Annotated in this window: 52 protein-coding genes and 2 pseudogenes; 19 read left to right on the top strand and 35 right to left on the bottom strand. The window is 70.5% G+C overall.

The genetic code is table 11. The features are described 5' to 3' along the window. Window positions 1-340, bottom strand: a pseudogene (locus EAD98_RS18800) (hypothetical protein); the annotation flags it as partial. Between the two features lie 239 nt (window positions 341-579). Between EAD98_RS18800 and EAD98_RS18795 the strand changes: the two are divergent. Both EAD98_RS18795 and EAD98_RS18790 read left to right on the top strand, forming a co-directional pair. Next, complete coding sequence (locus EAD98_RS18795) at window positions 580-1,095, top strand: sigma-70 family RNA polymerase sigma factor (RefSeq protein ID WP_109817284.1); 516 nt, start codon at window positions 580-582, stop codon at window positions 1,093-1,095. Further along, window positions 1,092-1,790, top strand: a complete 699-nt coding sequence (locus tag EAD98_RS18790; protein ID WP_121655361.1) for an anti-sigma factor — start codon at window positions 1,092-1,094, stop codon at window positions 1,788-1,790. Before EAD98_RS18795 ends, EAD98_RS18790 begins: the two co-directional genes overlap by 4 nt. A gap of 6 nt (window positions 1,791-1,796) precedes the next feature. Here EAD98_RS18790 and rarD read toward each other — a convergent pair whose 3' ends face one another. The 4 genes from rarD to eccE form a co-directional block, all read right to left on the bottom strand. Next, a complete protein-coding gene (gene rarD / locus EAD98_RS18785) occupies window positions 1,797-2,723 on the bottom strand; it encodes an EamA family transporter RarD (RefSeq protein ID WP_121655360.1) in 927 nt (308 codons plus the stop codon). 17 nt (window positions 2,724-2,740) lie between these two features. After that, entirely contained in the window at window positions 2,741-3,217 is a 477-nt protein-coding gene (locus tag EAD98_RS18780) for a GNAT family N-acetyltransferase (protein ID WP_121655359.1), read from the bottom strand. A 130-nt stretch (window positions 3,218-3,347) separates the two neighbouring features. Further along, window positions 3,348-3,734, bottom strand: coding sequence for a phage holin family protein (locus EAD98_RS18775; RefSeq protein WP_121655358.1), 387 nt, complete (start codon window positions 3,732-3,734; stop codon window positions 3,348-3,350). Window positions 3,735-3,795: 61 nt separating this feature from the next. Next, window positions 3,796-5,505: a type VII secretion protein EccE gene (gene eccE / locus EAD98_RS18770; protein ID WP_233583882.1), complete on the bottom strand. Its 1,710-nt coding sequence runs from the start codon at window positions 5,503-5,505 to the stop codon at window positions 3,796-3,798. A 532-nt stretch (window positions 5,506-6,037) separates the two neighbouring features. Here eccE and EAD98_RS18765 point away from each other — a divergent pair. Both EAD98_RS18765 and EAD98_RS18760 read left to right on the top strand, forming a co-directional pair. After that, the gene (locus EAD98_RS18765) at window positions 6,038-6,358 is read left to right on the top strand and encodes a WXG100 family type VII secretion target (RefSeq protein ID WP_121655357.1); all 321 of its coding nucleotides are present in this window, start codon (window positions 6,038-6,040) and stop codon (window positions 6,356-6,358) included. Window positions 6,359-6,379: 21 nt separating this feature from the next. Next, complete coding sequence (locus EAD98_RS18760) at window positions 6,380-6,673, top strand: WXG100 family type VII secretion target (RefSeq protein ID WP_121655356.1); 294 nt, start codon at window positions 6,380-6,382, stop codon at window positions 6,671-6,673. 114 nt (window positions 6,674-6,787) lie between these two features. Here the strand turns inward: EAD98_RS18760 and mycP are convergent, their stop codons facing one another. Then, window positions 6,788-8,005, bottom strand: a complete 1,218-nt coding sequence (gene mycP / locus EAD98_RS18755) for a type VII secretion-associated serine protease mycosin (protein ID WP_121655355.1) — start codon at window positions 8,003-8,005, stop codon at window positions 6,788-6,790. 152 nt (window positions 8,006-8,157) lie between these two features. Here mycP and EAD98_RS18750 point away from each other — a divergent pair, with 152 nt between their 5' ends. Next, window positions 8,158-11,100, top strand: coding sequence for an SseB family protein (locus EAD98_RS18750; RefSeq protein WP_121655366.1), 2,943 nt, complete (start codon window positions 8,158-8,160; stop codon window positions 11,098-11,100). Next, window positions 11,097-11,462, top strand: a complete 366-nt coding sequence (locus EAD98_RS18745; protein ID WP_121655354.1) for a hypothetical protein — start codon at window positions 11,097-11,099, stop codon at window positions 11,460-11,462. Before EAD98_RS18750 ends, EAD98_RS18745 begins: the two co-directional genes overlap by 4 nt. Before the next feature lie 4 nt (window positions 11,463-11,466). Here the strand turns inward: EAD98_RS18745 and EAD98_RS18740 are convergent, their stop codons facing one another. From EAD98_RS18740 to acs, 7 genes are all read right to left on the bottom strand, one after another. Continuing rightward, entirely contained in the window at window positions 11,467-12,399 is a 933-nt protein-coding gene (locus EAD98_RS18740) for an alpha/beta fold hydrolase (RefSeq protein ID WP_121655353.1), read from the bottom strand. Window positions 12,400-12,538: 139 nt separating this feature from the next. Continuing rightward, the gene (locus tag EAD98_RS18735) at window positions 12,539-13,879 is read right to left on the bottom strand and encodes a vanadium-dependent haloperoxidase (RefSeq protein WP_199723462.1); all 1,341 of its coding nucleotides are present in this window, start codon (window positions 13,877-13,879) and stop codon (window positions 12,539-12,541) included. Between the two features lie 115 nt (window positions 13,880-13,994). After that, window positions 13,995-14,729, bottom strand: coding sequence for a helix-turn-helix domain-containing protein (locus EAD98_RS18730; RefSeq protein WP_147457439.1), 735 nt, complete (start codon window positions 14,727-14,729; stop codon window positions 13,995-13,997). A gap of 309 nt (window positions 14,730-15,038) precedes the next feature. Then, on the bottom strand, window positions 15,039-15,563 hold the full coding sequence (locus EAD98_RS31610; protein ID WP_233583881.1) for a hypothetical protein: 525 nt from the start codon (window positions 15,561-15,563) through the stop codon (window positions 15,039-15,041). 98 nt (window positions 15,564-15,661) lie between these two features. Next, complete coding sequence (locus tag EAD98_RS18720) at window positions 15,662-18,088, bottom strand: immune inhibitor A domain-containing protein (protein ID WP_121655351.1); 2,427 nt, start codon at window positions 18,086-18,088, stop codon at window positions 15,662-15,664. A 355-nt stretch (window positions 18,089-18,443) separates the two neighbouring features. Next, the gene (locus tag EAD98_RS18715; RefSeq protein WP_121655350.1) at window positions 18,444-21,239 is read right to left on the bottom strand and encodes an immune inhibitor A domain-containing protein; all 2,796 of its coding nucleotides are present in this window, start codon (window positions 21,237-21,239) and stop codon (window positions 18,444-18,446) included. A 268-nt stretch (window positions 21,240-21,507) separates the two neighbouring features. Further along, window positions 21,508-23,472 (bottom strand): acetate--CoA ligase, encoded by a 1,965-nt coding sequence (gene acs, locus EAD98_RS18710; protein WP_121655349.1) that lies wholly within the window; start codon window positions 23,470-23,472, stop codon window positions 21,508-21,510. 383 nt (window positions 23,473-23,855) lie between these two features. Here acs and EAD98_RS18705 point away from each other — a divergent pair, with 383 nt between their 5' ends. Beyond that, entirely contained in the window at window positions 23,856-24,602 is a 747-nt protein-coding gene (locus tag EAD98_RS18705; RefSeq protein ID WP_121655348.1) for an oxidoreductase, read from the top strand. Between the two features lie 7 nt (window positions 24,603-24,609). Here the strand turns inward: EAD98_RS18705 and EAD98_RS18700 are convergent, their stop codons facing one another. The 16 genes and pseudogenes from EAD98_RS18700 to EAD98_RS18625 all read right to left on the bottom strand — a co-directional run bounded on the left by EAD98_RS18700 (window position 24,610) and on the right by EAD98_RS18625 (window position 36,969). Continuing rightward, the gene (locus EAD98_RS18700) at window positions 24,610-25,242 is read right to left on the bottom strand and encodes a TetR/AcrR family transcriptional regulator (RefSeq protein ID WP_121655347.1); all 633 of its coding nucleotides are present in this window, start codon (window positions 25,240-25,242) and stop codon (window positions 24,610-24,612) included. Further along, window positions 25,137-26,502, bottom strand: a pseudogene (locus EAD98_RS18695) (methyltransferase). The gene EAD98_RS18700 and the pseudogene EAD98_RS18695 overlap by 106 nt, the downstream one beginning before the upstream one ends. Further along, window positions 26,499-27,395, bottom strand: a complete 897-nt coding sequence (locus EAD98_RS18690) for a hypothetical protein (RefSeq protein ID WP_121655346.1) — start codon at window positions 27,393-27,395, stop codon at window positions 26,499-26,501. Before EAD98_RS18690 ends, EAD98_RS18695 begins: the two are co-directional and overlap by 4 nt. Before the next feature lie 183 nt (window positions 27,396-27,578). Beyond that, window positions 27,579-28,382 (bottom strand): HAD family phosphatase, encoded by an 804-nt coding sequence (locus tag EAD98_RS18685; protein WP_121655345.1) that lies wholly within the window; start codon window positions 28,380-28,382, stop codon window positions 27,579-27,581. Window positions 28,383-28,733: 351 nt separating this feature from the next. Next, window positions 28,734-30,005 carry a site-specific integrase gene (locus tag EAD98_RS18680; protein WP_233583880.1) on the bottom strand — a complete coding sequence of 424 codons (1,272 nt, stop codon included), beginning with the start codon at window positions 30,003-30,005 and terminating at the stop codon, window positions 28,734-28,736. Continuing rightward, the gene (locus EAD98_RS18675) at window positions 30,005-30,277 is read right to left on the bottom strand and encodes a helix-turn-helix domain-containing protein (protein WP_121655344.1); all 273 of its coding nucleotides are present in this window, start codon (window positions 30,275-30,277) and stop codon (window positions 30,005-30,007) included. Before EAD98_RS18675 ends, EAD98_RS18680 begins: the two co-directional genes overlap by 1 nt. A gap of 28 nt (window positions 30,278-30,305) precedes the next feature. Further along, window positions 30,306-32,105 carry a replication initiator gene (locus EAD98_RS18670; protein WP_121655343.1) on the bottom strand — a complete coding sequence of 600 codons (1,800 nt, stop codon included), beginning with the start codon at window positions 32,103-32,105 and terminating at the stop codon, window positions 30,306-30,308. After that, complete coding sequence (locus EAD98_RS18665) at window positions 32,105-32,374, bottom strand: hypothetical protein (RefSeq protein ID WP_121655342.1); 270 nt, start codon at window positions 32,372-32,374, stop codon at window positions 32,105-32,107. Before EAD98_RS18665 ends, EAD98_RS18670 begins: the two co-directional genes overlap by 1 nt. Continuing rightward, window positions 32,371-33,075 carry a hypothetical protein gene (locus tag EAD98_RS18660; protein ID WP_121655341.1) on the bottom strand — a complete coding sequence of 235 codons (705 nt, stop codon included), beginning with the start codon at window positions 33,073-33,075 and terminating at the stop codon, window positions 32,371-32,373. The genes EAD98_RS18665 and EAD98_RS18660 overlap by 4 nt, the downstream gene beginning before the upstream one ends. After that, window positions 33,075-33,479: an RRQRL motif-containing zinc-binding protein gene (locus EAD98_RS18655; RefSeq protein ID WP_121655340.1), complete on the bottom strand. Its 405-nt coding sequence runs from the start codon at window positions 33,477-33,479 to the stop codon at window positions 33,075-33,077. The genes EAD98_RS18660 and EAD98_RS18655 overlap by 1 nt, the downstream gene beginning before the upstream one ends. Then, entirely contained in the window at window positions 33,476-33,778 is a 303-nt protein-coding gene (locus EAD98_RS18650; protein WP_121655339.1) for a hypothetical protein, read from the bottom strand. Before EAD98_RS18650 ends, EAD98_RS18655 begins: the two co-directional genes overlap by 4 nt. Continuing rightward, window positions 33,775-34,215, bottom strand: coding sequence for a DUF6197 family protein (locus tag EAD98_RS18645; protein WP_121655338.1), 441 nt, complete (start codon window positions 34,213-34,215; stop codon window positions 33,775-33,777). Before EAD98_RS18645 ends, EAD98_RS18650 begins: the two co-directional genes overlap by 4 nt. An 86-nt stretch (window positions 34,216-34,301) precedes the next feature. Continuing rightward, window positions 34,302-34,511 (bottom strand): hypothetical protein, encoded by a 210-nt coding sequence (locus EAD98_RS18640; RefSeq protein ID WP_121655337.1) that lies wholly within the window; start codon window positions 34,509-34,511, stop codon window positions 34,302-34,304. Further along, window positions 34,508-35,380: an FtsK/SpoIIIE domain-containing protein gene (locus EAD98_RS18635; RefSeq protein WP_121655336.1), complete on the bottom strand. Its 873-nt coding sequence runs from the start codon at window positions 35,378-35,380 to the stop codon at window positions 34,508-34,510. Before EAD98_RS18635 ends, EAD98_RS18640 begins: the two co-directional genes overlap by 4 nt. Before the next feature lie 81 nt (window positions 35,381-35,461). Continuing rightward, window positions 35,462-36,352: a hypothetical protein gene (locus EAD98_RS18630; protein ID WP_121655335.1), complete on the bottom strand. Its 891-nt coding sequence runs from the start codon at window positions 36,350-36,352 to the stop codon at window positions 35,462-35,464. Between the two features lie 299 nt (window positions 36,353-36,651). Further along, complete coding sequence (locus EAD98_RS18625; RefSeq protein ID WP_091077203.1) at window positions 36,652-36,969, bottom strand: hypothetical protein; 318 nt, start codon at window positions 36,967-36,969, stop codon at window positions 36,652-36,654. Between the two features lie 219 nt (window positions 36,970-37,188). Here EAD98_RS18625 and EAD98_RS18620 point away from each other — a divergent pair, with 219 nt between their 5' ends. The 3 genes from EAD98_RS18620 (at window position 37,189) to EAD98_RS18610 (ending at window position 40,050) form a co-directional block, all read left to right on the top strand. Then, entirely contained in the window at window positions 37,189-38,520 is a 1,332-nt protein-coding gene (locus EAD98_RS18620; protein WP_147457438.1) for a hypothetical protein, read from the top strand. Between the two features lie 10 nt (window positions 38,521-38,530). Then, window positions 38,531-39,082: an NUDIX hydrolase gene (locus EAD98_RS18615; RefSeq protein WP_233583879.1), complete on the top strand. Its 552-nt coding sequence runs from the start codon at window positions 38,531-38,533 to the stop codon at window positions 39,080-39,082. 578 nt (window positions 39,083-39,660) lie between these two features. Next, window positions 39,661-40,050 carry a hypothetical protein gene (locus EAD98_RS18610; protein ID WP_121655333.1) on the top strand — a complete coding sequence of 130 codons (390 nt, stop codon included), beginning with the start codon at window positions 39,661-39,663 and terminating at the stop codon, window positions 40,048-40,050. 199 nt (window positions 40,051-40,249) lie between these two features. On the opposite strand, the gene EAD98_RS30730 is transcribed toward EAD98_RS18610, so the two are convergent. The 3 genes from EAD98_RS30730 to EAD98_RS30985 are packed head-to-tail and all read right to left on the bottom strand — an operon-like array spanning window position 40,250 to window position 42,974. Further along, window positions 40,250-40,981 carry an MAE_28990/MAE_18760 family HEPN-like nuclease gene (locus tag EAD98_RS30730; RefSeq protein WP_147457437.1) on the bottom strand — a complete coding sequence of 244 codons (732 nt, stop codon included), beginning with the start codon at window positions 40,979-40,981 and terminating at the stop codon, window positions 40,250-40,252. Continuing rightward, the gene (locus EAD98_RS18605) at window positions 40,978-42,138 is read right to left on the bottom strand and encodes a DUF262 domain-containing protein (RefSeq protein ID WP_121655332.1); all 1,161 of its coding nucleotides are present in this window, start codon (window positions 42,136-42,138) and stop codon (window positions 40,978-40,980) included. The genes EAD98_RS30730 and EAD98_RS18605 overlap by 4 nt, the downstream gene beginning before the upstream one ends. Before the next feature lie 2 nt (window positions 42,139-42,140). Continuing rightward, complete coding sequence (locus tag EAD98_RS30985) at window positions 42,141-42,974, bottom strand: hypothetical protein (protein ID WP_158609824.1); 834 nt, start codon at window positions 42,972-42,974, stop codon at window positions 42,141-42,143. A 1,062-nt stretch (window positions 42,975-44,036) separates the two neighbouring features. On the opposite strand from EAD98_RS30985, the gene EAD98_RS30725 reads away from it, so the two are divergent. Then, window positions 44,037-44,408 (top strand): hypothetical protein, encoded by a 372-nt coding sequence (locus EAD98_RS30725; protein WP_147457436.1) that lies wholly within the window; start codon window positions 44,037-44,039, stop codon window positions 44,406-44,408. A 255-nt stretch (window positions 44,409-44,663) separates the two neighbouring features. Here EAD98_RS30725 and EAD98_RS18590 read toward each other — a convergent pair whose 3' ends face one another. From EAD98_RS18590 to EAD98_RS30720, 3 genes are all read right to left on the bottom strand, one after another. After that, entirely contained in the window at window positions 44,664-44,888 is a 225-nt protein-coding gene (locus EAD98_RS18590) for a hypothetical protein (protein WP_121655329.1), read from the bottom strand. Then, window positions 44,878-46,053, bottom strand: coding sequence for a low temperature requirement protein A (locus EAD98_RS18585; protein WP_158609823.1), 1,176 nt, complete (start codon window positions 46,051-46,053; stop codon window positions 44,878-44,880). The genes EAD98_RS18590 and EAD98_RS18585 overlap by 11 nt, the downstream gene beginning before the upstream one ends. Before the next feature lie 190 nt (window positions 46,054-46,243). Beyond that, complete coding sequence (locus tag EAD98_RS30720; protein WP_147457435.1) at window positions 46,244-46,594, bottom strand: hypothetical protein; 351 nt, start codon at window positions 46,592-46,594, stop codon at window positions 46,244-46,246. A 451-nt stretch (window positions 46,595-47,045) separates the two neighbouring features. Here EAD98_RS30720 and EAD98_RS30980 point away from each other — a divergent pair, with 451 nt between their 5' ends. The 8 genes from EAD98_RS30980 (at window position 47,046) to EAD98_RS31790 (ending at window position 53,381) form a co-directional block, all read left to right on the top strand. Further along, window positions 47,046-47,687, top strand: coding sequence for a 2'-5' RNA ligase family protein (locus EAD98_RS30980; RefSeq protein WP_158609822.1), 642 nt, complete (start codon window positions 47,046-47,048; stop codon window positions 47,685-47,687). A 437-nt stretch (window positions 47,688-48,124) separates the two neighbouring features. Further along, a complete protein-coding gene (gene ssd, locus EAD98_RS18575) occupies window positions 48,125-49,228 on the top strand; it encodes a septum site-determining protein Ssd (protein WP_121655326.1) in 1,104 nt (367 codons plus the stop codon). Next, window positions 49,225-50,436, top strand: a complete 1,212-nt coding sequence (locus EAD98_RS18570; protein WP_121655325.1) for a TadA family conjugal transfer-associated ATPase — start codon at window positions 49,225-49,227, stop codon at window positions 50,434-50,436. Before ssd ends, EAD98_RS18570 begins: the two co-directional genes overlap by 4 nt. Next, the gene (locus EAD98_RS31895) at window positions 50,433-51,644 is read left to right on the top strand and encodes a hypothetical protein (RefSeq protein WP_368666162.1); all 1,212 of its coding nucleotides are present in this window, start codon (window positions 50,433-50,435) and stop codon (window positions 51,642-51,644) included. The genes EAD98_RS18570 and EAD98_RS31895 overlap by 4 nt, the downstream gene beginning before the upstream one ends. Further along, on the top strand, window positions 51,644-52,324 hold the full coding sequence (locus tag EAD98_RS18560; RefSeq protein WP_121655324.1) for a type II secretion system F family protein: 681 nt from the start codon (window positions 51,644-51,646) through the stop codon (window positions 52,322-52,324). The genes EAD98_RS31895 and EAD98_RS18560 overlap by 1 nt, the downstream gene beginning before the upstream one ends. 21 nt (window positions 52,325-52,345) lie before the next feature. Beyond that, on the top strand, window positions 52,346-52,513 hold the full coding sequence (locus tag EAD98_RS18555) for a DUF4244 domain-containing protein (RefSeq protein WP_121655323.1): 168 nt from the start codon (window positions 52,346-52,348) through the stop codon (window positions 52,511-52,513). Further along, window positions 52,510-52,878: a TadE family type IV pilus minor pilin gene (locus EAD98_RS18550; protein WP_121655322.1), complete on the top strand. Its 369-nt coding sequence runs from the start codon at window positions 52,510-52,512 to the stop codon at window positions 52,876-52,878. The genes EAD98_RS18555 and EAD98_RS18550 overlap by 4 nt, the downstream gene beginning before the upstream one ends. Beyond that, window positions 52,875-53,381 (top strand): Rv3654c family TadE-like protein, encoded by a 507-nt coding sequence (locus EAD98_RS31790; RefSeq protein WP_255421231.1) that lies wholly within the window; start codon window positions 52,875-52,877, stop codon window positions 53,379-53,381. The genes EAD98_RS18550 and EAD98_RS31790 overlap by 4 nt, the downstream gene beginning before the upstream one ends. Window positions 53,382-53,683 lie beyond the last annotated feature (302 nt).

The raw sequence follows: 53,683 nt of genomic DNA, 5'->3' as shown, positions 1-53,683 counted from the left end.
ACGCGTACTGCGGCGATGTGGTGAACGCGGAGGTCGCGCGGCGCGGCGTGGTCCGGGCCGGCGCGGTCGGCGCCCTGGTCCGCGGCTTCGGTGGTGCGCCGGCCAGCGCGCCGGCCGCCGCACCACCGAAGCCGAGGACCAGGGCGCCGACCGCGCCGGCCCGGACCACGCCGCGCCGCGAGACCTCCGCGTTCACCACATCGCCGAAGTACGCGTTGTCGGAGGTGTTCGGGACCGGGTGGTCACAGGCGTTTCCGCAGCGGTAGAGACAGGTCATGGCGTCACGGCTGCCGTGACGACTGGCGCCCAACAGCGGGAGCAGCCGGGGACGGTCGCTCATGGAAGGAGCCTCCTGGTAAGTCGGTGGCACGCGGGATCTGTCGATGGCCGGGCGTACCTGCCGGACGCTAGGAGGACGCGGTGAGCGGTCGTCGACCGCAATGTGAACCAGGCGTGAACACCTCCACGGGCACCGGCCGGGTGCGACCGGTCTGACCTCGGGCTGAACCGTTCGGCGTGACCACACGTATTCACGAGCGGACACACCGCCGGACGCGCGCCGGAAGTGAGGAGACCGCCATCAGCGACCACGACGCCCAACTGCTGCGCGCGCTGCACGACGAGCACGCGGAGGCGCTGTACGCACACGCCCTCCGCCTGGTCAACGGGGACCGGCAGCGGGCGGAGGACCTGGTGCAGGAGACGCTGCTGCGGGCCTGGCGGCACCCGGAGTCGCTCGATCCGCGGCGCGGCTCCGTCCGCGCCTGGCTCTTCACCACCGCCCGCAACCTGGCCATCGACGCCTGGCGGCGGCGGTCCACCCGGGTCGGTGAAGTGTTCACCGACGAGATGCCTGAACCGCCGGAGGTGGTCGACGAGGCCGAGCGCGCCGTGGAGGCGTGGACCGTCGCCGAGGCGCTGAACCGACTCAGCCCGACCCACCGCGAGGTGCTGGTCGAGTGCTTCTACCAGGGGCGGTCGGTGGCCGAGGCGGCGTCCCGGCTGGGCGTGCCGCCGGGCACCGTGAAGTCCCGCACCCACTACGCGCTGCGGTCACTACGGTTGGTCCTGGCTGAGATGGGAGTGACGGGATGACCCGGTGCGAGTTCGCGCACGACGATGGCGCGTACGTGCTGGGCGCCCTGGCCCCCGCCGAGCGGGCGGCCTACGAGCGGCACCTCGCCGGCTGCGCCTCCTGCCGGGACGCGGTCGCCGAGATCGCCGTCCTGCCCGGGTTGCTCGGTCGCCTCGACCCGGCGGGTCTGGAGCAGTTCCTGCCGCCGCCCGCCCCGCCCCGGGTGCCCGCGCTGCTTGAGGAGGCCCGGGCCCGCCGGCGTCGGGAGCGGTGGGCCACCCGCCGGCGGTACGCGCTGACCGGGCTGGTCGCCGCCGGGTTGGCACTGGTGGTCGGCGCGGGCACCGCGACGGTGCTGCGCGGCACCCCGGGCTCGCCGGGGACCCCCGGGCCGCAGGTGTCGATGGTCGCCATGCGGCCGGTGGCCTCCGCCGGGCCGGTGCACGCCGAGATCGGGCTGACCGGCACCGACTGGGGCACCGAGGTGACCATGCGCTGCGGGTACGACCCGCGGACCGGCTACGGCAAGGCGTACACCTTCCGGTTGGTGGCGCGTGGCCCCGACGGCACCACCGAGCAGATCGGTTCCTGGCTGGCCGCGCCGGGCGACGCCCTCCAGTTCACCGGCGCCACCCGGTTCACCGACGCCGAGCTGGTCAGCGTCGAGCTGCAACGCGCCGACGGCACCCCGGTCCTCTCCTACGCCGTTCCCTGAGCCCGATCAAGGCGCGGTCACGGGGGTTCGGGGGGTGGCGGCCCGGGCGCGGGTGCGGGTGCGGCGGGACTGGCGGACGGCGTCGGCGGTGAAGACGACGAGGGCGAGCCAGACCAGCGCGAAGCCGGCGAGGCGGGCCGGCGGCATCGGCTCGTGGAAGATCAGCACACCGCAGCCGAGCTGCAGGATCGGCGCCAGGTACTGGACCATGCCGAGGCTGCTCAGCGGCAGCCGGTTGGCGGCCCCGGCGAAGAGCAGCAGCGGGATCGCCGTGGCGGCGCCCGCCAGCACCAGCAGCGCGGTGTGCCCGGCCGAGACGTGCCCGAAGGTCGACTCGGCGCGCCGGGTCAGCCAGGCCAGGTAGCCCAGCGCGGGCAGCGCCAGCACCGCCGACTCGACGAAGAGGCCCTCCGCGGCGGGCAGCCCGAGCCGCTTCTTGACCAGGCCGTAGCCGGCGAAGCTGAACGCCAGGGTCAGGGCCAGCCAGGGCAGCCGGCCGTAGTCCACGGCGAGCACCGCGACCGCCGACGCGCCGATGCCCAGCGCCACCCACTGCGCCGGGCGTAGCCGCTCCCGCAGCACCGTCACCCCGAGCAGCACCACCACCAGCGGGTTGATGAAGTAGCCGAGCGCCGTCTCCACCACCCGGTCCGAGTTCACCCCGTAGATGTAGGTGCCCCAGTTGATCGCGATCAGCGCGGCGGCGGCGACGATCCCGGCCAGGGCCCAGGGTCGGCGCAGCAACGCCCGCAGGAAGCCGACGTTGCGCAGCGCGGCCAGCAGCAGGGCCACGAAGAGCACCGACCAGACGATCCGGTGGGCGAGGATCTCCAACGGACCAGCCGGTCGCAGCAGCTTGAGGTAGAGCGGGAAGAAGCCCCAGAGCAGGTACGCGCTGAGGCCGTAGAGGTATCCCAGGCGGAGTGGCGTCACGGCTCCACCGTAAGGGGTCAAACCGCTCTTTGTTCCTTTCCGGTGACCGGGGTCACCGGTGGACGCCGGTCGAGCTGCATCCATCTCGTGGGGTTGTCCAGGGGAGTGAAACCGGCCCGTGCGTACACCTCGTGCGCGTCGTTGGTGCAGAGCAGGATCCGGCGTACGCCCAGCTCGGCCAGATGGTCGCGGACGCCGGCGGCCAGCCAGCCGCCCAACCCTTGACCGCGGGCGGGACGGTCCACGTACACGTCGCAGAGCCAGGCGAACGTGGCGCCGTCGGTGACCACCCGGGCCACCGCCACCTGGCGGCCGTCCCCGGGCCGGTAGACGCCGAACGGCAGCGAACCGGCGAACGCCCGGACGACCGTCTCCCGGTCCCGGCCCAGTGCCCAGTACGCGTCGGTGGACAGCCACCGGTGCACCCGATCCAGATCGAGCCGGGCGGGATCGGTGCTGAGCAGGTGGCCGTCGGAGCGGGTCAGCGAGAACACCCCGCGACGTTAGCCGCCAGGACCGAAGCCCGCGCCGGCCAATTCCCGGACTCTGGTCACCGGAACGCCCGGGCTCCGGCCATGGCCGGAGCCCGGGCGTTCCGGGTCGATCCTGGTCGTCGCCGGTCGGTCAGTCCCGGTCGAGGATGGCGCCGAGCACCCAGGTCACGATGCTCACGAAGAGCGCGCCCAGCACGGCGGCAGGCCAGAAGCCGTCCACCGAGAACGGCAGCCCGGCCTGGTCGGCGATCCAGCTGGTGAGCAGGAACAGCAGCCCGTTCACCACCAGCGCGATGAGACCCAGGGTCAGGAGGTAGAAGCCACAACCGACGGTCTTGATGATCGGCTGGAGCACCGCGTTGACCACGCCGAAGATCGCCGCCACCAGGAGCAGCGTGGTGACCGTCTCGACGGTGGAGTTCGACTCCAGAGTGATGCCCGGAATGAGGAGTGTGGCCAGCCAGAAGGCCAGCGCCGTGGTGGCCAGCCGAATCAGCAGCCCTTTCAGAAAACCCATGGCGGGGATCGTGCCACGGACCGGGCAGCGGCGTAACCCGCCGATCGACGATCGGATCGGTTCAGCGTCGCGCGGGCCGTCCGATGAGCTGCGCCTCGATCGGGGTGGGGGAGAGCAGCGCCCAGCGCAGCGCACGCCGGTTCACCACGGCCACCATGTCGTCCCGGATCCGCGTCAACCACTCGGCCGAGCCGCCCAGCCCCAGCGCGGTGCCGGCCAGCGCGGCCTCGGTGGCGTCCAGCGGTTGCAGCACCGCCAGGTCGGCCCGGGTCAGCGCGTCCACGTCCGCCGGGGTCAGCTCGTCCCGGACCACCAGGGTCGCCCGCCAGGGCGGACCCGGCTCGGTGTCGGCCGGCACCGGTCCGGCGTCGACCACCAGCAGCAACGGCCGCAGCGCCGTGCCCACCCCGTCGGCGACCGGCCGACCCGGCCGAATCAGCGGGATGGTCCCGCCCGGCGCGCCCACGCCCCGGACGAACGGCTCCCAGGCGCGGGGGCGTCCGGTCTGGACAACCACCAGGGCGCCCAGCGCCATCGCGCGCAGTGCCACCAACTGGGCGGCACGCACCCCGCCGACCAGCAGCACCCGGGTGCTCTCCGGCCGGAACAGCCGTACGGTGACCGCCCCACCGTGCCGGTTCGTGCCGACCATCATCCCCGCCTCGCCGAGGGTCAGCTCCCAGTTGTCCAGCGCCGGCCGCGACCGCGGCCCCGGGGTCGCGAGCGCCAGCGGCAGTGTGCCGGCCAGCCCGGCCAGGTGCGCGCCGTCGAGCCGGCTCAGCTCTCCACCCAGGCCGGTCACCAGCCGGCCCAGCGCCTCGGCGGCGGCGGTCAGCTCCGTCGCCGTTCCGGCGGCCAGGCGTACGGTCAGCTCGGTCGGCACCCCGCTCCCGCCGTTGGCCGGCGGCGGGCCCGCGCAGAGCGACACCGTCGTCGCGGTCGCCGGCAGCGCGAGCAGCCGGGGCACCAGCCGGCGCGCGCCCGCACCGTCGGCGGCCGGCCAGTGGATCAGCCGGAAGGTGGCCTGGACCAGAGCACGGGACCGGAGCACCGGCCAGGACTCCCGCACCGGATGCCCGTCGTGGTGGGCCAGTTCGCTCAGGACGCGCAGCGCCGCCGGCACACCGAGCGGCCGGGCGGTCAACGGCCCCAGCCGGCGGACGATCCGGCGTAGCGTGCCGGCGAGCACCCGGCGCAGGTCCTCCTCGGACCAGCCGTCCACCCGCAGCACCCGGACCGCCAGCACCGCCCGCTCCCGCCCGGCGAGCCTCCCGTCGGTGAGCTGCCGGTACGACGTGCCGACCGTGCCGCCCGCCGCCGGCACCGGCGCGGGTGTTCCGGCGAGCAGCAGTTGGATCCGCAGCGGCGGCGCCTCCGGCCCGGTCGGCGGCAGCAGCGCGGACGGCACGGGGACAGCTCGGGACGCGTCGCCGAGCAGGTCGCCGGGGTCGCCGAGCTCCAGCAGCGCCACCATGCCGTCGGTGTCCTCCAGCACGGCGGCCGGCCCACCGGAGAGCTCCGTCGAGCGGACCACGGTGCCGGGGGCGACCAGGCCGAGCAGCTCGGCCGGGCCGGCCGGCCCGGTCAGCGCGCGGCGGCGGGTCAGGTACCCGGCGGCGGTGCCCAGCCATTCGAAGAGCCACCGCCCCCGGAACCGGACCCAGGAGGTCGCCACCAGCAGCACAGCCGCCAGCAGGGCCGCGAGGGTGGCCGGTGCGCCCCCGCCCAGGGCGGCGAGGACGAGCGCCACCGCCACCTGCCCGGTGACCAGCTGGCCGGCGCGTACCCCGGTGCGCCCGCCCCGACCGCGGAAGGCCCAACGGGCGGCCGGTGCCGGGCGGCGGAGGACCTCTGGCCGGGTCGCCGGCGCGACGATGCCTGGCCCGGTCGCCGGCGCGACGATGCCGGGCCCGGTCGCCGGCGCGGCAACGCCTGGCCCGGTCGACGGCGCGCCGACGCTCGGCCCGGACCCGACCGGAGTCGCCGGATGCGGCTCTCCGGTGGCTGTCGCCGGCACCGCGCCTCCTTGAGCAGTGGATCGTGCCGGGCGGCCGGCCGCTTCCGCGGCCCGTCACTCGCCGCGACGTGGCTGCGGCACATCGTAAGCGACCGATGTCGTCCGTGGTTGTCCACAGGGGAGACGCGAGGGGTAGCAGAACCGCTACCGGGCCGCTACCGTCAGCCACGAAGTTCTTCGCTGACCCGCGTTAGCCGTGCTCAACGACCGGGCCACGCGAGCTGCGCGCCCCCAGGGTGGGCGCGTCGACGGCCAGTCACGACCGAGGAGACGAGGTGACGTCCGGGTGTCCCAGACCCAGGCAGAAGCCGCGGTGATGCAGCAGACCGCCGCGAAGTTCGAGCAGGTGGACCAGTCGTTGCAGTCCATGCTGACCGGCCTGCTGGCCGAGCTGGAGGTGTTGCAGCAGGCCTGGCGCGGCGCCGGCGGGCGGTCCTTCGAGCAGGTCAAGCAGCAGTGGTCACAGGACCAGGCGGCGCTGCACCGGGCGCTGCGAGAGACCTCCGGAGCGATCCGCACCGCCGGCCGGCAGTACGACGTCTCGGACGACGAGGCGGCCAGCCGGGTCGCCGGCACCAACCGCGGCGGCATCCAGCTGCCGCTCTGACCCCACTCGGGAGGAGATCCGATGGACCACGGTGTGCTGGTCGTCAACTTCGCCGCGCTTCAGCAGGCCGGCGCGGACATCCAGAAGGCGCTGAACACGCTCGACTCGCAGCTCGGCCAGCTCGAACGGGACGCCGCACCGCTGGTGGCGAGCTGGACGGGTGAGGCCCGGCAGGCGTATGAGCAGCGCCAGGCGCGGTGGCGGTCCGCCTCGCAGGACCTCCAGGCGATGCTGCGCGACATCAAGCTGGCGGTGGGCGACTCGGCCGCCGACTATCTGGACACCGAGAAGAAGAACACCGGGCTGTTCCAGTGATGTAGGACGTGTTCCGAAGTGTCGGTCGCCCGAGGTGGGCCGGGAGCGCTGACCGTGTCCGGGTCGGCGCCCCGGCCCTGCCCGGGCGGGGAACGCGGCAGCCGGGTGCCAGGGTCAGTCCGGGTCGGCGGGCCGCCAGCGTCGGCGGGCCGCTCGGGGCAGCACCAGGGCGAGCAGCGCCACCGTGATCGCGGCTGTGCCGATCACCGTCCCGACCAGCAGGGCCCGGTCCCGGGCCGTCGCCCGACGGGCCTGACGCGCGACCAGCGCCGGATCGGCCCGGTCGTCGGCGAGCGCGGCGACCACCCGGTTTCCGGCCGGTCGCCCACCACCGGTCTCGGTGACCGCCCGGTACGGGTTCAGCACACCGGTTCCGTACCCGCCGCCCGCACCGGGCGCCGGATCGGTGGTGGCGACGATCCGCTCCGCCACCTGGGCGGCGGTCAGCTCGGGCCGGTACTGCCGCAGCAGGGCCGCGGTGGCGGCCACGAACGGCGCCGCGTAACTGGTGCCCTCGACCCGGTGGTGGCCCTGACCGGGGGCGGCGGTCAGCACCTCGCTGCCCGGCGCCACCAGGTCGACGTAGGGGCCGGTCTGCGAGAAGGTCGCCCGCCCGCCGTCCGCCCCGATCGCACCCACCCCGAGCACCCCGTCGTACGCGGCGGGGAACGGGCGCGGGTTTCCGTTGTCGTGCAGGTTGCCGGCGGCGGCCACCAGCACCACGTCCCGGTCGACCGCGTACCGCACGGCGGAGCGGACCTCCGGGTCGTCGGCGTACAGCACCACGGAGAGGTTCACCACGTCGGCGTCGTGGTCCACGGCCCAGCGGATGGCCCGGGCGAACTCGCGGGCGCTGACCGTACGCCCCGACTCCCGCCCCTGCACCACCTGCTGCTCACTCACCCGCACCGGCAGGATCCGGGCGCCCGGCGCCAGGCCGTGGAAGGCGACACCGGGCCGGGGTGCTGCCGCGATGATGCTCGCCACGCCGGTGCCGTGACCGGCGCAGTCCCGGCGACCGTCCCCGCCGGGGTCGAGGAGGTCGGTGCCGGTCAGCACCCGCCCGGCCAGTTGGGGGTGCACCCGGTCGACCCCGGAGTCGACCACCGCCACCGTCACCCCGGTGCCGGTGGCCAGCGGCGCGAGCCGTGCGGGGTCGTACCGCTGCTGCGGCCAGGGCGCGGTCGTGACCGGCCGCGCGGGAGCGAGTGCGGTCGTGCAGGCCGGAGCCGCCCGGCGCGCGGCACCGGCGGCGACGGCCGGGGCGGCCGCGCCGATCAGCAGGGTGGCCGTCAGCCCCGCCAGGACCGGGCGCGCGATCGACCGGGACATCGACGGCCTCCGTATGGTGTCGGCTCCGGGACGGGATGTTATCGCCTCACCGCCGCCCAGGCAGACCGCCGACGGCCAGCCATTGTGATCTTGATACCACCTTGTAGGTTGTACGCGATACCTGTGGCCTGTTCTCGGAAGGAGAGGTGGCCGTGACCGAATGGGAGCCGGCCACGGAGGCCGAGGTGGCGATGCGGGACGCGCTGCGCGCCAACGACCAGGAGTTGTACTTCCGGCTCCTGTCCCGCACCGATCTGCTGTTGCCGGTCTCCGCGCCAGCAGTGCCCGGTCAGGCGTCCCCCGGCTGGGGCACCTGGACCACCGGCGGCCGGACCCACGTGCTGGCCTTCACCTCCGCTGCCGCGTTGCGGACCTGCCTCGGCGAGCACTCCGGCAGCAACCGGCGCATCCCGTTCACCGACCTGGCGGTCGGCTGGCCCAACCACGAGTGGTGGCTCGCGGTCAACCCGGGGCTGCCCGTCGAGGGATACCTGCCGGCCTGGTTCGTCGCCCAGCTCTCTCGGGGTGACGTCCGGCTGCCCGGTCGCGCCATGGGTGCGCGGGCCCGACTGGAGCGCGCGGAGACCCTTGCCCGGTCCAGGACCGGCGCGACCGGCCGCGACGTCCCCGCCGCCACGGGGTCCACATCGTCCGGGTCCGAGCCGGTGGCGACCCCGCCCGGGCGGCCGGCGCCGACGCGGGGCGCGGTGCCCCGGGTGGGCGCTCCGACGGCGCCCGGCACATCGTCCCGTGCGCCCGGCCCCGGTGAGCTGTCGCGGCGAACCGGTGGAGAGGACCTGCCCGCCGCCGGCCAGCGGTACCCGACCGGGCCACCCCGACCGGGTGGTCCGGGCGCCGAGTCCGTGCCCACGAGCCGGCCCGCCGCGTCCCGGTTCGCGCCGTTGAAGCCAGCCGACCATCCCGGTGTCGTCCCGGCCTCCCAGCCGGCGCCCGGCCCGGCCTGGCCGCCCGCGAGTCGGCCGGGTGCCGACATCGACGGCCCGGCCGTCGGCAACGGCAGTGCCCAGGTCGGCGCGCGCTCCTTCTTCGAACCTGCGACCGACCGGGACCGGCTGGTCGGTCCGACCTCGGGCGGGGGCCGATCCGGCGACCGCGCGACGCCGCCGTCCCGGTTCGGGCGGGGCAGCCAACCCTTTCCGCGCCGCCGTCCCGCCGACGCACCGTCCGGCGATGGCGCGACCGCGGCCTTTCCGATGCCGGATCCGGACGCCACCCGGCCGCTGCGGTCGCCGGCCGGTGACCTGGGCGCGCCCAGAGGAGTACGAGCACCGACACCGGACGACGAGGACACGCAGCCCCTGCCGCCCCGCCGGCCTGCCCCGCTCGCCGGGGAGCCCACCCGTGCCTTCCGGTCGCCCGGTCGGGCCACCGGCGAGCCGCCGCTGGACCGGGCCGGGCGGTCCACTCCCTCCGCGGAGGAGACGCAGGCGATCCCGCGCGGCCGGCCGGGCGATCCGGGCCGGTTCGAGCCGGCGGAGGAGCTGCCGGCGTCCATCGCGGAACCGGTCTCCGGCCCGCCCGCGCCGCGCCGCGGTTTCACGCCCATCGTCATCGAGGGCACCATCATCGAGTCCCGCGACCTCACCGACCCGGCCGGGGCGAGCAGCGTCCCGGGTGCGGCCGAGCGGTCGGCCCCGGACTCTCCCGCTGCCCCGTCGTTCGGCCCACCGCCCTCCGGCCCCGGGCCCGTCGCCCCGCCGTCGTTCAGCCCGCCGTCGTCCAGCCCGCCGTCGTTCGGCCCGCGGCCGTACGGCCCGGCGCCGTCGGCTCCGCGTCCGTTCGGCCCGGCGGAGGCCGGTTCGGGCGGCGGTGGTCCGGTGGACGCGGCGCTGGGTGGTGTGCGCGCCGACGACCTCGTCGGTGTCCGCCCGGACGGGTCGGACCGCGCGGACCTCGGCGGAACACCGGCCGGCGTGAACGGAACAGGCCCCGGCGCTGCCGTCAACGGCGAGGGGGTTGGCCCGGGCCTCGACAGCCAACCGCCGCGACCTCCGGCGGACGGCGGCGCCGAGCCGACGTGGCCCGACTCCGACGACCCGGGGCAGCGCGGCGTCCCGGCCGGCGACGAGCAGCACGGTCCGGCCGAGGGCACGGCGCCGGTCGAGTTCCTGCCCGCCAACACGGTCGAGGAGGACCTGCTGGCCGCCGCCGGCGCCGGCAGCACGGACACCTTCCTGTCCACCCTGCTGCTGGCCCGGGTGCTGCTGCCGGCGGCACCCGACTCGGTGCGCGGCAGCCGCCCGGGTGACCCGGGCTTCGTCTGGCGTACGGCGCAGTTGGACGGCGAGACGTACGTGGTGGTCTACACGTCGCCGGAGCGTCTGGCCGACCACGCCGAGGGCGATGTCGACATCGTCCGCGTGAAGTTCGCCCAACTGATCCGGCGCTGGCCGGACGAGGACTGGTCGTTCGCCGTCAACCCGGGCACCCCGGTCGGCGCGAAGCTGCCCGGCGAGCAGATCGTCGCGCTGGCCAACTGGGCCGCGGAGGTGGGGCTCGGCGACGATCTGGAGGTGGACGCGGAGGAGCCGCCGGTCGCGGCGGAACCCGCGGCCCGCCCCCGGTACGCGCCGGCGGCGGTCGACCCGGCCCGACCGACCGTGATGCAGAAGGCGATCGCGCCCAGCCAGCTGGCGTACTACCTGGATCGGGGGTACGACCGGGTCTCCGGCTTCGTGCACCGGGCCGGCGAGTTGGCGCACCTGACCACGCCGGCTCAGTTGTACGACGCGCTGGGCCTCAGCTACCCGGGTTCGCCGTTCGCCCGGGACGCCGAGGAGATCTACGTGCTGCGCTGGCCGGCGCACCGGCCGAGTCTCTACCGGATTCCGTACGGGGGTCAGAACGAGCCGGCGATGCGGGCGATGGAGGGCTGGGTCATCGAACGCCCGCCGTTCCGGGGTAACGGCTTCGCGCCGGGCGAGAGCAGCGACGTGGTGGCGGAGTTCAAGGTGGACAGCGCGCGGCTGCCGCACGGCGCGCAACTCTGGCGGATCGGCGCGGACGGCTCCGAACGGGTGGTCGCGGTGCTCGACACGGACGCGCTGGTGTGGCGACGGGCCGGTGAGGCGTGATGCGGGACGGCTACGTGGCCCGTTGGCAGGGCCGGGAATACCAGGCCAGTCCGGACGGCGACGACATCCGGCTCTACCAGCCGGAGCCGGGTGAGGGCTTCGAGGAGGTCCGCGCCGGCCGGTACGTGCGGGTGCTGCCGGCGAGCGACGTCGACGACCTGGCGTACGTGCGGACCACCTGCACCTGGCAGGGGCAGCCGTTCATCGTGCTCGGTGAGCACGACGCCTGGCTGCGGGTGGAGTACACCGGTGGCCGCTGGCCGGTGGCCGAGGCGATGCGCCTGGAGGTGTTCGACTTCGGCGTCTATCAGGGCTGGGCGCCGGCGGCCGAGGTCACCGACCTGCGGGAGCAGCGGCTCTGACCGGTCAGGACTTGGCCCAGCGCAGGATCTCGCCGAGCACCAGCTCCGGCGCCTCCAGGTGCGGAAAGTGCCCGACCCCGTCGAGCAGCCGCCACTCGTACGGTGCGACGACGTACCGACCGGAGCCCAGGGCCGTACGCGGCAGGGCGGCGACATCCAACGCGCCGTGCAGTTGGAGCGTGGGAGTGACCAGCGGCTTCTGCATCAGGCGGACGAACCGGTAGCCGTGCAGCCGCAGCAGTGAGCGGAAGGCCCAGCGGTACCCCTCCAGCGCGCAGAACGCGGCCTGGGGGATGCGCATCGCCTCCCGGCACCGCTCGGCGTACGCCTCGAAGTCCGGCCCGCCCACCCAGCGTGGCCCGCCCCAACGGTGCAGGATCTCCGCCACGCCCGCCGCGCCGTCCCGGGTCAGCACGTGCTCGTAGCGGGGGAGTTGGAACTTCAGCGCCGGGGTGGAGGCGGCGAACTGGCCGCGTGGGTCGGCGAAGATGGCGGCGCGCAGCCGCAGCGGGTGTGGTGCGCCGAGCACCACCAGCCGGCGGACCAGCGACGGGTGGAACGAGGCCACCGTCCAGGCGACCATGCCGCCGACGCCGCTGCCGACCAGGGTCGCCGACCGTTCGCCGAGCGCGCGGATCAGCCCGGCCATGTCGGCGGCGAGGGTGTATCCGTCGTACCCCCGGGGTGGCTTGTCGCTGGCGCCGTAGCCGCGCAGGTCCACCGCGACCGCGCGGAAACCGGCGTCGGCGACCGCCGGCAGCATCCGGTGCCACGCCCACCAGTGCTCGGGGAAGCCGTGCAGGAACAGCACCATCGGCCCGGTGCCGGCCTCGACCACGTGGAATCGGGTGCCGTTGGCGCCGACGAAGCGGTGCGTCCACGGCCCCTCGGTGAGGACACAGGACTCGTCGACGGCTCCGCCGCGCTGGTCGGTCATGGCAGACAGCCTAGGACCCCGGTCGTCCCCACCGGCCCTGGTGGTCGCGTTGAACAGGGAGAAGCCCGGGTTGTCCCCTACCGACACGAGGGTCCGGGCCAGCGGTCTCCCGACCGCCGACCCGGACCCTGGACGGGGCCTAGCGCAGGTACGTGCTGAACACCCGGTTGGCCACCGCGTCACCGGTGCTCAACCCGGCGTCGGCGTCCCACTGGTAGTGCACGCCCAGGAAGACCCGGCTGCGGGCGTTCTCGGTCGCCGCGGCGCTGAAGCTGCTGAACGAACGCGTGACGCCCGCCGCGTTCGGGTCCTCGGTGGTCGCCACGAAACCGACGGCGTCGGTGCCGTAGTACCGCTTCATGACGCCGGCCCACGCGCCGGCGAAGGTGGCGTGGCCGGAGACGTACGCCGGGAACGGCGGGGAGAACCGGGTGCCGTTCCGGTCGACGGAGAGCGGGCGCCAAGCGGGGTTGGGCACCGTGGCGGAGTTGCCGTCACTCTGCGGCTCGGCGATCGCCGACTCGGGTCGCCACAGGTCGATGCTGGTGTTGTACTTGGCGTCCCAGGCGGCGATGGCGGCGTCGGCCATGGCCATCGCGACGAGGGCGAAGAGCCGGGGCGTGTCGGTGGTCCGCTGGCTCGCCACGATCTGGGTGTGCTCGAAGAGCTGACCCGGGGGCTTGTAGGTGCCGCTGACGTCGTTGGCCCAGAAGAAGGCGAGCTTCGTCTGGTCGGCGTTGCGGTCGGTCGCCGGCGCGGTGGCGGAGCCGAGTCGCTTCACCTCGTTGACCTGGGCGGCGTACGCGCTGCTGGTCAGCATTGCAGACACGGTGCTGAAGCCACCCGGCAGCGGCGGGCGGAACTGCGAGCCGGAGGTGAGCGCGAACGGCGTCACGTTGCCCCAGTTGGGGCCGACCGCGGCACCGGATCCGGTCGGGCGCCACTGCCCGGCGGCGTCGCTGGCGGTGTAGCCGGCGTTGTTGGCGGAGCGGTCGTTCGCGCGGGCGTTGATGATGTTCTGGGCGGCCGTCTCGCCGACGCTGCGGCTCCAGCCCTCGGGCCCTGGTTCGCCGATGGGTGGATCGGCCTGCCGGGCCTCGTTGTACTTCGTGGTGAAGTAGGCGCTCTGGGCGGGGAAGACCGCGCGGAGGACGTTGTGGGCGGCGATGTCGAGGTTGGTGTCCCGGTCGTAGCTGAAGTTGGGAATCGGGGACACCCTCGCGAGGTAGGGCGTTCCGCTCCTGCCCAGCGAGACCGAGGTGTCGTACATCGCCAGGTGCATCATGGCGCCGGCCCGGGACAGGGTGGTGGGCGGCCCGTTGCTGGTGCGGAACGCGTCCAGCAGCACGTCGTTCCAGTAGACGACGTGGTCGAAATCCGGGGGGATGGCGCTGGCGGGCGTGGGAGTGACGACCCCGCCGCCGACGACAACCGCTGCGAGCACCGCGATGGCTCGCCCCAGCCGTGTTCTCTTGTTCAATGTGGTCCCTCTCCCCGTGCGTGGGCCATAGGATCTCTATCGGCCAACGTCGATCATCTGGGCCCGGGGCGGTCACGGAGAAGGGCGAAGCGGTAGCGTTCCGCAAGTTGCAAGGTCAGATCCAGCCGCGGCGGGCGGCGGCGATGCCGAGGGTCATCCGGTTCGAGGCGCCGAGCCGCTCGGCCAGTAGCTCGAAATGCCGCCGCACCCATCGGGGGCTGCGGCCCAGGCTGCGCGCGATGGCGTCGTCCTTGGCCCCCTGGGCGGCCAGCCGGAGGATCTGCAACTGCACGTTCGACGGCGCCTCCCCGGACGTCGCCGAGGCGGTGCCCAGGGGCTGGGCCTGTCGCCAGAGACTGTCGAAGTAGTGGGCGGCCAGGCCCACCAGCACCGGTGCGCGCAGCACCCAACCAGCCGACCGTGCGGTGCCGCCGGGCGCGATGACGGCCACCTCCTCGGAGATCACCATCGAGGTGGGTGCGGCGGCGACCACCCTGATCTGGCGCCCGGGGCGGGCGGCGCCGTCTGCGTGGCCGAGGCCACCGGGCAGTTCGAGGAGCCGCCGATCGAGGATTGTCCGGTGCCATCCGTCCAAGGCCAGCTCCGGGCCCGCGCTCGTCGGCTCCGGCGGCATCCCGTGCAGCAACCGGCAGTCGTCCGGCGCCTCGGCGGTCAACCGGCCGGCGAGCCGCGTGAACTCCGTCCAGTCCCGGACGATGTCGTCCGGGCCGTGGGCGGTCGAACGTCGATGCTCCTCCAGCCGCTCCAACTGGGCGTACTGGTCGATCAGTCGGTGTTGGGCGCGGACCAGTTCCCGCTGACCGGCGGCGAGCATCAGTCGCAGCTCCATGGCCGACACCGTGGCGGTGTCGAGCGGAGAGGAATGCACCCCCCAGAGCGGGTCCGTGCCGCTGCTGTCGGTCTCCGACCAGATTCCACCTGACAAGCCTGACCACCCCCGTGGACGTTGCCGAGGCGGCGGCCGGCAGGCCGGTCTGCGGTGCGGTCGGCGCAGGGCGTCCGTCCACCTTCGGACATCGACGATCGTGGCTGGACTGCTGCTGCCTCGTCAAGAGGCCGTATCGCCGTTGACGCGCGGGGAGCCGGTGTGCATGGCGTGTCCAGCTTGATACCGAGAGTCAGGGTTCGAGTGGTCGCGTCAGCGCGGGACGATGCTCGCGGGAACGCCCGGCCCGCAGTTCATCCGGACCGATCGAGCGCTGATTCGCAGGGTGACGAAACTTCCCTCGGCGAGGGTGCCGGCGTCGGCTCCGTGCAGGGCGTATTCGACGCCGTCCTCCGAGACGAACCCGTAGCAGGGGCCTGAACCGCCCCGCGTGACGTGGCCGGCGACCAGGTTGGTGGGCAGGAGGTCGCTCGGCCCTGTCGGCTTCGGAGGCTTCGGCGGGGTGCCGAGAGACGGCGGGACGGTGCGTGACAGGGGCGGTGCGGTGAAGCGGCCGGACGGGGGCACCGGCGACGCCGGGACCGCCGGCGTGGACCCGCCGCGGGTGGTCGGTGCGGTGCTGGTCGACGTCGCGGCGCTGGTCGGGGTGCCGCTGGCCGAGGTCGCGGCGGTCGGGCTGCCCTCTTCCGCTCCGGCGCAGGCGGTCAGGGGCAGCAGGAGGAGAGCGGCGAGGCCGGCCGCCGGCAGGGTGGCGCGTGACGGAAGGGGCACGGTCATGGGACGTTCCGGCAGGTCACCTGGTTCCTCCGTCGATGCCAGCAAAAGGGCGACGCCCGGGCAGGTGACCTGCCCGGGCGTCGCTTGGTGGTGCGGGATCAGTTGAAGCGGACCTTCATCGAGGTGCCGTCCTGCTCCAGAACCTTGATCTTGACACCGGCTGCGGGGAGCTTGACGCCGTGGTTCGGCAGCTCCTCGTAGAAGTACTTCTTGGTGTCGTCGAACAGCGGCTCCGCAGCCTGGCCACGGATGTACTGCGGCTGGCTGTTGAGGTGCAGCGTGAACGAGTCGGCCTTGTTGAGGCTGAACGGTGCGTCGTACATCTGGACCCGTGCACGCCACGGCGCGCCGGTCAGGTTGTAGATCGGGCGCGGGTGCGCGTCGATGTACAGGTTGCGGCCCTCACCCGGGTGACCACCCGGGTTGGACGGCGACGCCGGGGCCGTGTTGTTGTCGTTCCAGCGGGTGTTCCAGTACGAGATGAGCAGACCCTCCTGGTACGCGTAGTGGTCCACCCAGTCCGGGCGGGTGTTCGCGTAGCCGAAGAAGTACGGGCCGGTCTTCAGGTACTTGTCGTACGAGACGTACGAGCGGTTGCCCGCGATGTAGTAGTTGTCGAACAGGCGGGTGTAGGTCGCGCCAACGACCTCCCAGCCGCCCAGCGCCCAGCCGGCGTCCGTCTCGGCACCGTCGCTGAGCACCGTCTGGCCGTCGGCCGTCACCTTGATCGCGTCACCGAAGAAACCACCCTCGGAGACGCCACCGTCGGTGACGTAGTGCAGGCGAACCTGCGCGACCTTGCCGGCGAGCGCGTTCAGCGGGATGTTGATGTCCGCCCACGCGCCGTTGCTGCTGCCGTCGAGGGCCGGTCGCCCGGCGCCGTCGACGCCGATGGACTCGCCGTTGACGGTGCCGTCCAGGTCGACCCAGGTCTGCCCGCCGTCGGTGGACCCCTCGAAGTAGAGGTAGTCGTACCCCTCCTCGATGGCGTACTTGCCCTTGAGGGACATCGCGGCGGACGACTTGCCGGTGAGGTCGAACGTCCTCGTCATGGAACGGTTGAGGTCGTCGTCGTTACCCGAGAAGTACTGCTTCGAGCCTTCGAACGGTGCGCCGTAGTTGAAGGTGTACTCCCGCTGGGGCAGCACCACCACCGCGGCCTGCGCCTTGGCCGAGTTGTACTCCTGCGGCCCGAGGTCCAGCGTGCGCTTCTGCCCGGCCACGATCACCTCGTAGTCGAGCCAGCCGAGCTGGAGCTTGTTCCACGCACCCAGGTCGCCACCACGGTCGCCGATCCCGACGTCGTTCTTGGCGCCGAGCCGGCTCTGGGCCATCAGGGTCCAGTGCTCGTTGCTGTTGTCCGCCGGTCCGTAGTCGTCCGGCAGGCCCAGGTCGTGGCCGTACTCGTGGTAGAAGACGCTCCGGCCACCGTTTTCCGGCTGGATCGTGTAGTCGCGGATCCAGACGCCGGTGTTGCCGATCTGGGTGCCACCGATCGGGAAGTTCGGCGGACCGACCGGCGAGCTGTTGAAGGCCGACCAGCGGTGGCTCCAGATGGCGTCCTCACCCTGGTGCGGGTCACCGTCGGCCTGGTCGCCGCCGGAGTGGACGATCTGGAAGTGGTCGATGTAGCCGTCCGACTCGTTGAAGTCGCCGTCGCCGTCGAAGTCGAACCGGTCCCACTGGTCGTAGGACCGCATCTCCTCGGCGATCTGCGCGTCCGTCCGGCCCTTGGCCTTCTGGTCGGCGACCCACTGGTTGGCGGCGTCGGCGATCAGGTTCCAGGTGTTCGAGCAGACGTTGTCGCCACAGACAGCGGGGTCGCCCGTCGGGTCGGCATCGGCCTTCGGGTCGTCGGAACGACCGTAGCGGGCCTCGTTGTACGGCACCTTCACCCAGTCGGTGACCATGCCGTTGACGGTGTAACGGCCCGAGGACTGCGCCTCGTAGTACTGCTTCAGCGACTCGTCACCGGGGTTGGTGCCGAAGTACAGCTGGCGGAAGTGCGCCGGGCTGAAGTCCGGCTGCCAGATGGTGGAGTTGTCCACGGCCCGGTTGGGCTCGGGGATCTGGTTGTGCAGCGGCCCCTCGAACGTCGTCGGCCCGGCGATGTCCGAGTTCATGTCCTTGTCCGGGTAGGACGGGTGGCGCTGGTTCCCGAACTCGGCCAGGATCACGAAGATCTTGTCGGTCTGCTCACGCTTGAGCTCGACGTACTGGTCCTTGGACTTCTTCGCGCCGGCGAAGCTGCGGGCGCTGGTGCCCGTGCCGTTCGTCTCGCCGACCTTGACGACCGTGCTGCCATTGCGCTCGATCGGCTTGCTACGCCCGCTCAGCACGTCGCTGAGACCCTGCTGACGCAGCTCGCGACGCTTGTCCTCGAGCTTGTCGGGGAGCTCGTCCTTCAATGACTGCGGTTCGGCGGCGGACGGAGCTGCTGCCGGCAGTTTGGGCTGAGGCGCCGCCGAGGCGGACGGGCCGAAAGCCAGGCCTGTCGCCGTCAGTGAGAGCCCGAGCAGACCCACTGCGACTTTGCGCACGTGGTACCTCCGGTGTGAGGGAACCCGGCCCTACGGGGGTACGGGCCGGTGACAGATCGATCCCACTAGTGGGACCAATGGTGAACATAGACACTGCCGGGACGGGTGGGAAGATGCACGCGTCGATTTGTTGCAAGATTTTGTTGGGAATGCTTTTCACCGTCACACCCCTGCGCTTCATCAGCGCCGCTGACCAGGATGGATCGGCCGACGGCCATTCAAGTGACGCATTTCGATCAATGTGATCGGGCGTACGACAGTGGGGCCGGCGGCGTCTCCGCCACCGGCCCCACCGACACCGCTGTCGTCAGTTACCGATTCGCACGACCATCTCGCTCGGTCAGTTCCTCGCCGGGGTGACGTACACCATGGCGGACGAGTTGTCCCGTGCCGTCTTCTTGATGGTGAGCGAAACCCCGTAGTTCACGCCCTGGTCGCCGGGGTTGCCGGTGCCCAGCACGATCGCGCCGCCGCCCAGGGTGACGCCGTAGAACTCCGGCGCCGGGCTGCCGTCCGGGTGGGTCACCCGGGTGGTGTACGGCGCGTTGTTCCGCGACGGCACCACCACCGAGGCGTCGTTGTCCCGGGCGTACGCCGCACCGTCCCGCATCTCGATGCCCGGGTACCAGGTCTTGGCATCGGTGAAGGCCTTGACCGGCGCCTGCGCCTTGAACTTCGTGCAGTACGCGCTGTACGGCTCGTCCGCCGCCTCCAGGCACTCCGTGAAGGGGTACGTCTTGTTCAGCGAGAAGGCCGCGTTGGCCGACTGCGGACGGCTGGGCAGGTTGTCCGTCACCGACGGGTCCTTCACGGCCGCCTCGCCCGTGCGACGCAGCGGGTCGAAGTGCGAGTCGACGATGAGCAACCCGCCCTTCGCGCCGTAGCTGGGCAGCGCGGTCATCTGCCCGGTGACGTGGTTGACGTCGCCGAGCGCGGTGTCCCGGTACCACACCAGCATGCCCGGAGCGTTGTACGAGATCCGGTCGACCTTCCACGCGTCGTGCGAGTAGATCGTGTCGTAGGCGTACTTCAGGCCCTTGTCGAAGCCGTCGAAGTTGCGCCACTCCGCCAGGTAGAACTGCGCGTGGACCTCGGTGCCGCTGGAGACCTTCCAGCCCCCGCCGGTGGTGTCGACGAAGGTGCCGCCGGTGGCCGTCCAGCCGTTGGCGCCGCCCTCGACGTCGTCACTCCAGGTGGTGGCGCCACCGCCGGTGACCGAGAAGTCGTCGACGAACCAGTTGCGCTCCTCGAACGCCTCGTCGGTGGCCTGGCGCAACCGCAGCTGCACGGTCGTGCCGGCGTACGCCGACAGGTCGACGTAGTCGTGCCGCCAGCCGTTCGTGCTGCCGGTCAGGCCGTACTTCTTGCCGCCGAAGTCGTTCATCCGACCGTTCGGGTCCGGGTAGCCGTCGGGCGTGGTGACCACGTTGCCGGCCTCGTCGTACACCTTCTGCTCGGTCCAGGACGTGCCGCCGTCCGTCGACAGCTCGACGAAGCCGTAGTCCCAGTCCTCCTCGATGATGTAGTTGTTCCACATCCAGAACTTCGAGTCGGCTGCCGCCGGCACGTCGACCGAGCGGCTCAGCTTGACGTCGGCCCACTCCTGGTCGTTGTTGCTGTGCCACATCTTCGTGCCGCTGTGCGGCGTGGCCAGCGTCGTCACCTTGTCCGGCAGGTCGACCTTGATGCCGTCCTCGGAGTCGATCGGGGTGCGCGACGTCTGGCCGAGCTTCACCTCGCGGGGGTTCGAGCCCGGGCTGATGGTCCGCGGGTCGGCCCAGCCGAGCACCCACTTGTCCCAGATGCCCATGTGCGTCGGCAGCGCCTGGAAGATCTCACCCGAGTGCGAGCCCGAGGCCATCAGGTCCCAGAAGTCCACGTCGGAGTCGGCGTTGCCGGACGTGTCGTAGAGGTCCGGCAGGCCCAGGTCGTGGCCGAACTCGTGGGCGAAGACGCCGACACCGGCGTCCTCCGGCTGCACGATGTAGTTCGAGGCCTTGAGGTTGGTGCCCGGGATGGTGTAACCACCGGCGACCGTGGAGGAGTGCGCCCACACGGCGTACACACCCTCGGCGCCGCCACCGCGGGACTTGCCCTGACCGGCGTGCACCAGCACGAGGTGGTCGATGACGCCGTCCGGCTCGAAGACGTTGCCGTCACCGTCCCGGTCGGCCTGGTCCTCGATGTCGTAGTCGGCCCAGGGGAAGTTCGGGTCCTTCGCGACGAGCGCGTCGATCGCGTCGGTCGCCAGGCGGCCCGCGCCGGCCGGGTTGTCCGGGTGGCCGTTCATCGACTGCTCACGGCCGGGGACCCAGGCGCCGGTCTCGTCCTGGAAGCAGCGGTTGGCCGCGTACCAGCCCTCCGAGTGCGGCACGGTGATCCACGGGCTGGCCTGCCCGTCCACCGTGTACGCGTTCTTGGACATCTCCAGGTACATGTTGTGCATCGTGCGACCGGACAGGTCGATGCCCTTCTTGCCGTCCGGGCCCCGCAGGTCGGTGCGGACCCGCTCGGTGATGCCCTTCTTGCTGTAGAGCATCTTGTTGTAGTGCGACGGCGAGAAGTCCGGCACCCACATCGAGTTGTTGTCCTCGTGGGGCAGTCTCGACGGGTCCGGGATCTTGTTGTGCTTCGGGCCGTTCTGGACGGTGCCGGGGACGCAGGTGCGGTCCTCGAACACCGTCTTGGGGACCATCACGCCGGTGAAGTCGTCGTTGGCCTTGTCGTTGAACTCCACCAGCAGCGTCAGCAGCTTCGCCGTCTGGGTGGTCGGCGCCTTCTTGAACTTGCGGGGGTTCTGGCCCGTCTTCAGCGACCTGGCCTCGTCCTTGGCCAGCTGCCGCGCGGTCACCGGGTTGCCCCGGGCGTGCTTCTGGTCGAACTCGCGCGCGGATTCGACCGCAGGGGTGTAGACGCCACTCTTGCCCTTGACCTCACGGCCGGTGGTGTCCGGCTGCACCTCGGGTTCGGCGTAGTTGATGTAGTGCTCGTCGGCCCCGATCACCGCCCGGGGGGTGGCGGACGACGTCTGGGCTGCCGCGCTGCCGGTCACGGTCAGTGACGTGGCCGCGAGGGCGATGGCGGGCAGCGCGACGAGTAGTCGTCGTCGCGTCCCGGACTGCGGTTTGTGGTTCATGCCGCTCCATTTCTCGGGCATGGGGAGGAGGACGTTGGGGTGTCCGACCATCGATGTGATGACGGTCGAACTGTCCCAACCTGCGTGAACCTAAATCACAATCCGCCCGAAGGACAGAGGCGGCCCGCCGCGTGTGTCCGTTCAGCCTCTCCGGACTCGTCCGACTGACCGATGTGACGCTGGTGGGGCGGCGTGCGGCGTACCCGTAAGAAATGACGGAGGGTGGCGGTCCGCGCGGACCGCCACCCTCCGGTGTGTACGCCTGCCGTCAGTCCTCGTCGGACTTCGCGCCACTCATCCCGGAGGAGATCAGCTCCATCACCGACGAGTCCTGCAGGGTGGTCACGTCACCGAGCGACCGGTTCTCCGCCACGTCGCGCAGCAGCCGGCGCATGATCTTGCCGGAACGGGTCTTCGGCAGCTCCGGCACCAGCATGATCTGCCGCGGCTTGGCGATCGGGCCGAGCGTCTTCGACACGTGGTTGCGCAGATCGGCGATCAGCTGCTCGCCCGCCGCACCGGCGATGTCGGTGGTGCCGCGCGGAATGGCGAAGGCGACGATCGCCTGGCCGGTCGTCGGGTCGGTCGCGCCCACCACGGCCGCCTCGGCCACCGACGGGTGCGACACCAGCGCCGACTCCACCTCCGTGGTGGAGATGTTGTGCCCGGACACCAGCATCACGTCGTCCACCCGGCCCAGCAGCCAGATGTGCCCGTCGTCGTCCTTCTTCGCCCCGTCACCCGCGAAGTACATGCCCTCGAACCGGCTCCAGTAGGTCTCCAGGAACCGGTTGTCGTCACCCCAGATGGTGCGCAGCATCGACGGCCACGGCTCCCGCAGCACCAGGTACCCGCCACCGCCGTTCGGCACCGACTGGCCCTGGTCGTCCACCACGTCGGCCGCGATGCCCGGCAGCGGGGTCATCGCCGAACCCGGCTTGGCCGCGGTCACCCCGGGCAACGGCGAGATCATGATGGCGCCCGTCTCGGTCTGCCACCAGGTGTCCACGACCGGCAGCTCACCCCGGCCGATGTTCTGCCGGTACCAGATCCACGCCTCCGGGTTGATCGGCTCGCCGACGCTGCCCAGCAGCCGCAGCGAAGACAGGTCGAACCCGGCCGGGATGTCGTCGCCCCACTTCATCATCGTCCGGATCAGGGTGGGAGCGGTGTAGAGGATCGTCACGCCGTACCTGTCGACGATCTCCCAGAACCGGCCCTTGTTCGGGGTGTCCGGGGTGCCCTCGTACATCACCTGGGTCGCGCCGTTGGAGAGCGGCCCGTACACGATGTAGGAGTGGCCGGTCACCCAGCCGATGTCGGCGGTGCACCAGTAGACGTCCGTCTCCGGCTTCAGGTCGAAGACCGCGTGCGTCGTGTACGACGTCTGCGTGAGGTAGCCGCCCGTGGTGTGCAGGATGCCCTTCGGCCGTGCCGTGGTGCCGCTGGTGTACAGGATGAACAGCGGGTGCTCGGCATCGAACGGCTGGGCGGTGTGCTCGGCCGACGCGGTCTCCACCGTCTCGTGCCACCAGCGGTCCTTCTCCGACCACGCCACCTCCCCGCCAGTGCGGCGGACCACCAGCACGTGCTCCACGGAGGGGCAGTTCGCCACCGCCTCGTCCACGGTCGGCTTCAGCGCCGACGGCTTGCCCCGCCGGTAACCACCGTCCGCGGTGATCACCACCTTGGCGCTGGCGTCCTGGATGCGGTTGCTCAGCGAGTCGGCGGAGAAGCCGCCGAAGACGACGCTGTGCGCGGCGCCGATCCGGGCGCAGGCCAGCATCGCGACCGCCGCTTCCGGGATCATCGGCAGGTAGATCGCCACCCGGTCGCCGGCGGTGACCCCCAGGTCGGTCAGCGCGTTCGCCGCCCGGCAGGTCAGCTCGTGCAGTTCGGCGTAGGTGATGGTGCGGGTGTCGCCGGGCTCGCCCTCCCAGTGGATGGCGACCTTGTCGCCCCGGCCCGCCTCGACGTGCCGGTCCAGGCAGTTGTACGCCACGTTGAGCTGCCCACCGACGAACCACTTGGCGAACGGGGGGTTCGACCAGTCGAGCACCTCGTCCCACTTCTTCGACCAGGCCAACCGGTCCGCCTGCTTCGCCCAGAAGGCGAGCGGGTCGGCGGCGGCCTCGGCGTACGCGTCGGCGGTGACGTTGGCGTGCGCGGCGAGCTCGGCCGGCGGGGGGAACTGGCGCGTCTCGTTCAGCAGATTGGCCAATGCCTCGCTCATGCCGTGACTCCTCGTCCTCGGGTGACCTGCGTCTCGCTGGGCACGAGGGTAGTCGTGGGGCTTCCCGCAGGCGACCGCTGCCCGCTCCCTCGCGCCGAGCGGCCCCCGCCGCGCGCCCGACGGCCGCCGCTGCCCTGATCGCGGTGCCTGCGCTTGGTCGGGGTGCCCGCCCTTTGGTCGCGGTGCCTGCGCTTGATCGACACGAGGTCGGCGATATCGCGGTATCCGGACGGGTGGGATGCCCCGACATCGGCGATCTCGTGTTGACCATGTCCGCGGCCGGCCGGCCGGCCGGGCCTCCTGGGTCGGCGGGGTCGGTGGCCCGGGTCGCGTCCGCGGCGGGTGCGGCCCGGACGGCCGGGGCGGGTCGCTAGCGTGGCGGGGTGACCACCGACCCGCTCGCACCGCTGCTCGCGCTCGCCGACATCGCTCCCGCCGTCGAGCGGGCCCGCGAGCGGTTCGACCAGGCGCTCGGGCACCGCGCGCTGCGTCGCCACGGCGGCCAGGTCGCGGCCGAGGTCAGCCTCCGCTCCGCGGTGGCCAGCGCCGCCCTCGAAGGGGTGGTCCACGAGCGCGAGGCGGTCCGCGCCGGCACGGTCACCGATCCGGTGCTCCAGGGGGCGCTGCGGGTCGCCGGGGCGCTGCCCGGGCTGAGTGAGCTCTGGCCGAAAGCACCCCGGCAGGCCCTCGCGAAGCTGCACGTGCTCGCGGCCCGGGACCTGGTGCCGGAGGGCGAGCTGGGCCGGCCGGTGACCGATCCGGTGGTCGCCGCCCGGCTGGACGGTCTGGCCGGGCTCGTCGCCGGCGGCACGAAGGTCTCCCCGCTGGTGCTCGCCGCCGTGGTCCACGGCGAGCTGCTGAACCTGCGTCCGTTCGCCGGCCCGTCCGGCGTGGTGGCTCGCGGTGCCGCGCGGCTGGTGCTGCTCGCCAGCGGCCTCGACCCGCGCGGCCTGCTCGCCGTCGACGTCGGTCACCGCGAGCGGGAACCCGAGTACGTCGGCTCGGCCGGCGCCTTCGCCACCGGCACTCCGGACGGGCTGCGGTCCTGGCTGCGCCACTACACGGCGGCCGTGGAGGTTGGCGCCGACCAGCTCACCACCATCGGCGACGAGATCCTCGCCGCCGCCTGAACGGCGATCAGTCCCGCCGTGTCGCCCGGTTGACCTTGGCTTGCAGCGCCCGGCGGGCGATCGGCCCGAGGTCGTCGACGATCTCCAGGAGGAGCGCGAGCTGATCGAGCGCGGCCATCGCCTGGTCGGCGCCCGCCGGGTCCACCCCGTCGTAGAGTTCGAGCCCGATGAACGCGGCCGAGACGGCACGGGCCAGGCCGGGCACGTCGGCGACCTCGGCGAACGGGGACCCGGCGAGCAGTCTCCGCAGCACCGCCTCGATCTCGTCCACCCAGAGCTGGAGCGCCCCGGCCGTGGGAGCGGCCATCCGTTGGTCCGCCTGTGCCCCCGCCAGCATCTGGGCCAGGAAGGTGACGTTGCCGAGCTGGCGTTCCTCCTCGTGCAGCGCCCGCCCGACGGCGAGCAGGTCGCGCAGCGAGCCGGCCGAGGTCAACCGTGCCGACCAGTGCTCGACCCGCTCGGCGGTGCTGGCCCGGCAGGCCGCCGAGAGCAGGTCGTCGACCGTGCCGAAGTGGTAGAAGACCAGGGCCTGGTTCACTCCGGCGGCGGCGGCGATGGTGCGGGCGGAGACACCGGCGATGCCGTGCTCGCGGATGGCGGCGATGGCGCCGTCGAGGAGACGCTGCTTGGTGTCGGACATGACTCTCCTCTCAGGCGGGCCGGGTGCGGCGGTGCGATCATCGCATCGGTGACCAGTTGGGCCAGCCAGGTGGCCCCGGGCAGCCGTAGGGTCCAGCCGACCACCGCCCAGCCGAGGTGGACGTGTTCGAGCGCGCGGGCGACGGCGGCCACCCCCCGTTCCGTGTGACCGTCGCCGCCCACGTACTCCGCCCGCCACAGCACGCGTTCGTGTTCCCGGGCCGGTCGTATCCGCAGCCCGACCGGATGCCGCCGGGCCAACATCCGCCAGGTGGCCGCGCAGGGTCCGCAGTCGTCGTCCAGCCAGAGCACCGCGGGCGACCCGGAGGAGTACGGCCGCCAGCGAGGCCACCAGTCGCGCACCTGCCGCCGGTACGACCGCCACGAGTCGCCGTACCGCATCCGCAGGTCGTGGTGTTCGTGCGGCCCGGCCACGGCCGCTCCGAACGCCCCCGCCGACACCGCCGCCCAGGACCAGGGTGACGCTCCGGGTGACGGCGGCGGTGCACAGCAGCAACACCACGGCAGTGAGCTGCATCGGGTTGGCCAGGTAGGCGTACGGGCCGGTGGTGACCAGTCGACGTGGCGGATCCCATGGGTACGGCGTGCCGCCGCCCCGGACGGCGAACTCCGCGACGGCGGCCAGCGCCGGCGTGGCCGCCAGCAGGGCCAGCTGCGCCACCACCAGCAGTCCGGTGCGGCCCAGCCCGGTCAGCCCGGCCCACGACCCGTCGCCGAATTCGAAGGCCAGGCTGGGCAGGAACCAGAGCAGCAGGGCGGTGAAGACTCCTACCTGGAGTAGCGTCCGCGCGGCCAGGTGCCGGCGGTCGGCGCAGAACCGCCCGAGCAGTTGGGCGGGCAGGGCCACCGCGAGCAGCCCGACGACCTCCCCGACGAGCCAGTGCGGGCCGAGGCGGACCAGCGGGTGCAGCGCCGGCATCGCCACCGCGTCGATCCAGAGCAGCAGACCCAGCGCGACGGGCAGCGGCAGCACCCGGCGCAGCAGCACCGGCAGCGGACCCCAGAGGGCGGCCCAGCCGATCCACAGGTCCACCGGCATTCCCCGGTACGCGCCGTCGACCGGCGCGAAGGCGTACCAGCCGGCCAGGCGGGCGACCTCGTGCAGCGCGGCGATGCCGATCGCGGCGGCCAGGAACGCCAGCAGCCCCGCGGCCCGACCGGACCGGTCCCGCTCCCGGGCGCCGACGGCGAGCACGGCGAGAAGCGGCAGCGCCAGGCTCAGCCAGCGGGCGGCCGTCACTCCAACGCCAGCATGTCGAGCAGGTGCCCGACCCCGGCACCGAGCAGCACCTGCTGTAGCGGGCCGAAGTACCAGGACGGGTCCAGGCCCCGTGTGTAGTCGACCCGAACCCGGACCTCGGTGTGCCCCGGATCGATCGCCCGCCAGCTCAGCTCCGCGTGCCGCCAGGTGAACCAGCGCGCGGTGATGGAGCTGTCCTCGACGAAACGGAAGCCCACCCGTCCCGGTGCGACGTTCTCCACCTCGGCGAGCAGGTGGCCGCCCGGGCCGTGTGCGCTGCCGTGGTAGCCGAACATCCACCGGTCGCCGAGGTCGAGCCCGTCGCCACTGACCTGGCCGGGCGTGGGCACGCCCAGCAGGCGCAGCGGAACCGACCGGACGGCGGTCGGGCGGGGGCCGGTGGCGAGGCGCTCGGCCACCCGGTCGACGGGGAGCCCGACGACCCGGGCCACCTCGACCGTCTGCTCCGGGTCGAGTCGGGGAGCGATGCCACTGCCCTCCAGGCCGGGCAGGAGCAGCAGTGGAACGGCCACGATCGCGTACGCCCGGTTGGCGTCCTTCAGCGCGCGGATCAGCGCGGTGGTGCCGTGCGCCACGGCGTAGACCAGCGGGGCAGCCAGGAGTACGCAGATCGCACCCTCGTGCAGCGCCACCGCCGCCACCAGCAGGGCCATCGTGGTGGCTGCGAAGACCCTGCCGTGGGCCGTTCGGCGGGGGGTGAGCGCGAGGGCGGCGGCCAGGAGCACCGGGAGCGCCACGAAGAGCACGGCGCTGTCGGCGTGACCCTGGCGGACCACCCCGACGAAGACGACCACCCCGAAGAGCGTGATCAGACCGGCCAGGACCCAGTGCGCATCCGTCCGTTCCGGCGTCGGTTCATCGTCGTGGGTCATGCGAACCTCCCCGTGTTGAGCAGTCGCTCAAACGGAGCATACGGCTATTTGAGCGACCGCTCAATCCGGTGTCCAAGTAGGAGCGCGCACGGTGCTGGTGGCATGGGCGGCACGTGCCGTCGCCCCGGCGACGGGTACCCCGAACGGAGACCTGTGGGAAAGGTTGGTGCGACCCCGGCCGGGTCAGGCGCTGGCGGCGGCGCGGGTCCGACGGTGCCGGCCGTACCAGGCGATGCCGATGGCCACGCCCACGCCGACCCCCAGCGCAGCCGCGGCCACCGGGACGGCGGGCCGCTCCCGAAGCCGACGACCCAGCGGGATCGGGTGCCGGAACTCCAGCACCGGCCAGGCGTTCTCCGAGGCCAGCTTGCGCAGCTGCCGGTCCGGGTTGACCACACTCGGGTGGCCGACGCACTCCAGCAGCGGCCGATCGCTGTACGAGTCGGAGTAGGCGTACGAGTCGGCCAGGTCGTAGCCGCGGGCGGTGGCCAGTTCGCTGACCGCCTCGACCTTGCTCGGGCCGGCCGCGTAGAACTCGACCTCGCCGCTGTACCGGCCGTCCCGCACCGCCATCCGGGTGGCGATCACGTCCGTCACCCCGAGCAGTGCACCGATTGGCCGGACCATCTCCTCGCCCGAGGCCGAGACCAGCACCACGTCACGACCGGCCGCCTGGTGCTCCACGATCAGCGCGGCGGCCTCGGCGTACACATAGGGGTTGATCAGCTCGTGGAGCGTCTCCGCGACGATCTGGCGCACCTGTTCCACCGGCCAGCCCTTGCAGAGCGCGGCCAGATAGTCCCGTGTTCGGGCCATGGTCTGCTCGTCGGTGCCGCCCAGCCGGAACATCAGCTGCGCGTACGCCGACTTGACCACGTCACGCCGGGTGATCAGCCCGTCCCGGTAGAACGGCCGACCGAACGCCAGGGCGCTCGACTTGGCGATGACGGTCTTGTCCAGATCGAAGAAAGCGGCACTTCGGCCCACGGCGCGAAAGTCTAGCCGGATGGTCTATGGTCGGCGGGTGCCCGGGGTCAGGCCACCCCTCGGACCTGCGGGCCGGCGCCACCACCTCCGCTCAGCGTGATCACGCTCACACTCCGCAAGGAGATTTTCGCAGTGAGTGGAGTGGACACCACTCGACGTGACGGGCCCGCTCAGGCAGACTTGTCCGCACGACGAGCTTTCATATCTCGGAAAACAGACAGACCCTCGGCGGTTGCACCCCCCGTGACCGCTGAGTGGTTCGGCTCGACCCCCCCGGAGCCGAACCTTCGACGACCCCCGTCTCCCCCCGACGGGGGTCGTCCCTTTCTGCTGGAAACGCTCCACCGCTGGTCACAGGTCGTCCTCCTGCCCGTCCAGGCCGCCCAAGGATGGTGTTTTTTCGCCCGGAGGCAGCAGGGAGGCAGCAGAGCCGTCGAACGCCTCCAGGACGCGGGCCGCGTAGTCGGCTGGGGTGTGGGTGTACCGGTTGAGTGTCGTGGACGCCTGTTCGTGGCCCATGACCCGCTGCACCAGGTTGATCGGGACGCCGTCGGTGACCAGCCAGGTGGCGTAGGCGTGCCGCAGATCGTGGAACCGCATCCCGCCGGCAGCCTTGGCCGCGACGCAGGCGACCGCCTCCCGTTCGGTGGTGAACTCGGCCGACCACTCGATGCCCTCCCGATCGGGCCAGACCGCGCGGTACCGGTGCGGCCCGGTGTTGGCGACCTGGCCGAGCAGACCCGCGCGGACGAGCGAGGGCAGCCAGATCCGGCGGCGGAAGTTCGACCGGCGTAGTGGGCGCCCTACCCGGTCGCGGAAGACGAGCGTGCGTGGGTCCGGGTCGTCGGCATCGGTGTGCAGCTCGCGAAGCGCGGCCAGAAGGAAGCCCGGCAGCGGCACGTTCCGCACTCCGGCGCGACTCTTCGGGTACGGACGCAGCACGATCCCGCCGTGCGTCTCCTCGGCCACCTGGACCACGCGCAGCAATGCCCGGTCGAGGTCGACCGAGGACCACGTCAGCCCGGCGCACTCACCCCAACGCAGACCGGCCCCGGCAGCGGCCGAGACGATTGCCCGGTGCCGAGGCGGGACGGCAGGCAGCAGCCGGCCGAAGAAGTCCTCCCGGCTGATGGTGACCGGCTTGACGTCGCGGGACCGGTCACGCGGCACCTTTACCCCTTCGGCCGGGTTGGTGGCGATCAGCCGCGCCTGAACCGCCGTGCGGAGGATCATCGACAGCAGTTGGTAGCACTTGGCCACGGTGGTGGGAGCGAGGTCCCTGCCCAGGCCAGTCACCCACTCCTGCACCGACATGAAGTCGACCTTCCCGAGCGGCCAGTCACCCCACTTCGGCAGGACGTGCGTGCGAAGCATCGAGACAGTGCGCTCGGTCGTACGCGCCTCGACGGCCCGGGTGGCGAGCCACTGCTGAGCGAAGTCACCGAAGCGGGTACGGCCGGCGTGCGGGTTGACGTAGGTGCCCCGGTTCAGGCCGCTCTCGACCTCCGTCAGGAAGGCATTGGCCTCCCGCTTCGTGCGGAAGCTCTTGGACTTCTGGCCACCGGCAGGGTCGCGCCAGCAGGCGCGGAAGGTGCCAGCCGGAGTCTTGCGAACGAAGCCCATCAGTACCTCCGCCCTTGCTCGGTGCCGGTGGCGGTGGGTTGGTCGGTGACGCCGTCGAGCCAGGCATGAAAACGGGCGCGAGGGATGAGCCAGCGACCGCCGAGGCGGGTCGCCGGGATCGTGCCGTCCCGGACGAGGGCGTAGGTGCTTCCGAGCGAGATGCCGAGCAGCTTGGCGACTTCCCGGACGGTGTAGGTGACCGGCTCGACGACGACCGCCCCGGTGCGAGGGACGAGCCGAACAACCGGGCTGGGTCGGGCGGTGGTGCTCATAACGGGCGACCTCCTCAGGTCTGTCGGGTCAAGCAGCAGCCGGCGCGGTGTCGGCTGGGGTGGTGCCGAGTTCGTGGGCGAGTTCTTCGTGGCCGGTGGTTCGTCGTTCGCGGGCCATGGCGGCGGCGGTGTTGGCGAGGAGTGCGTCTCCGGTGGTGTGCCAGCCGACGCCGGCGAAGGTGAGGGTGCCGACGATGAGCGTGGTGTCGTCTTCGTCGAGGTGGTCGACGGCGCGGAGGGTGCCAGGCCCCTGGTCGGCGTAGTCCTGGTGCTCGTGGCGTCGGAAGTTGACGCGGGTGTCGCGTAGGAGTTGGAAGGTGACGGAGTAGCGGCGGGCTTTGGTGAGGAAGTGGCCGCCGAAGCCGAGCATGTGCGCCCACCGGCGTAGCCGGGCGTAGGGATTGGTGGCCTGTGGTCTGCTGGCCGGTTGGGTGTCAAGGGCGGCTTGACGCGCGGCGATGCAGACGGGGCAGGCGGCGTATCGGGTGTGGGTGCCGCAGTCGGGGCACTCCCAGCGCTTCACGTAGCCGGGTGTGGGCCGGTGGTCACGGGGCCGCTGAGACAGCGGCACTGGTGTCCCGGTGGGTCGGCCGGTGCGCCAGCACGCGTCGATGAGGCGGGCGGTGTGGTCGCCGTCGGGGTCGGCGTAGTCGCCGATGCTGTCCCGGTCGAGACGGGTGGAGCGGTGCCCGGTTACCTCGGTGCTTTTGGTGGCGTACTTGGCAAGGTAGCCGGCGACCATGCTGTCGGTGACCTCACCGTCGCCGGTCAAGCTGATGGGTCGGATGTCCAGGCCCTTGCCCGGGTCACCCCAAGCGATAGGCCAGCCGCCCGGCTGGTCGGGGTGGTTCGGGGTGGTGAAGGCGACCTGCTCGACGGCGGCCCGGATCGCGTTGTCGAGGTCCGCGACGGTGAACGCGGCCGGTGGTGGGATGACGGCGGTCGGGTCGGTGGGGTGGACGCCGTCGAGGCGCACCAGGGCGTGGAAGTGCACTGCCCCGCGTGCCTGAAACTCGGCCACCTTCCCGTGCGACAGCCGAACCGGCGGGACCTTGCGGATGTTGCCGGAGGCGGTGACGACCTCGACGCGGGGAATGCCCCGGCGGCGGGCCAGCTTCGCCAGCCACCGTTCCGCGGTTTGCTTGGTGCGGTGCCACAGTTCGCCGGAGAACAGGTTCCACACGACTTGGTGGGTGTGGTCGTAGCAGTCCAGGCACAACGGCTGCCCGAGCACCTGATCCCCGGCCTCGTGTCGCGCCCAGCAGACGGCCGGTCGGCCGTGTTCGCAGAGGCCGGTGTCGCGGCGGGCGTGGCAGGGCTCGGGCCGGCAGTCGCAGCGGCGGCGGTTGCCGCAGGTGTGCCGCTTGACCGCCCGGGTGTGCACGGTGCCGAAGGACGGCGCGGTGAACGTGGCGAACACCGCCGGATGCGACGCGACCGTCTCCGGGACGCCCTTGCCGCCGATGAGGCCGGCGCGCAGGACCTGGTAGGCGTCGCGTTGGTAGGTGTGGGCGCAGGCGGGGCAGACGGTGGCGCGGCGGTTGCCGCAGGCGGTGTAGATCGCAGCGTCGGGCATCGCGTCGGTGTGCCGCTGCTCCAACACACGGCCCGTGCCCTGCTCGACAGTCAGAAGGCTGCCGGCGAGGCGAATCGGGCGGGTGCAGCCGGCTGCGGCGCGGACGTGTTCCAGCCACCCGAAGTAGTCGGGCCGGGTGGCGCGGTGGAAAGCGGAGCCTTCGGCGGTGTAGTCGTAGACGGGGATGGTGTCGGCGTTCGAGCCCACACCCCGGGCCGAGGCACGGGGTGTGAGGTCCAGCGTCGATGCCATCAGCCGCGTACCTCGGTGAGGTGGCGGGTGGTGATGGTGCGTTCGGTGACGATGGCCCGGCAGGCGCCGCACTGGCGCTTGGCCGGTTCGTGCCTGCGGCACGCGATGGTGGTGGTCACGTTGCCGCAGCGGATGGTGACTGGTGTCCGGCAAGGTCCGCCGGGGATGACGTCGATGACGCTGCGTCGGGTGTCGTAGGGGTGCGGCTCGTCCGGCCAGGCCGGGCAGGTGTGGGTGACCTGCTCGATGTCGACCAGATAGATGGTCATCGGACACCGATGGTGGTCAGGAGCTTCCCGGCGACGGCCGGGGTGACGTCGAGCCGGTCGGCCAGCTCGGCGGGGGTGATGGGTGCTCCGGTGGCTTGTTCGTGCTGCACGGCCGCGAAGCGGGCAGTGGGCAGCAGATGGGCAGGGACGTCGACCGGCTCCGAGGCCGGCACGGCGACGGGTTCCGGCGCTGGTGCCGGGGTGATGGCTGCCGGTGGTGCCGGCTCGGTGGTGACCTGCTCGGCCACCTGAACGCGAATCGGCTGCGCCGGCTCAGAGGGAGCCATCATGGACTGCGCAGCAGCCGCGGGGGCGAGGACCAGTTTGACCAGGGCCATGAACGCCAGCGCGGGAACCGCGGACAGGAGCCACCCGGACGGGCCGGGCTTCGCGACCGCCAACTGTGCGGCCAGGGACAGGCCGGCGGCGGCGATGAGCAGAACCATCGGGTAGCCGATGGGAGCGCCGGTGCGGCGGCGTCGGCGGATGGTGAGCAGTGCGGCGATGGGGACGAGTTCTGAGATGACGGCGTTGGCCCAACCGAACCAGCCGGGCGTCTGAGCCGGGCTGTTGGCCATGGTCCAGTCGTGAACGTGGGTGAACGAGGCGGCCCCGGCGGAGCCGCCGACGACAATGAGGATGAGGACCAGGACCAGGCCCTCCAAGCGGGTACCGGCGCTGGCCGGCGCGGTGGTGGGCATTAGTGGCCTCCGTGGCAGTCGAGGCAGCAGCCGTAGCGGCGAGGGATGTAGTAGGGCTTGACCTGCCCGCAGGTCCGACAGGTCCGGCGAGCGAGCAGCGCTTTGGTGATGGCCTCCCGCTGTGCGGGCGTGGCGGTGCGCTTCGCCTTGGCGAGGTCAGCTCGGTAGAGGTAGGCGACCCGGCGGTTGGTGCGGTGTCGCCAATAAATCTGGGCGACCGGGTCATGTCCTCCGGGGCGCAGGCCGGCGGCGCGGAGCTGCCGCAGGGTCGCCAGGCCGTCCGGGGCGCAGTGGTAGGGGAAGGTGGGGAACCCGTAGCGGGTGCCGAGCGGGTCGTAGAACTCGACCCGGATACCGGTGCGCTCGGCCAGGTTGTCGAGGTTGACGCTGCGCAGGTCGGTCATGGCTTGTCACCGCCCCAGCGCTGCTGGGCGGCTTGGCGGGAGATGCCGAGGCGGGAGCCGATTTCGGCCCAGGAGTAGCCGAAGGCCCGCAGGCCTATCACGGCGTCACCGATCGCGTCGTCGATGACCGACGAGAGGGCGACCAGGTCGCGGAGGGCTTCGACGTCTCCGGTGGCGACACGGCGGCCGTGGGCGCGGATGATGCGCCGAGCGAAGCCGGCAAACTGGTCGTTCTCGACGACGTCCCGGCGCTTCTGCCGGTGGACGGATGGCGTCAAGGACGCCTTGACGGTGCTCATGCGTTCTCACCTCCGGCGGTGCGGAGGGAGTCCCACTCGGTGGCAGCCGCCTCAAGGGCGGTGATGACCTGCTCGGCGGTGCGGGCCGGGTCGTCATTCCACGAGTAGGGGGAGGTGTGCTCGTCGAGGAGGTAGCCGTCCTCGTCGATGAAGAACACGGGGGCGGTGGTGTCGAGGTAGTCGACGAACACGCCGAGGGCGGCGAGGTAGTCGGCGAGGGCGTCGAGGTCGAGCTGGGAGAAGTGCTCGACGCGGTGGCCGGCGCAGGCGATGCCGATGGCTCCGGCGGCGCAGGCCGGCGGGGTGAGGGTGTCGGGGTTCTTGGCGTAGTAGGTGCCCTGGTGCCAGCCGTGCCGGCGCAGGTAGAGGGCAGCCATCCGCAGCAGGTCAGCGGGTGTGACCTGGACTCCGGTGGGTGGGTTTTGGGTAGCCTTCATGGCAACCACGTCCTTTCGGGGGTTGTTGGTTGGTGGTCGGCAGGACCAGCTCTGCTGGCAGGCGGTCGTCTGGTCCTGTCGGCCGGTTATCGGGCGCGTAGCCGCAGGTAGCGGCGATGCCGGTTGTCGTCACCCGGCATCTGCGTGGGCGCGGAGACGTAAACCAGTCGGCCGCTGCGGGCGACGGCCTGGACCATGGCGGCGATGTCCTCGGGGCTGCCGGTGATCCACAGCTCGGTGAACTGCGCGGCCCGCTGGTTGTTGGCACGGGCGTAGGTGCGTTCGCGGGTGGTCATGCCGCCATCTCCCACTCGGTGGGGTTGACCGCCGGAGCGCTGGTGCCGCTGGTGGGGCGGCGGGTCCAGGCGGCGTAGTCGGCGATGTTGTAGATGTCGGTGTCGGTGAGGTAGGCGGCCTTGATGCGGCGGGGAACGCCGCCTTCGGCCAGGAGGTAGGCCGCGCCCTGGTTGGTCGGGGAGATGTCGGAGGCGGTGTAGCCCTGCTCGGCCCAGCCCTGACCGAGGATGATGTTCGAGCTGTTCAGCGAGGTGCAGCGGAACGCGGCCCGGTAGCCGAACAGGTCCCGCAACGAGGCGGGGATGATGTCCCACGACGGGCGCTGAGTCGCGGCGACGACGGGCATGCCGCAGGCCCGGCCGAGGGAGACGAGCCCGCGCAGGAGGGTGGAGAACTCCTCCTGTTGCTGCTTGGTGCCGAGCACGGTGGAGAACATGGCGAGTTCGTCGATGATGGTGACGATGACGGACATGCCGTCGCCGTCGGCGAGCTTGCGGCGCCGGTTGGCAAGCAGCCAGGCGTAGCGGTTGGTGGCCACGACCAGGAGGCGGCGTAGCACGTCGATGCCCTGGTCGATGTCGGGGCCGATGAACGCGTCGGCGAGGTCGCGCCAGGGGCCGAGTTCGACGAGTTTGGCGTCGAAGAGCACGAGGCGGGTGTTGTCGCACAGGGCGGCGTGGCCGCAGATGTTGTTGATCAGGCCGGACTTACCGCCGCCGGGTTCGCCTGCGGTGAGCAGGTTGCGGTAGATGACGTCCAGGTAGACGGGTTGGCCGAACTCGTCGATCCCGATGAAGATCGGGTCGAACATCGACAGGCCAGGACCCACCGGCACCGCATCAGCAGTGGTGGGAATCGTGGTGGTCATGACTGCCCTCCTGGGCGTTGTGGGCGCGAGGAGCCACACGAACGAGCCGCAATGGCTCCTCGCGTCCGGGTTGGGTGTCGGTCAGATCCAGTCGGAGGTGTCGTCGTCCGGCACCGGCGACGCAGACGAAGCCGCGGGCTTGCTGCCGTTGGCGGTCGTGGCCGGCTTCTTCGTGGCCGGCTTGCCCTGGGTCGGGAGGGTGATCGTCGGAGCGTCGACGTCCGGCAGGTCCAGGGCGGTGGGCACCGTCAGCGGCGATGCCGAGACGGGGGCGGCCGGGTCGATCACGTCGACCAGCGGAGAACCGACGTGAGCGGTCAGCACCTCACGGCGTTTGATGTCGAACCGCAGGTAGGCGGCGTTGTTCTCCGAAGCGCGCTCAATGAGCACGGTCGAGGCGTGACAGGTGACCGCGATCTTGTCGAGGCGGCCTTCCAGGTCCTTGGCGGACAGACCAGGGCGTAGGTAGACCCAGACCCGCTCGCCGACCGGGGTGGGGCGTGCCCAGAGGATCAGCGGCAGGCTGCCGGACTGGTTGGCGATGATGAACTGTGCGAAGCACACCCGCAGCCGATGCCGCACCACGAGGCACCAAGCCCAGGCGATGACCTGGCGGCGAACCGGGCGGATGGCGGCGGGTACGCCGACGACCAGGGCGACCACGAGCAAGGTCACCAGGGTCGGGGTGTGGTTGGCCAACTGCACCCACGCGGTGAGCAGCAGAACCGCGAGAAGCGTTTCGAGGCTCCACCACCACAGCAGCCGGATCACCGGCCAGATCCTGACGAGCACCCAGACGAGCCCGCCGGTCGGAACGCCGATCAGCGCGCCGATGAACAGGGACACGATGGGGTGCCAGTAAGAAGCGGCCACCACGGCCGACAGAAGGCCGACGATGACCGCCGTCAGGATGAACGCCATCTTGGCGTTACGTGCGGAGGAACGGTGGACCTTGGCCTCGATGACCGTCACCGTTCCGGTTGACCTGCCGGCGAACCGGCGGGGGCTAGACTTGGACACGACGAGTCCTCCCAAGCACATTGGGGTGGATGAGTTGGAGGGCACGGGGTCGGCAGATGTAGGAGTCGGACCGACCCCGCGCCAGCTCTTGCGGGGGTTGCCACCACCGTTCGTGGTGACGAGCCGGGAATGTAGGAGTCGGGAATGTAGGAGTCGGAACCATTCCCGGACCTTGGATCTCAGATCAGCAGACCATCAGGCCGCTTCGTGCGTCAGACACCAGGGCTCACACAGTGCGGTGAGCGAGGGACCTACTTGGCCGCCGAACCAGCCTTCGGCTTCAGCGAGATCGCACGGAACGCGACGCCGTTGCGCCCGTTGGTCGCCCACGGAATGGCCTCCAACTGCTCGACCGCGACGAGCTGTCCCACCGTCACGCCCGGCTTCTCACCCGCCGTGGTGATGGTGATGATCTCGCCGCCAGTCTCGTCGAGCACGAAGACCTGGGTCGACCACATGAGCCGGCCAGTGTTCTTCTCCGACCGCTGATTGCCGTTCTGGTCGTTCTTCGGCTCCGGGTCCTTCGTCACCTGGACCTGCTTGCTCTGGGTGTCCACGTACAGCTTCATGTCTGCTCCTTTGGCAGAGGGCTTGGGTGCCCCGGGTGTCTCTCACCCGTGCATCAAGAAAAACGCATGCCGGACTGACCGGGTAGGTGGCGAGGCAGGACGCGCACGGCGAGGGATGGCTGGTAGTGACTAGGGGTGACGCACCCCTTGCATTCGATGCGATAAATAGGGCATGGTGGGTCGGGCGAATTGTGTCTGCGTATTGATCGGGGATGGTTCATGACGCCGCTACGGCAAGCGCGACAAGACAAGGGTTGGTCGAAAGCGCGGCTGGCCTACGAACTGGAGCGGCTGGCGCAGGGGCGGCATGCACTGGCGACACGGGCCAGCCTGCTACGCATGATCTCGGCGTGGGAGAGCGGCGAACGAGACGCGTCTGACCCGTACCGCTCGCTGTTGTGCGAGGCATACGCGCAGGACGCTGCCGAGCTAGGGCTCAGCGGCGGGACGGACCGAGTCCGCTCTGACATCGGCCTCACCTACAGCGCCTCGCTAAGTCAGGCCGCGTCAACCCTCGACGATTTGACGCGGTTCGACGACATGAAACACACTGCCGTGACCCTTGGCAAATACGTGCCGGACGCGCTGAACGCAGCATGCCTCGACTGGCTCTTTGGTGCTTCTGTGGCGGACCTCCCGACGCGCGGCGGTTCAGTCTCTCCACAGGATGTAGACGAAGTTCGAGCGATGACTAGCACGTTTGACGGGCTTGACCGGAAATTTGGCGGCGAGCATTGCCGAATGATGGCAGTGCGATATCTGCGAGACCGCGTCATTCCGAAGGTTCATGCGGCGAAGCCGTCAGCTATTGAGCGGGAACTGTTCAGCGGGACCGCAGTGCTTTGTGAGTTGATTGGATGGATGGCCTACGACACGTCACGGCACTCTTTGGCGCAGCGGTATTTCATTCAGGCGCTACGTTTTGCGGAGGCTGCTGGCGACCAGGCCTATGCTGCCTACGTACTGACCAGCATGGCTGACCAGGCCCTGTACCTTCGCCGACCCGACCAGGCACTCCGACTTGCCCAGGTAGCTCGGGACACGAGCACTCGGGCGGGTACGCCGGTCGCGGTTACCGAAGCATGCATCTTCGAAGCACGAGCCTTTGCCGCCCAAGGCGACGAAGCAGGCTGCACCGCGGCGCTGCTTCGCGCAGAGCAGAGCTTCCACCGGGTCGTCCCTGAAGAAGGCCCGGAGTGGAGCAGGCACTGGGGCGATGTGCTGTTCGCCAGCCATGCGGGCACGTGCTGGGTCGAGCTCGGCAAGGCTAAGGAAGCGCGGCCCATGCTGCAACTGGTCTGGGACAACACGAGGGACCAAGCCCGACGCCGCGTTTACGGTGCCGTCCAGCTGGCTCGCGTGGCACTCCTGGACGGGGACATCGAGCAGTCAACAGCCTTCGCCACGACGGCAGTTGAATCGGCCACCGGACTGACGTCTCATCGATCCCGAGAGCATCTGACACAGCTTCGGAAGCAGCTCGCACCGCACGAGCGACAAGCCGTTGTCAGGGACTTTCAGCGGCGCGCCGATCTGCTCCTGGCCAGCTGAGGTGCATGAGGTGACCCTGCTCGGAGTTCAGTACGGTAAGGCCGTGACGTTGGCCGAGGATCTCCTTGCTGAGGGCGAGCCGGAACGCGAGTTCAACCCAGGCATTGCCGGGCGGCTGCCCCGCAAGCGGGTCGCTGGCGGCGCCCTGATCCGTGATCCCGCTGGCAGGGTGCTGTTCGTCGTGCCGGGTTACAAGCCATTCCTCGACATCCCGGGAGGCGTGGCCGACGCCGGTGAATCACCGCTGGCCGCGTGTCGCCGGGAAATCCGCGAGGAGATCGGTCTCGACCTGCCTGTCAGCCGGCTACTGGTCGTCGACTGGATTCCGGCTCACGGCGTCTGGCCCGACGGCATCATGTTCATCTTTGACGGCGGGCAGCTCGACCAGGACCAGGCAACTGCCCTCAAGCCGACCGACGACGAACTCAAAGGTCTCCGGTTCCTGGCCTACGACGACGCGGTGCCGCTTCTCCGGCCGTCCATGGCACGCAGGGTGCGAGTCGCACTCGACGCACTCGACGATGCCCATCCGCACTACGCCGAGTTCGGCCGGACCCAGTAGCCAAGGGGGCGGCCGGCCGCCGGCGAAGTGGTTCAAAGTTTCTGTACGTCTTCAAGGCGGCCCGAGACGGGCCGCAAGCGCCGCCGCCTGGGCGCGCGTCCGTCGCTCCGCTGGCGCTCCGACTCCGGCCACGCAGAACGCCCGGCGGCTGGCGCGGAGAGCGGGAAGCCCGGGGCCGCCGCAGACGGTAGCGGCGAGAGTGGTTGAGGTTCGTGGGCCGGCAGCCGGCCGGGCCGCGCCCGATCGGCGCGGCGCAGGGAAGGGCACGCGCGGCGGGTCGCGCGGCGGATCGGTCGCGGTTACCGCGCCTCCGGCGGGGGCGCAACGACTCCGAGATGGCCGGGGGTCCGTCGGCGGGTCGCTGTCCGTGGGTGGTTGCGCAGGGCCATCCCGCCAGCGGACGACCCGGGCGAGCCGAGCAGACCACCACCCGGCCCGCCAGCGTCCGTAGGTGCGTCAAGGCCGTCTTGACGTGGCGGACCGGGCGGCGGCCCACTCCCCAGAGGGCGGGTCGGCGGCAGACGGGATGGGTAGCAGGTCGCAGTAGGTTCCGTCTATTGACGCTACACTCTGCGCCCATGAAACTGCGAAAGGTTGTCACGCTGCCCCTCGTTGCCCTGGCTCTTGGCGTGGCAGGCTGCTCCGCCGCCTCGTACGAGGAACGCATGAAGTACCTGGACGAGGTTTCCCAGAAGGGGATCGACTACCGGTCGAAGCTTCAAGAGCAGAAGACCGAGCCATCAAAGGATGCCTGCACGATCGGCTTCGATCTCCTTCAAGCCAAGCCTCCGACGGACCGGGACGGAGGGATCGTCACAGACACTTGGCGTGACCAGGTTAAGGAGTCGTACGTCAAGAGCTGCATGACCGGCGAGCTTCGTCCGAAGCCGGACCCCTCGGGCATCGACGCCGTCACTCCCGTACCGGTTTCGGCTCCGCCCCCCTCTTCGCTGCCATCGGCAGGGTGACTAACCGGGTGACGACCGGGACGGACGGCGGCGGACTGTAGGGAACAACGGCGGACCAGTACGCCAGCTCAGGCGTCGTGTTGTTGCAGGTAACACCGGCATGATCGTTCCTTCGGGACGAAGGGGTCAGGCTCCGCCGGCGAGACGGCGGCCGACGGAGCTTGACATCCCATAGGAGGATCGGGATGGCGGGGCGGCGTCAGTTGTTGCTTGGCGTCCGAGGCTCAGGAATCGCTTGCATGGCCACAGGTCGGAACCACTCACGGCTAACCGCTGACGTGATCAGCCTCGCGAGGTCGTCCATGAACTGTTCACACTTCCTCCTGTGACGATCGAAAAGCCGAACATCGATCCGTGAGCGTCGGCTCCCGTGTGCAATGTCATTCCGCGTCCGTCTAACGAACTCGAGGGAATGGAAGTAGCTCCGACTCACCTCGGACTCGGGGATACCGAGCCGGTACAGGGTTCGGCGTAGCACGTCCGTCCCGAAGTTCATCTCCATGGAGGCGGCCGCTTGGGGATCAATGGTAACGGGGGTTTCGTTCAGCGCCCTTATCTTCTGAATGAAGTCAACTTGCCTAACCGCCCGTCGTGTCAGAATACCCTCCTCGGCCGACCGTTCGTCTGATTGCCCAGTCGCCCCAGTTCTCAACGCTTCAAACTCGGATATGCAGGCCGATGCAAAAAGATGGGGCTTAAGTTCGCTTGCTTTTAAGCCCTTGGCATTGATTGCATCTATATACAAGCCAAACGCTTGCCTCGCGAACCCTTCGAGATGCGCGTACTGCATAACCAAGATGGCCCGCAGAGCAGAAACCGGCCATGATTCTGGATCGGATCCGGCCAGGAGTTCGTTGCGTAGGTGCCGGAGCTCGTCAAGACGCCAAGATAGGTCCTCTTCTAGCTCAAGTCTCAGGTCAGAGAGTTTCAACTGACTGCCGCCTTGAAGGCCTTCGCAAAGTAGTTGATTCTCGCGTTCAGTTCATTGCGGGAGTTTTTTCCTCCACCGCAATGCTTGAGGAACTCTCGGTCGAACTTCCCCTTCATCACGGCTGTGCCGAGACGGTCGATCTGGCCAGCATTCTCCAGGTCAATACGATCAAGAACCGGCTGAAGGCCGAGCACAAGTCCTTCGTAGTGATAGACGGAGAACTGGCTCTTAGGCTCCGGGTAGCGCGGGTCAACGGTGCCAAAAATCTTCGAGTTGATTCCGAGGTGAGCAGAGATCATGCGAAGGGCTCGGAAAGTCCTCTCGAAAATGCTGCGCTCGGCATCGTAATCGAATGCGGTGTCACTCGTGGGGTCCGAAACGGCTTCCATGTAGTCAGTCAAGAAGTTGGCGACGTCGTGCCTGTACCGGTTCCCGTCATTCTTGTACGAGAAGAACCTCAGTACTAACTCCTGGTCGAACTTCTGCAGCTTCTGGTTATCAGAAATAGTGTCAACGCAATAGGCGAAGTTCTCGTCTTTGCTCAGCGCAGAGAGAAAGCTGTTGAACTCGTTGGAGAGGAGGCGGATGGTGGCATTACGCACCTCCTGTGCTTCAAGGATTTCCCCGCCCGTGTTCAGTCTCTTGAACATGTAATAGCGGAGACGCCGGTCACTTTCCTTCCGGAGAATTTCAGCACGGATGTAGCTTCGCTTCAGCTTGATTTCAAGGGCTCTAGGAAGGTCGGCGTAGGTCAGGCCGTTCAATTCCTTGACGATGTCGCAGTCGGCGAGAACGAGGGGGTCCTGGAGCTCGCCGGCAACCTTGAGCTGCCCACGGAAATGCAGATAAGACGAAATTCGCTGGAGGCCGTCGATGAGCTCGTAAACACGATCCTCCCGCTCGATAAGGAAGATCGGTGGCACGGGGAGTTCCAGTAGCAACGACTCAATGAACCGTGCTTGGGAACCCTCAGGCCAGCGAAACATGCGCTGAAACTCAGGATCGATAATTAGTTCATCGGCCTGGTACATATCTGCAAGCTCGTTGAACGAGAAATCAATGCTTTGCGTTCGTACAGAGTTGACCTTTGCGTCTACTGACGTAATAAGCTCGTCTGGGTCCACAAGCACGGCCTGGGTGGTTTTACGCCTAGCCATAGTCAGCCCTTCTTGAGGATAACTACCGTCTCGTCAACTCTGCCTTTTGCGTATTTCCGTGCTGCCGTGTTTACCGCGGTGAGTAGATGTCTAACTTCCTTCGGGTCGGCAGACTCCAGCTTCCACCCTCGCGACTCCGCTTCTTCGATGCAGATATCGGCGAGGCGAATGTGGATGTCCTTGTAGTATGAGTCTTGTACGACGAGGGTCAAAGTAGCGCTACTCTTCGCCACCCGTGAAATTTCATCGAAGCTTGAGGCCAAATCGTCTAGGTACTGCCGAACCTGCTTCAGGTAGTAGCCAGCCGAGGCCTTGCTCTTGTGTTGGGAGACTTGGTTGACGAGATTGAGCGCCAGCGAGCCGTAGTCAGAATCGACGGAGGTGCGGGTGGGCCTAATTAGAGTTGTTCCCATTAAGCCTGATCGCAGTGTTCGGTCCTTGGCGATATCAACGCCCAAAATTGCCAGTTCCCGAGCGTAAGCTACTGCATAATCGATGCGGGTGAGATACGGAGGTGACGTAAGGATTACGTCGATCGAATCGTCGGCTATGGGTAGCCGATTAGCCGAAGCGGTGATTAGGGAGCTCCATGACCTTTCGTCCCCATCAGGTGCCAGGCGTCCAAGCACATGTTTCTGATCAGCAACCAAAAGGGCGTCCAGTTGCCCGTCCTCGATGTGAACGGCGTCATCGACCGATTCCGCTCGCTTGACCCAGGTCGGATTACTGCCTTCGAAGCTGGTGGTCAAGCTGCGGATGACCCGGAACAAGGAGACATAGCCCAGTGTAAAAACCGGCTTCGAGCAGCCGCGTAAGCCGCTCGTCCAATCACGCACACGCCGGGTAGTGGATGGGCTTAGCCAAGCGAGGAGGGGGTCTTCGCTCGGGAGGGGTGCTCCTGGACGGTTCGCCGGGGGGTCGAAGGCCGTAGAGGAGGCAGCAACCTGGCTTCGGAGGCTGGACACCAGGCTCGCCACAGGGTTTAGGTCGACGCCAACTGATCTGTTGCCGTTCGAAGCTGCCGCTAACGTGGTCGTGCCGCTGCCGTTCCAAGGATCGAGGACGATTGCGGATTCGTCGGGCGCCGTCGACAGCAGCTGGTCCCGCGCCCAGTCGAAGGAGAAGCCGGCATAGTAAGGGAAGACGTCGGCCAGTCCGGCGGTCTCTTCCCTCGGCCGCTTCGGCGACCGCTTCGGGCCACTGATCGAGCTAACGTGCAGAGTGGGCAGCGGCGGTGAGTGGAAAGGTTGACCGGCCCTGCTACCCGTCACCCCGGTCTCCCCGCCCATGCTCTGGCCAACCCCTGAGTACGCACCACCCTAGTGCAAAGGTCAACCACCAGCACCAGAGCGAGAGGGCCCCTGCCTGTGGGTGCCGCAAGTCGAAGAGACTAGCAGCCGCCCGAGTGCCAGCCACCTTTGGTGTGACCTTGGACGCGAACCCAGACGGGGCGGATTACGGCTAGGCCCAGGCGGCAAGCTCGGGCCGCATCGTCAGGCGGGGTCAGCACTGAGTCAGCAAGCGGGCCGCTACGCGACGATGACGGGTGGAAGAATCGGCAAGGTCGCGATGCGTGGGCGCATAGGACGACACTTGCTGACTCTGGCCGACTACCGCGACCAGGCTCCCCCCGGCGGGGTCAGCCTGTGTCGCCTGCGGGATGGCTGTCGACAGCAACGCTGACAGCAACCGCGCCGTACGACAGCATGCTGACAAGCGCAGGCATGGACGAAGCTCCGAGCGTGCAGCCGTTCCCGGACGCGCGCGGACGCGACGCACAGAGCTTGTAAGCGAGGCGTCAGGCAGCGAGGCAGCGAGAAGCCCTCCCTGGCGGTGCGCAGTCTACGCGGCACCGACGGGTACACCGTTGGCACACATAGTCAGGTAGCTTGCTCGTCATGCCGGAGGCCCGTCCACCCGCGTTGGCTCGCGCTGGCCGGTTGGATCGGCGGCGTGATCTTGCCGGGTGGCTGCTGACGCCGCTGACCACGCTCGTCGTCGCTCCGGTGGTCGCTGCCGCTTTGGGGATTGTCGTGCTGGTCGGGGGTGCCTTCGACCGGACACCGGCGCTCTGCGAGTCGGCCCTCGGTGACAACCGCTGCGAGGAAGTCACCCTCGGCATGTTGGGTGAGCATGCGGTCATCTCCGCCGCGGTGTGGCTGTTGCTCTGGCTGGTGCCGTGGTGGCGCGGCCTACGCAAACTGCGGATCCTGCTGGCCATCATCGTCTGCGCCGTGCTGGTGGCCGCGCCGATCCGAATGGCCAGTTGACTGCCAGGAACAGGTCGGGGCTGTCTCCGGACACGTACGGGCGCGATGCGCAGAGCTTGTAGAGCGAGACATCCGGCGGCGAGGCAGCAAGAAGGCAGCACGAGCATCGGGGCGGGTTGGTCCCTAACCGTGACCGATGATGCTCGCCATCTGCTCGCCGACGCCGACTGCCACCGGCTGGCAGCAACCGACAGCTTGAGACCGCATCCCCCCGACGGGGGTCGTCCCTTTCTGGTGGGAGCGCGCCACCGCAGCTCACAGGTCTTCGTCCGACGACCACGTCAGTCCTGGGCACTCACCCCAGCTGCCGGCCCGGGTGCTGCGCCGCGCAGCCCTGCCGCGCAGCCCGGCCCCGGCGGCGGTGGAGACGATGGCCCGGTGGCGGGGTGGGACGGCGGGCAGCAGCCGGCCGAGGAAGTCCTCCCGGCTGTCGGCGAATGTCGGGTCGGTATGGGGTGTGGGTGAGTAGTCATCTGGCACCTGCGGTCGGCTGCCACATGATGCGCTCGTAGCAGACGAGGGCGGCGAGGAGAGCGGTGATCACACCGAAGGCGCCGAGGGCGGGCAGGCTCCGGGCGACGGGAAGCAGTGCGAGCATGATGCCGGCCGCGACGATTTGGGCGCGTGGGCTGTGTCCGACGGTGAAACGGAGGAACAGGCCCCGGCCGATGAGGTAGACGACCGGGCCGCCGAACAGGGCTGCTACGGGGGTCCAATCCAGCGGCGCCCCGGCAGGATGCTGCGACGGGTGGGCCAGGTGCTCGAGGACGAGTTCAATGCCCAGGGCCAGGTAGATGATCCCGGCGATGAGCGGGAAGTGGGCCAGGCTGTAGGCGCTGATGGCAGGCCGGACGCGGTCGTGTTCGGGAAGGCGCGCCAGGGCCTGTCCGGCCGGTGCGGCGGCGTTCTCGAAGTACAGCCACCACAGGGTCGTGGCAATGGCCACGGCGAGCAGTGCGGCGATCAGGACCGGCCAGTGGGTGACCGCCGATCCGGCGCCAGCGCCCACCGCGATCAGCGACTCGCCCAGGGCGATAATCAGTAACAGGCCATGCCGGTCGCACAGGTGGCTAGCACTGCGCAACTGAAATCGGTCTCTGCTGAACGCCGAGGCGCACGCGGTACCGAGGCAGTCGATGAGGAACGCTGCAGCCCACAACAGTGTTTGTGTGGCGCCGCCGAGCAGCGCCCCGAGCAGCAGCGGAATCCAGCCCCCCGCGATCGGGATGGCATAGCGGAAGCCGGGCGCCGGGATTCGCGGGTTAACGACGGCCACGTGCCAATTGAGTAGGTAAAACGCGGCCCGGATCACGATGTACGCCACCGCCACCGTCAGCGCTTCGGACACCGTCCACCTGTCGTGCCCCCACGCGTACGGGATGACCAAGCCGGCCACGAACATTGCGGCCATCACCACTACCAGCCCGGCGCGGACCAGGCCCACGTCGGCGCGGACCTGGTTGGCCAGCCAGGCGAAGGTAGTGAAGGGCCACCACAGCAGCATCAGGAACACCAGGCCCTGCACCAGGACGAGCGGCGTCGGCGACCCTGCCATGAACGTGGCCACGCGGATGAAGGCGAACGCGAACACCAGGTCGAAGAAGACCTCAAACGGGGTGGTGCGCTGGGCCTCGCCAATCGGCACCGGTCGCCGAATCCCCAAGATACGCCCCATAGACGTATCTTCCTACTCATCCGGCAAATACGGACCAGGACGCCTAACATGGTGCCAGTCCACCAATGGTCCACAGCCGAGACGTCCCCAACGGTTCGGGCGGTCTCCGTCGTCGACGCACCGCCTGGAGCGGTTATGGACTCGATGGCCCTCAGCGTGCTCATCGGTGCGCAACAGGAAGCGGCAAGCGCTGGCGGATCTTTGATCGTGCGCAATCCGGGCGGTTCAGTAAATTGAGCGCCTGGTTCCATGGCCGGAAATCCAACAAGGGTTTGCCGCCAAAGTTGCTCGGCAGATCTGCTCTACTTGCGCCCGACAGGGCCATATAGACCACCGAGGCCTCACGCAGCAGAGCCGTACAAGCTTGTGTTTGCTCCTCTAAACGCCACTGATGACGGTAGGACTGCTTCGAAATGATGCCACCGACCACGGCGCCAAGTAGGGTCGCCGCGAGGGTAGAGCAGGCGGCTAGCAGTAGTTCCCAAGGAAAGCCGCCGCCGTTTGACGTCATGCCGGCTCTGCTCCAATCGCCTAACGCCTGCTGTCAGCACGTCCCATGGCGCAGATCATGACGACGCGGTGCCGCATAGATGTCGACAACTGGACGGCTTTGTCGCCGACCTCCGCGACTAGGTGTCGCCGGAAGCGATTGCGGCGATCCGGCTGACCTCGGATGGGACGTCAGCGGACCCAGCAGCCCGGAATTTGAAAGGAAGAGGCGCCGGCAGCCCGAGGCAGCGCGGAGGCAGCGCAAGCCTCAACGCGCGTTGGTCCGGAACGTCAACCGACGAGGCCTCGCCCCTGCTGGTCGACGAGTTCCGCCACGGGCTGACACGAGCCGATACCTTGAGACCGCATCCTCCCGACGGGGGTCGTCCCGTTCCCGTGGGAGCGTGGTCAGAGGCGCGGTAACGCAGCAACCCGAGGTCACCGAGGACCTCTCGGACACAGGTGGGAAGAAGATGCCCGCTCCGATCGAGCATGTCGACCAGATGCAGGACCACTGGTGGTGGCGGCCCGGCTGGCAGGTGGGCCGTCACTTCTACGCCTGCCATTTCGCCGTCGGGGACCATGCCGAGCTGGCGGAGCTGGTGCGGAGCTACCAGGAGGCGCTACGAACGTTTCCCGGCCTCGACCTCATCCCCTCCACCTGGCTTCACCTGACGATGCAGGGGATCGGCTTCCTCGACGACCTGACCGACGAACAGGTCACACGGCTGAGCCATGAAATCCGAGAGCGGCTCGCCGGGCTCTCCGCGCCGGTCGTCACGTTCCACCGGCCCGTCGTTCGTGCGGAGGCTGTCTACCTTCGGGCCGATCCACCGGCCCCCATCGCGGCGGTGCGTGAGGCGGTGCGGGAGGTGCTCGGTCAGGTTCTCGGCGAGGACAACGCGGAGTTGACGCCGCGCCAGAGTTTTCGACCCCATGTGAGCGTCGCTTACTCGAACGCGGCCCAGCCAGCCGAACCCATCGCAGCGGCGTTGGAGCAGGTTGCGGCTGAGCCTGTCGTGGTGCGCCTCGACCACGTGGGTATCCTTGAATTTCACCGTGATCACCGGATGTACGAGTGGACCCGGTCGGAGCGGGTGCGCATCGGGCGCTGAGCAACGACGGATGTTCAACGCCGGCCCGGCAGGGCTGACGGCCCTCGCGCCGGCGGCATCGAGGCTGGTTCCCAGCAGCCGATGGTCACGACGGGCGTACGCCCAAATTCCGTTGAACAGCGAGGCTGCCACTCCGAGCGCGAGGCCGTAGAAGACGACAGCGGGCTGTTGCCCATGCCCGCCGCCACCGCCCAAGCCTGAGTCACAGGACCCGGTTGAACGCGCAGCTGGGCGGGCGTGTCACCCAACACCCCCGGGCGCACTCCGTGGAGGCGGAGCGTCGGCCGGAGAGGCCACGCACGTAGCAGATCAACTGGCGCGTCGGGCGTTGTCCACAGCCCGCGGAGTTATCCACAGGCAGCGTGACCGGGGCGGTTTGCGGGGCGGATCCCGAGCAGGGTCGGCGACACACCCGAGCCCGACCGCTGGAGGCCGCGATGCCGCCCCGTACCTCCGTTCCGCCGATCCGTCGACTACCGCTGATCGTCACGGGGGACGGTGACCTGCTCGACGACCTGCTCCGGCTCGCCGCCGCCGGCGGCACCGAGGTGGAGCTCGCCGCCGACCCGGCCGCCGCCCGCACCCGTTGGCTACCCGCACCGCTGGTGCTGCTCGGCGCCGACCAGGCGCAGCCGTGCCTGCGAGCCCGGCTGCCGCAGCGACCCGGGCTGGTGCTGGTCGGCCGGACCGGCCAGCTCGACCCCGGCTGGCAGATCGCCGAGCTGGTCGGCGCCGAGCATGTCGCCACGCTGCCCGCCGCGGAGCCGTGGCTGGTGGATCGGTTCGCCGAGCAGGGCCCGGAGCGGCCGGACGGCTCCGGCGCCCGGATCGTCGCGCTGCTCGGTGGGCGGGGCGGCGCCGGGGCGAGTGTGCTCGCCGGCGGGCTCGCCGTCACCGCCGCCCGGGCGCGGCTGCGTACCCTGCTCGTCGACGCCGACCCGCTCGGCGGCGGCCTCGACCTCGTGCTCGGCTGGGAGCAGCTGGACGGGCTGCGCTGGCCGTCGCTCACCGGTGCGGACGGGCGCGTCGACGCCCCGGCGCTGGTCCGGGCCCTGCCCAGCCGGGGCGACCTGGTGGTGCTCTCCTGGGATCGCGGCGACCTGCTGGCCCTGCCCGCAGCGGCGATGGCGGCCACCGTCGACGCTGCCCGGCGCGGCCGGGACTTCGTCGTCGTCGACCTCCCTCGGCAACTGGACGACGCGGCCGTGATCGCGTTGCAGGCGGCCGATCAGGCGTTCGTCGTCGTCCCGGCGGAGCTGCGCGCCACGGCGGCCGCCGCGCGGGTGGTGGCTGCCGCCGTTCCGCACTGTGCCGCGCTCTCGGTGGTGGTGCGCGGTCCCGCACCGGGCCACCTGCGGGCGACGGAGGTGGCGCGGGCACTCGGCCTTCCCCTCGCCGGCACGCTGCGTCCTGAGCCGGGGCTCTGCCGGGGCCTGGAAAGGGGCGAGGCGCCGGCCGCCGCCGGCAAGGGACCGCTCGCCACGCTCTGCCAGCGGATCGTCGCCGACCTGACCGGCGTGCCCGCGACGGGTGCGGCATGACCGGCCGGCCGGAGGACCGCACTCTCGCTGCCCGGGTGCGGCAACGGATCGCCGCCGACACCACTCCGGTCACCCCGGCGGCCATCGTCTCCGCGGTGCGGGCCGAGCCCACCACCGCGGTGCTCGGTGATACCGCAGTGCTGCGGATCGCCGACCGGGTCCATGACGACCTTGTCGGCGCCGGGCCACTGGCGTCGCTGCTGGCCGACTCGGACGTGACCGATGTGCTGGTCAACGGCACCCGGGTCTGGGTCGACCGCGGGACGGGATTGCACCAGGTCGCGGTGCCGGTGGGCTCGGTGGAGGATGTCCGCCGGTTGGCGCAGCGACTGATCTCCAGCGCTGGACGGCGGCTCGACGACGGCTCCCCGTACGCGGACGCGCGGCTCTCGGACGGCACTCGACTGCACGCCGTTCTGCCCCCGGTGGCGACCGAGGGCCCCTACCTGTCCCTGCGGACCTTCCGGCACCGCCCGTTCACCCTTGACGAGCTGGTGCGCCAGGGCACCGTGCCGCGACCGGTGGCGCCACTGCTCGCGGCCGTTGTGGCGGCCCGGCTGGCGTACCTGGTCACCGGCGGCACCGGATCGGGCAAGACGACGCTGCTCAACACGTTGCTCGGGTTGGTCCCGGCCACCGAACGGATCGTGCTGGTGGAGGACGCCTCCGAGTTGCGTCCGGGGCATCCGCACGTGGTGGGGCTCCAGGCGCGTACCGCCAACGTCGAGGGAACGGGAGTGGTCAGCCTCGGCGATCTGGTCCGGCAGGCGCTGCGGATGCGCCCGGACCGGCTGGTGGTCGGGGAGTGCCGGGGCGGTGAGGTGGTCGACCTGCTGGCCGCGCTGAACACGGGCCATGACGGGGGCGCCGGCACCCTGCACGCCAACACGCCATCGGACGTACCGGCCCGGTTGGAGGCGCTCGGCATGCTGGGTGGGCTGCCCCGCGCCGCGCTGCACGCCCAGGTGGTGGCGGCGTTGCAGGTGCTGCTTCAGGTACGACGTGGTGACCGAGGACGGGTCCTGGAGTCGATCTGCCTGCTGCTCCCGGAGGGGCCCGACCGGGTGGTCTCCGTGGTGCCCGCCTGGGTCCGCGGTCGAGGGCTCGGGCTCGCCGCCCGTGCGCTGGCCGCGCTGTTGCGGGACCGCGGCGTGGCGGCGCCGCCGATCCTCAGCGAGCCGTGGCCCGGATCGGCGGGCCCGGCATGACCAGCGGGACGGTGCTGGTGGCGGCGCTGCTGCTGGCGGCCGCGGCCCTGGTGGCCTGGCCGGTGCAGAGCATCCGGGCCCGCCGCCGGCGGGTGCTGACGCCGACGGTTCGTGACAACACGCATCCTGATCCGGACGACGCGTTGGTGGACTGGATCCGCGACCTCGGTCGTGGGCTGGACGTTCCGGCCGACGGGTTCGGCGTTCTTCCCTCGTCGGGCCACCAGCCGCCCGCGGCCCCGAGCTTCGGCAGCGGGCGGACGCTGGTCGGCTGGTCCACCCGGGACGCCAACGCCGGTCAGCCCTGGCCCAGAGGGGTGGGCGGGTCGGTGGGGCCCACGCGACCCGCGGGTCCGGCACGTCCGCCGACTCGGCGTGACCCCCGCGGTCCGGCCGGCACCGCCCGGGCGGTGGCCATCGCGCCGGACGCCGAACGGCGCGCCGCCACGTCCACCTCCGCGCCACCGCTCGAAGAGGGCGTGGTGGGTCGGGTTGACGCGCCCACCGTGGCGACCGTCAAAGGTCGCGGGGCCGTTGACCCGATGGCCCCGACCGTTGACGGGTCCGGCGGGAAGCGGGCCCCGGGCATGTCGATGCGTTTCCCGCGATCGCCTGCACGAATGCTGCTGCTGGTCGGCCTGATAGGGGCCGGTGTCGGTGCCGCGTCCGCCGGTCCGGTCGCCGCCGTCGCGGTGGGCGGCTACGGCGCGCTGGCGATGCGTGCGCTGCTGCGCCGGCGGGCGAACCGGCATGGCGAGCGGATCCGGCGGCGCGGGTTGGACCAGCTCTGCGGTCTCGCGGCGGATCTCAGGGCGGGCCTGCCCGTTCCGCCGGCCATCGAGATCGCCACCGGAACGGAAGGGCCGGACCGACTCGCCCAGCTGACGTCGGCGGCCGTGCGGCTGGCGGACCGTACCGGTGCGCCGTTGGCGGAACTCGTCGAGCGGATCGAGGCGGACGCGCGGGCGACCGACCGAGGGCTGTCCGCCGCCGCGGCACAGGCGGCCGGAGCGCGGGCCACCGCGTGGTTGCTCGCGGCCCTGCCGATCGGCGGGATCGGGCTCGGTTACGGGATCGGTGTGGATCCCGTGGCGGTGCTCCTGCACAGCACGGTCGGCGGGGTCTGCGCCGTTCTCGCGGTCGTCCTGCAGGTCGTCGGTCTCCTCTGGGCCGAGCGGCTGGGTGCGACGCCGGGGCGGGCCGGCTGATGTCCCGGGCGGTGGCGGACGCCCGGTGGAGGGCGCGGACCGGCTCCACGGTCAGTCCGGGAGCGGGCGCAGCGAAAGGCCGGCGACGGCCGGACGCGATCCGGCTCGCCGCAGGTCTGGGCGGGCTCGCCGTGGCCGTCGTCGTCGGAGGCTGGTTCGGGCTGCTTGGTGCGGTCCCGACCGCGTTCCTGCTGGACCTGCTGCTGCGACGGATCGAGGCGCCGGCCCTGCGCAAGCGACGACTTCGAGAGGCCGCCGACCTGCCCCTCGCCGCCGACCTGCTGGCCGCGGCGATGCGGGCCGGCGCCCCGGTGGACCGCTCGGTGCTGGCCGTCGCCGAGGCGTTGGACGGCCCGCTCGCCAGCCGGCTGGCCCGGGTCGGCCGCACGCTGCTGCTCGGCGGTGGCCCGGCGGAGGCCTGGTCCGCGCTGCACGGGGTGCCGGGCGCCGAGCGACTGACCGCGGCCGCGTTCCGCTCGGCCAACAGTGGGGCCGCCCTGGCCGGTGCGCTGACCCGGCTCGCTGACGACCTGCGCGCCGACCGGGCCACCGCAGCCGAGGCGTCGGCCCGCCGGGCCGGCGTGCTCATCGTCCTGCCGTTGGGGCTCTGCTTCCTCCCGGCGTTCATTCTCGCCGGCCTGGTGCCGGTGATCGTCGCCGTCCTCGGCGACGTGCTCTGACCCATCGAGAAAGGAAAGGCCATGCGCAAACTCACCGCCCGCCTGCGCGGCGACGACGGGATGAACACCGCGGAGTACGCCGTCGGCACCCTCGCCGCGGTCGCCTTCGCCGGGATCCTGTTGAAGGTGTTGACCTCCGGCAACGTCCAGTCGGCGCTGACCGCCGTCATCGACCGGGCGCTCAAGTGATCGGGCGCCGGCAGACCGGCCGCGATCGGGGTTCCTTCACCGCCGAACTGGCGGCCGGCCTGCCGGCGCTGCTTCTGCTCCTGCTCACCGGCCTGACCGCCGTCAACGCGGTCACCACCCGGGCGAGCTGTCTGCACGCGGCCCGGGAGGCGGCGCTGGCTGTCGCCCGGGGCGCGGACGGCAGCGCCGACGGCCCGCGCTCGGCACCGCCGGGGGCCGAGGTGACGGTGTCGATCGACGGCGACCGGGCGCAGGCGACGGTGCGGGCACCCGTACGCGCGTTGGGCCGCCGCCTCCCCCGGATCACGGTGGTCGCCACCGCCATCGCGGCCGTGGAACCTGGGACCACGGACGTGAGCCGATGAACCTGAGCCCAGGCATGCCGGAGCAGCAGAGCAGGACCGGCCAGGCACAGCTCCGCCACGAGCAACCGGAGACCGGGCGGCCGAAGACTGAGTGGCCGAAGACCGAGTGGCCGAAGACCGAGTGGCCGCACGGGGAGAAGCCGGACGCCGCGCGGACGGATCCTGAACGAGGTGGGGCGACCGTGCTCCTGCTCGCGATGGGTCTGGTCTTCGTACTGGCGGGGACGTTCGGCGCGGCCGTCGCCGCAGCAGGAATGGCGGCGCAACGGGCGGCGGTGGCGGCCGATTTGGGTGCGCTGGCCGGGGCGGCCAGAGCGATCGACGGCGACGCGGCGGCGTGCACGTTCGCCGCGGACATCGCCGGTCGCAACGGTGGCCGGTTGGTCGACTGCCGTACCGACGGGCTGGATGTGCTGGTGACCGTCGAGGTGGCGGTCACACCACTGCCCGGCCTGACCCGAGTCGTGGCGTCGACGGCCCGGGCGGGGCCGGTACGCGGATGAAAGGTGCTCGCGCCCGTCAACCGACCAGGGCCTGGCTCGCCCCCGCACTGGATCGGGCTCCGCAGGTGCGGTCCGACAAGACACTGTGGAGCTGAATCGCTGACGACATCAGCCGCGATCCGTCTACGACATCAACGCCAAAGCGACCGCCGAACACTGGCAGCCGGCCGCAGAACCGCCAGCCGGCAAGGCTGCCCGCTGCCCGCTGCCCGCTGCCCGCTGCCCGCTGCCCGCTGCCCGCTGCCCGCAGCCGGCGGCCCGCAGCCGGCCACTGGCAGCCGGCTGCGGGCAGCGGGCAGCGG

It is taken from the genome of Micromonospora sp. CV4, assembly GCF_003667455.1.
GTDB lineage: Bacteria > Actinomycetota > Actinomycetes > Mycobacteriales > Micromonosporaceae > Micromonospora.
The sequence above is the reverse complement of the archived record's forward strand: the minus strand, read 5'-3'. Positions and strand labels throughout refer to the sequence as shown.

What these genes read in the sequence shown, in the direction of transcription:
- EAD98_RS18715 (WP_121655350.1), bottom strand. Translation starts at nt 21,239, where the DNA reads ATGAACCACAAACCGCAGTCCGGGACGCGACGACGACTACTCGTCGCG.
- EAD98_RS18650 (WP_121655339.1), bottom strand. Translation starts at nt 33,778, where the DNA reads ATGAGCACCGTCAAGGCGTCCTTGACGCCATCCGTCCACCGGCAGAAG.
- EAD98_RS30720 (WP_147457435.1), bottom strand. Translation starts at nt 46,594, where the DNA reads ATGACGTCAAACGGCGGCGGCTTTCCTTGGGAACTACTGCTAGCCGCC.
- EAD98_RS18680 (WP_233583880.1), bottom strand. Translation starts at nt 30,005, where the DNA reads ATGGGCTTCGTTCGCAAGACTCCGGCTGGCACCTTCCGCGCCTGCTGG.
- EAD98_RS18640 (WP_121655337.1), bottom strand. Translation starts at nt 34,511, where the DNA reads ATGACCACCCGCGAACGCACCTACGCCCGTGCCAACAACCAGCGGGCC.
- EAD98_RS18670 (WP_121655343.1), bottom strand. Translation starts at nt 32,105, where the DNA reads ATGGCATCGACGCTGGACCTCACACCCCGTGCCTCGGCCCGGGGTGTG.
- EAD98_RS18730 (WP_147457439.1), bottom strand. Translation starts at nt 14,729, where the DNA reads ATGGAGCTGCGACTGATGCTCGCCGCCGGTCAGCGGGAACTGGTCCGC.
- EAD98_RS18645 (WP_121655338.1), bottom strand. Translation starts at nt 34,215, where the DNA reads ATGAAGGCTACCCAAAACCCACCCACCGGAGTCCAGGTCACACCCGCT.
- acs (WP_121655349.1), bottom strand. Translation starts at nt 23,472, where the DNA reads ATGAGCGAGGCATTGGCCAATCTGCTGAACGAGACGCGCCAGTTCCCC.
- EAD98_RS18605 (WP_121655332.1), bottom strand. Translation starts at nt 42,138, where the DNA reads ATGGCTAGGCGTAAAACCACCCAGGCCGTGCTTGTGGACCCAGACGAG.
- EAD98_RS18570 (WP_121655325.1), top strand. Translation starts at nt 49,225, where the DNA reads ATGACCGGCCGGCCGGAGGACCGCACTCTCGCTGCCCGGGTGCGGCAA.
- EAD98_RS18555 (WP_121655323.1), top strand. Translation starts at nt 52,346, where the DNA reads ATGCGCAAACTCACCGCCCGCCTGCGCGGCGACGACGGGATGAACACC.
- mycP (WP_121655355.1), bottom strand. Translation starts at nt 8,005, where the DNA reads ATGTCCCGGTCGATCGCGCGCCCGGTCCTGGCGGGGCTGACGGCCACC.
- EAD98_RS18775 (WP_121655358.1), bottom strand. Translation starts at nt 3,734, where the DNA reads ATGGGTTTTCTGAAAGGGCTGCTGATTCGGCTGGCCACCACGGCGCTG.
- EAD98_RS31895 (WP_368666162.1), top strand. Translation starts at nt 50,433, where the DNA reads ATGACCAGCGGGACGGTGCTGGTGGCGGCGCTGCTGCTGGCGGCCGCG.
- EAD98_RS18675 (WP_121655344.1), bottom strand. Translation starts at nt 30,277, where the DNA reads ATGAGCACCACCGCCCGACCCAGCCCGGTTGTTCGGCTCGTCCCTCGC.
- EAD98_RS18700 (WP_121655347.1), bottom strand. Translation starts at nt 25,242, where the DNA reads ATGTCCGACACCAAGCAGCGTCTCCTCGACGGCGCCATCGCCGCCATC.
- EAD98_RS31610 (WP_233583881.1), bottom strand. Translation starts at nt 15,563, where the DNA reads ATGACCGTGCCCCTTCCGTCACGCGCCACCCTGCCGGCGGCCGGCCTC.
- EAD98_RS18660 (WP_121655341.1), bottom strand. Translation starts at nt 33,075, where the DNA reads ATGCCCACCACCGCGCCGGCCAGCGCCGGTACCCGCTTGGAGGGCCTG.
- EAD98_RS18655 (WP_121655340.1), bottom strand. Translation starts at nt 33,479, where the DNA reads ATGACCGACCTGCGCAGCGTCAACCTCGACAACCTGGCCGAGCGCACC.
- EAD98_RS18625 (WP_091077203.1), bottom strand. Translation starts at nt 36,969, where the DNA reads ATGAAGCTGTACGTGGACACCCAGAGCAAGCAGGTCCAGGTGACGAAG.
- EAD98_RS18760 (WP_121655356.1), top strand. Translation starts at nt 6,380, where the DNA reads ATGGACCACGGTGTGCTGGTCGTCAACTTCGCCGCGCTTCAGCAGGCC.
- EAD98_RS18740 (WP_121655353.1), bottom strand. Translation starts at nt 12,399, where the DNA reads ATGACCGACCAGCGCGGCGGAGCCGTCGACGAGTCCTGTGTCCTCACC.
- EAD98_RS31790 (WP_255421231.1), top strand. Translation starts at nt 52,875, where the DNA reads ATGAACCTGAGCCCAGGCATGCCGGAGCAGCAGAGCAGGACCGGCCAG.
- EAD98_RS30725 (WP_147457436.1), top strand. Translation starts at nt 44,037, where the DNA reads ATGCCGGAGGCCCGTCCACCCGCGTTGGCTCGCGCTGGCCGGTTGGAT.
- EAD98_RS18560 (WP_121655324.1), top strand. Translation starts at nt 51,644, where the DNA reads ATGTCCCGGGCGGTGGCGGACGCCCGGTGGAGGGCGCGGACCGGCTCC.
- EAD98_RS18610 (WP_121655333.1), top strand. Translation starts at nt 39,661, where the DNA reads ATGAAACTGCGAAAGGTTGTCACGCTGCCCCTCGTTGCCCTGGCTCTT.
- EAD98_RS30980 (WP_158609822.1), top strand. Translation starts at nt 47,046, where the DNA reads ATGCCCGCTCCGATCGAGCATGTCGACCAGATGCAGGACCACTGGTGG.
- EAD98_RS18790 (WP_121655361.1), top strand. Translation starts at nt 1,092, where the DNA reads ATGACCCGGTGCGAGTTCGCGCACGACGATGGCGCGTACGTGCTGGGC.
- EAD98_RS18635 (WP_121655336.1), bottom strand. Translation starts at nt 35,380, where the DNA reads ATGACCACCACGATTCCCACCACTGCTGATGCGGTGCCGGTGGGTCCT.
- EAD98_RS18665 (WP_121655342.1), bottom strand. Translation starts at nt 32,374, where the DNA reads ATGACCATCTATCTGGTCGACATCGAGCAGGTCACCCACACCTGCCCG.
- EAD98_RS18620 (WP_147457438.1), top strand. Translation starts at nt 37,189, where the DNA reads ATGACGCCGCTACGGCAAGCGCGACAAGACAAGGGTTGGTCGAAAGCG.
- EAD98_RS18690 (WP_121655346.1), bottom strand. Translation starts at nt 27,395, where the DNA reads ATGACCCACGACGATGAACCGACGCCGGAACGGACGGATGCGCACTGG.
- ssd (WP_121655326.1), top strand. Translation starts at nt 48,125, where the DNA reads ATGCCGCCCCGTACCTCCGTTCCGCCGATCCGTCGACTACCGCTGATC.